This is a genomic window from Elusimicrobiaceae bacterium, assembly GCA_017528825.1.
GTDB lineage: Bacteria > Elusimicrobiota > Elusimicrobia > Elusimicrobiales > Elusimicrobiaceae > Avelusimicrobium.
The window spans coordinates 1-46,789 of the sequence record JAFXOI010000019.1 but is presented as its reverse complement, the minus strand read 5'-3'; the positions used below and the strand labels follow the sequence as shown (position 1 = coordinate 46,789).

Here is a 46,789-nt window from a genome sequence, read left to right as displayed (position 1 = left end):
GCTATTTTCTGGGGAGATTCTTGCTGCGTCCCTGTACCGGTGGCGCCGGCTCCGGCTTGCGCGCGTTGCTGCGCAGCACCCTCCGCCGCCTGCGCATAAGACGGCACTACGCTGGTGTAGATCATCAAGAAACTTAGAAAACAGGCAAGAAACTTTTGAAATAATTTGCACATAATAAATAGTCCTCTACGAGTTAAATTCAATATCTCACGCAATACTTCATACTTATAGTATAACGTTGTCCTGCAAAATATGAAAGTGAAAAAAGACCTATTTTGGTTCATTTTTTGGACCCAGATACTACCTGGGCCCTCAGGGTTATTTAAGGTCTAAAATACCCCATACTTGTAGTCTAATTCTTTTCTTGTAACTTGTAAAGAGCAATTTTTAAATTTATCTTTCGAAAAGATATAATAGTAGTATGCAGAAAGTACATTTCAAACTATCTCGCAAATGGACCATTTTTTCGGTAACGGCCAACGGCACTTTTATGTCCACTCTGTCGGCCGGCATCTTAAACATTGCCTTACCGACGATGTCTGCTGAATTTCAGGTACCGATTGATGACATACAGTTAGTAGTCAGTTTATATTTATTAGTGCTAACCAGTTTACTACCCGTGTTTGGAAAATTGTCCGATATGTATAGCCGCAAGTGGATGTATTTGGGCGGATTTTTGGTATTTGGAATTGGGGCGCTATTTGGCGCATTGGCTAATTCTTTTGCAACCGTACTTTTTGCACGGGTCATTCAAGGAATCGGCTCCTCTGCCATGATGGCTACGGCGCAGGCTTTAATCACACAAGTATTTCACGGAAAATCCCGCGGGAAAGCATTTGGCGCGATTGGAGCGGTAGTAGCCTGTGGAGGACTGGCGGGCCCGGCCATTGGCGGTGCACTCATACAGTGGTGGGGGTGGAAGTCGCTATTTTGGTTGACAATTCCCATTTGTGCAATAGGCGTATGGCGAGGTATTTATATTATTCCGCGTTTCCGCTCCAAAAAACGAGAAAGATTAGATTGGCAGGGGGCCGCCTATTATGTAGTAACCAGCTTTACCTTTTTATATGCGATGAGTACAGCCTCGGCAGAGGGGGAAAATTTATGGACGGTTTTGGCTTGTTTTGCGGCGTCACTTGTGTTTGGGGTATTATTTTTTCGCAGAGAAAAAATTTCTACGCACCCCTTTATAGGACTTGATATTTTCAAAATTCCTGCCATTGCCTACGGATGCGCTGTTGCGGTGTTGGGGTTCACCGCTTTATTTGTTAATTCCGTATTACTGCCTTTTTATCTAACCGAAATTATGGGCATGGATCCTGTCAAAATAGGTTTGCTGATGTTACCTTTTCCCATTATGTTGGCTTTGACTTCGGCCGTGTCCGGCGCTTTATGTGCCAGGTGGCCCGCGCGGATTATTACGACGGTGGGATTTGTATTTTTGTTAATTTCTACGCTGATGTTCGCCTTTATCGGCGCTGCTCCCAGCATCTCCTATATTGTACTGGCACAACTGACTATGGGAATTGGTTCCGGCACTTTCCAAGTACCTAATAATACTGCGGTGCTCAGCGCCGCTCCTAAAGAACATTTAGGGGTAGTAGCCAGCGTAAACGCACTTTCGCGCAATGTGGGCATGATTAGCGGCACCGTATTATCCGTAGTGGTATATACGATAGTACAGCAGTATTTATCTAGGCGCGGAATGCCTTATCAACCCTCGTTTATTTATGGTTACATGGCGGCCCTACTATTTGGCGCAGTATGCTCGGTAGCGGGGGGGATATTATCGGCTAAACGGGATTAGTTAATAGTGCAGTCATTTAGTATTTTCTTAAAAATCTTCTTCAGATAACCAGCTCTGCTGCCAAGTGGGTAAATTTTGAACTGCGTTTTGTTGTAAAAGGCCATGCTTCCGCAAGGCTCTTTGCCAACTTTGTAGCGTTTGTACGTCATTATAGCCGGGGTCATTATCATCAATTTCTTCAAAATCCATCACGGTCATTTTTAAAATGCCGTCTTCGGTGCGGCGTAACCATAAATTATGCGTTAAATCGCCGTGTTTAAAACCTTGCTGGTTCATATACCGGAAAAAAGCCAGCAGTTGTTCCCACTCTACCATCATAATGGGCTGACCGCGCAAGGCCTTTTTGGCGCGTACACGCATAGCATGATTGGTAGCTACCAAACTGGGCATAAACCCTGATACATCTACCGACGAAACAATCATAGGGCCTACGCGATTGTGTGCCACGAAATCTTTATCAGCGCCCTCTTCTATCAGCAGGGGGTGTAATTTGGCAGGTAGATAACGCCAACCCGTAGATAAGATTTGCGGGTACTCTATTTCTATCAAATCAAGGGAGGGGATTTTCTGTTGAGCCAGTACCGCAAATTTTTTGGTGCGTTCCATTTCTCTTAAATCGGTTAGTTTCAAATATCCCACCTTTTGATGCTTTCGATTTTGAACTTCCCATACGACACGTTCCGTTAAATTCTCATCTGCCTGAGAAAGATAATGCGGACGGTTTTGCGGATGGTCAAAAAAGTTGCTTTTTCCCAGTAACTGATGCGCGATTAATTGCTGCTTGTAATATTGCAGTGTTTGCAAATCCGTGCCGTGTTTTGGGAGCGAACGTTTTTCAAAGTCCAAAATACTTAACTGTAATCTGCCGTCAGAAAGACGCTTAAACCAAATATTAGCTTCCAAATCCGTATGCTGAAAGCCCAAATCATTAAGTTGTCGGAATAAACTTTCTACTTGATTCCACTCCTCAAGGGAAATAGGTTGCCACACCAAAGCTTGGGCAAACGCTTCCGGATGGGCTTCCAAATCCATTAATAATTGACCGGAGGTATCTATGCTAGATAAATCCATAAATACCGGATTTTTGTGAAATTTAGACAATAGGAAGGAATTGGCCTGTTGACGTATATTACGTTGTAACCGTGGGGACAAATGCGCTATTCCTTGTGCCCTTATAGACGGATATTGCAGAGAGAGTAAATTTATAGATGTCGGATCTATCTGTTTTATTAAATCCAAAAACTGTTGTGTACGTTCTAATTCTTCACTCGGTGCATATTTGATATATCCCAGCGGACGGCCCACTAAATTATTTAATTGCCATACCGTATGTTGCTTGCCCCGTGGGGAAACCATGGGCGTAATTTGATAGGGGGTATTAAACAGCTTATAGATAGGTTTTCCAATTAATCCTTCTTTTCCAAAGGCACCACTGGCCGCTAAACCCATCACTCCAACTGCACCGGCACCAATCATAAATGCCGGAGAAGAAAACACATTTCCTATAGAAGTAGCCGCCCATGCCGGCTGCGGTAGCATACTGCCCGTTAGCACCAAAGGTGCCACCCATGAGGCCGCCTTGCGTGTAGAAGGCAACGAAATGGCTACAAGGGGGGTAACATGTTGGGAAAGTCCCACCGTAGCATTTACAGAAGTAACCGCCACAGTAGAGGCGACAACTCCTTGTACCGTCGGAGTCAGTTTATCTGGCGAAGACAATGGCATGTTATCGTAAGGAAGTAACAAGCGTGAATAATCTTTTTCACTTAAGCGGAAACCACCGCCACCGCCAATACCCAACCAGTTCCCTGCTCTAGAATCGATTCCGATTGCTTGAAGAGAAAATGGCAACAAATAGGGCAAGCTACCGCTAAATGGCAGATTAAATCCGAGTCCAGCTTTCGTGATATTTGCTGGCGTCCGCAAGCTAAGCGGAGTAGTAGTCCGTAAACCTGCCCCTACGTGTCCGAGTTCGCTTATGGGAGTAGTTGCTCTGGACAAGGAAGTTACCTCGGTCAGTCCTTTTGTGGTACGACCCATAACCAGTTCTGTACGTATGGTATTACTGGCTTTGACAAAGCTACTTAAACCAGTGCTTGGAAATGGCGTAGTATTAAGTCCAATTACCAAGGCAGTTCCAGCCACTTTACTGCGGAAAGCTTTTAAGAATTGGCCGCCTAAATCTTCTGCACCCACTCCAAACCAGTTCCATTTTTGGCCTAAATTGGTTTTAAAAACATTCCATCCAGAAGGTTTAATAATTGGCTCCGGATTAATAGGCCGATATTGCATGACGGTCTGTCCCATAGCATTGGTCACTGGTTGAGGAGCATGCGTTACTTTGACGGGCCCAGTATAGGCAGGGCCAGCCAACTTAACCTCAGGAGTTGCACTTAGCGGCACTTTAGTCGTAGCTTGAGCGGCAGCCTGTGCAGCAGCTCTCTCGGCCTGATAGGATTCAGTAGCTTGCATAATAGACTGGCTGGCCCGTGCTTTCATCTTAGAGCTCAGTTTTACAGGAAGATTCTTTACAGGGACTTTCGGCAAAATACTCTGGGTCTCTAATACCTTAGAGGCCTGGTTGATTCTATATAATCGATAGCTACTGGTTCCGGATTTCTGCAAAGTACCCAGCCGCACTACTCGACCATACATTTTGGCAAAACCGTTTGCGCCTCGAGCTGTGCCCATCCCAGCACGAGCAATTTTTAATGTTTTACTTAATTTAGCAATTCCGCTTACTCCAGAGGCAAAACCTTTTACTAGTCCAGTTCCTAGTGCTAAAACGCCTATTATCGCTAGTACAATATCTACGCCTCTGAGATTGCTTAGCACCTTCTGCCAGTGTTGATAGCTATTAATCTCTTCCTGAGAAGGAGCTCTTTGGCTAACCATACCTTTATACTTGGGACGATTTGGTACTTCGTTATACGCTTTGACCAATTCATTACGGATAATCAATCGGCTCCACGGATCTAAGTCCGATTTTCCACCAAAGTACAGTACTTTTATCAAATAGCCCGTTAAATCTAAATGATTTTTATCCAAATATTGCTTCGTGCCGGCCCATTTTGCTTTCGGATTTACCTCATACTGCCCTTTGGCATCTATCACATCATGGGCATCTCGTGTTAAGAAACTATCATCTAGTTGATAGCCGCTTGCCAGTATCCCTTCCAAAACTGCAGGGAATTTTACACTAATCCAGTCACTACTGGTGTATCCGAAATATACTAGACCATGATATCCTTCTCCTACAATTACACTTATTGCATGTTTTGCATCTTTATTCCCGGCTTTTGCTTCCAACCCTAAATAAATTCCTAAATCACTCCAAGCACTACGATATCCTTTCTCTCCTTTTTGCACTTGGTACAGACTCGCTTGCTGATTGTAGCCCAACCATTCTCCGCCTTCTTCCAATTCTCTAAACGCGCGCCCCCACTCTTCAAGTGAGAGGACTGCTAAGCTTATTTGCCAACTAGGGGGAATTTCTCGTGCTTTCTCTGTGATAAGTACCGCTAATAAATTGGCTCCACCTAATGCCACCAATCCCATTCCTGCCGCCATAATCACCGACGGAGCCATAATCCCATTATGTCCCTCTTTCAATAAGTCAAATAAAGCATCTTTATCCTCTTGTCCTTTCCCTATGATCGTTAAAGCACCCGCTGCGGAAATTGCACCATTGCATTTTCCCTGTTGTTCTTGTTCAGCACCGTGAAAACGAGTTTTAAAGTCAACCTTTTTACAATATGATTTTTCATTCGCTATTTCTTGGCGTAATACCTGAGCGCCCCATGCCCGATCGGCTTCCTTCAAGGCCCCAATGCTATGAAATAAAGGATATACTTCTTCAACTGCCGCTGTGTACTTTTGGGCATGGATACGGCTGCCTAATCCTTGAATATAGGCCTTACCCGCTTCAAAATTACTATCATCTTGCTGCTCTTTCAGTTTCTCTAATTCTTTGTCAAATTTGGCCCCTACTTTCTTGTAAGCCGCTTGCATCGCTTGCTCCCGGCTCTGTGTGCTATACCAGTTGTCCAATTCAAATTTGGCTTCCTGTATTTCTGCTTTGCCGGTTTCATACATTTCTATTAATAAATTTCGATATGCCAATTCACAGGATGCTTTGTTTTCCGCTTCTTCACAAAGATCCGCTATTGCTTCCCGTTTACGCAAACGACTATACTCCTCGTCTAAGTTTTTCAACTCTTTATCTATCTTTGCTTTTTCTTTTTCATAGCTCTCATTTAATTGCGTTATGTACGCTTCTCTAAAATAGTCATAGTTAGTCTTGTTATCATCATCTTTCGTCAACAGATCTACTACTTCATCTATTTCCCGCGATAAATCCCCAAAGTTTCTCTCCCATATTTCATATTCGAGATTTTTAACTTGTTTATAACGTTCAAATTGTGCCTGCTCCACCGCACGGCTGACCGCATCCGTAGGTAACGCTGGGATAGCACTTGCCTCAAAGGGCATACGTCGCATTGCCGCACTTTGTGCTGCTTGTGCATAAGCGGGCAGCACCATATTATGGAGCAGCAAGATACTTAGAAGTAAAGCAATGCCTTTTTTTATCATTTTTCACATCCCGTACTGTCTTTTTTTTATTATATGAAAATTCTGACGGAAAACCTAGCAGAAAAAAGGCCCAGCATCTTTACGGGTCTAAAGACCCATTATATGCCAACAAACCCGTTACCAAGTATCGGGTTTGTGTAAAGAATCGTGTTTGGGGGAAATTATCGGCTAAGAGGGATTAATTCTCAGTAATGTTTTTGTGTAGACAAAATTGAAAAAAACGGAAAGGATAGTTCCTTTCCGTTTTTTGATACATTATAAGCAATCAGCTTAATAATTTTCAGGGCGTACCATAAAGTAAGCTTGCGGGTGCGCACACACCGGGCAAATGCCGGGGGCTTCTTCGCCGATGTGAATATGTCCGCAGTTAGAGCATTCCCACATTACGATACCGGCCTTTCTAAATACTTCGTTAGTTTCGATATTTTTCAGCAATTTGCGATAGCGTTCTTCATGAGATTTTTCAATTTTACCTACCAACTCAAACAAAGCAGCAATACGAGTAAAACCTTCTTCTTTGGCAGTAGCGGCGAAACCGGCATACATATCGGTCCATTCATAATTTTCGCCCTGAGCGGCATCTAACAAGTTGGCCGCGGTAGCAGGCACTTCACCACCATGCAATTCTTTGAACCACATTTTGGCATGTTCTTTTTCATTGTTTGCGGTTTCTTCAAAAATTTTAGCGATTTGAACAAAACCTTCTTTTTTAGCCTTAGACGCATAATAGGTATATTTATTGCGCGCCTGAGATTCGCCAGCGAATGCCGTCATCAAGTTTTTTTCCGTCTTAGAACCTTTGAGTTCCATATTATCTCCTTAAACAACTGGTTTAAAAATCTTGTCTACAGTATAGCATTTGAAACCTGTCTTGTGCATTAAAAATTTTGTTATACTAGCTACATGGCACAAAATCCACATTCATCTACATGGCATACTGTAATCATAGGTGCAGGAGCTTCCGGCTTATTTTGCGCGGGATCTTTTTCGTCTCCCAAGCTAGTCATAGAACACAATCCTCGTGCCGGACGCAAATTATCCATTACCGGTGGAGGCAAATGCAATATCACCCACCGACAAATTTCTGCGCAGGATTATTACAGCAAACATAAACATTTTTGTCACCACGCATTGGCCGCTTTTCCACCCGACAAATTATTAGCACTATTACAACAGAATAACATCCCTTATATAGAAAAGGAAGACGGTCGCATTGTTACCCAGCGCGCGACAGAAGTTACAGCGTGGCTGTTACGACGAGCGAAGGCCAACCACACCTCTTTTTTGTTCAATACACAAGTGTTACAAATTCTAGCAGAACCAGAACAATTTTGTCTGCTTACCTCCAATGGAAAAATATATGCCCGACATGTAGTTTTAGCTTGTGGGGGAATGTCTTATCCTCAATTAGGAGCTACTTCGCTGGCTTGGAAAATAGCTCCGCAACTTGATTTACAAACCGTGTCACCGCGTCCGGCGCTGGTAGGTTTGCGTGCCGATACAACTTGGCGCCCTATTTTCCGTGAGCTAACGGGTAATTCTTTATCTGTCAAAATCACATTGGATAAACATATAGAACAGGGTAATCTGCTGTTTACCCATCAGGGAATTAGTGGACCGGCCGTATTGCAAACCTCTTTATATTGGGAAGAAGGGAAAAAACTCTCTATCAATTTTGTTCCTCGTATTGATGTGTGTACTTTTTTGCAAGATCATAAACAAAAGAATGTTTTATTTTCTAAATTATTGTCTCCTTACATTCCTACTAAAATTGCGGCTACTTTATTGCAAGAATTAGACCAATCTGCCTCAAACACTACCAAATCTGTCTTAATCGCGGCGGCCAAACGTCTGCAACATTTTGATTTTATACCCGCCGGCACCATGGGATATACACAAGCTGAAGTAACAGCCGGTGGAATAGAAGTCTCTCAATTTGACCCAAATACTTTGCAGTGTAAAAAGCAAAACGGTTTATTTGTAATCGGAGAGGCACTGGACGTAACGGGCAGAGTGGGGGGATACAATTTGCATTGGGCCTGGGCCAGTGCACAGGCTGTTGCAAACTCTTTCAATAATTCGTAAATTCTGCTAAGATAAGAGAATAGCTTGCTTTTTGATATAATAAACTTGAGGAAATTATATGGAATTAAAACAAGGTCCGGTATCTATATTTGGTTTAATCTTTGGAAGTTTAAAAGTCGCCAATCAAGCATTCGGTTCTGTAATACTCTTATGCTTTTTGGTCATGCTGTGTAATATATTGGCTGTAGCAGTCTCTACAGGTATTGTTTTATTAGTAGGCAAACAACACCCATTAATGATGCTGCTGCAAATCCCTTTGGGCTTATTTTCTGCTCTACTAGGAGTGGTATTTACAACGGCAATTATTCAAATCATAGCAGACAGAATTGAAGGCACCGGATTTGGCGCTATGGAGTGTTTCAAAGGAGCTTTCCTTCCTTCTGTCTACTTTATTATTAGTTCTATTCTTTTGTCTATTCCGGTGTTCTTGATTTTATTAGGAGCGGCCTTTTCCGGTTCCGCATGGGTCGTAGCATTAGTATACATCGGTCTTGGATTTGGGATGCTACCCTTTATGTTCACGCAATATGCCATTACCTTGCGCGGCGAAGGTCCGTTGTCCGGTTTGCAATATAGCTGGAGACTGGTGTCTGCTCATTATGGACGAGTTCTCTTTGTTTTATTGTCTATAGGCGTATTATGTATTTTATTGGGTTTAGTCGCCGCCTGTGCCGTAAAAGCCTTCCTGCCGCAATTACTGAGCAACCCGATGGCTTTACAATTTCAATTGATGATGTGGTTATCGACCCTTTCTCCTATTTATCTGATAGGAGCTGCTATATTAGCCGCTATGATTTACTTGTACGTTCTCATTACCTTTCAGGCAATCATGACCGGACTGTTCTTAAACTTGGAATATCTAGACAGATCCGCTATCGTTCCTTTACCGCCTTTATCGGCTGAGAAAGTACATGCTGACCCCGTAGAACCGCCGCAACCGATTCAGCCGGAAGATTTAGATATTTCAGTAACACAAGCATCCATTAATACGCAGCCGGATGATTCGACGGAACGCCATCTGCAGGAAGTATATAGTGCCACAGACCACCTACCGCAAACCTTAGATCAAGAAGAAGATCGCATGCCAACCATCCTGTTTGATGAAGATATGGCTCGTCAGCTAGCTGAAAATGAACGCAAAATGCATAATCAGCAGACACAAAATAAACAACAGCAAGAACCGGATGAGCAAAACTCTATTAAAATATCGGACAAACCCCTATGAACGAAACAGATAATGTATTAGACTTTCAAGATTTGTTGGAACGCAGTTGGCAAGAAATAATGAAGAGATTTCTTCCATTTTTCTTGTTGGCTGCTTGTGCGCCGGCAGCCAGTTGGTTCATAAAAGGGATATTGGTAGGATTTGATCCTATTCAGGCCGTTACCACTCAGCCAAATCTTTGGCAATCGTTAACGGCATCGGTGCTGAGCACTTTGCTATCTAGCTGGTTTGTAAGTGCTTTAATACTATATATCTGTAAACACACGCAAAACCTAACAGAAAGTTGGGCCTTGGCTTTATATCGTCTTCCGCGCTTAATCTTAGGATCTTTGCTTTACATGCTCGTGATAGGCGCCGGAGCGGCCGTGGCCTTCGGTATTTGCTGGCTCATTCTCTATTTACTTGCGGCCGCACCGTTAGTAGCTTGGGGATTGGTAGCAATATGGATTCTCTTTTTTATCTTACTTTTGTTAGTAACAATTATATATTGGATATTTGTTCCCTATTTATTGTTATTGACGGATTTGCCCCTTGTAACTTGTTTTTCTTCCTCGTACCAGTTAGTTAAAGGACATTTTTGGCATACGGTGGGTCTGTTATTCATATTGTTGTTGATCTCTATCATCGTTTCTATAATCACTATGTTAGCCATAGGACTGCTCGGAGCAATTAGTTGGATTTTACTACCGGTCAGTCGGTACATAGTCAGTTTCTTGGCAATCATTCCAATTGCTTTTATGACGCTGATATATCAGGTACCTTTGATTGCTTTGTATTTAGACTTATCTCCCAAATTATTTGAGCAGACAGAACAAAAGTAATCTTTTTCAAGAGAGTCTTTTTAGACTCTCTTTTTTTATAATACTTATATATGGCAGGCAATAAAATGCGCGTATTACTCAGCCGCAATCTACGCCAAGTGTGAAGGGGGCCTTGCATAGCTCGCCCAAAAATAATTAAATGAAGATATGAGAGATATTCTTACCTTTTTTGCAATGAGTAAAGCGATTTTACAGCGGCGTTATCCGATGCCGTGGAAAACGTTTTTTTTGGTATTATTTTGCATATTTTATTTCGTCAGTCCAATCGATTTACTACCGGATGTATTGCCGATTTTAGGTATTACCGATGACGTGACGTTTATATTACTCGTATTGGCGGTAATACGTCGCGATTTGGACAAATATCGTGCTACGCTAACCGCTCCCAAAGACAATGTAATAGACATCGGCGATATCAACGAGCATAAAAAATAGTTCTTTTCATACCTCCTGACGACAAATTGGTATAATAAGGAGTATGAAAAAATTACTTAAATGGGTTGGTATCTTAGCCGGTGTGGCGGCTGTATTATTGGTGGCAGCGTTTTTTACGTTAAAGGCCATCTTTCCTGAAGAAAAAATTAAGTCCATTATACAAACGTATGCACAAAACACGTTGAAACGTGAAATTACTTTTTCGGACTTATCATTTAATCTGATTGGTATTACCTTAAAAGATTTAGCTATTTCGGAAAGTACAACTTTCGAGCAAGGCACTTTCATTCGAGCAGACAATGTTGTTGTAAAGCTGAAATTAAAACCGTTGCTTAAAAAGCAAATTAACATTTCTACCGTCGGGCTCAAGGGCTTACAGATAAACTTAATAAAAGATAAAGAGGGAAAATTTAATTTTGAGGATTTAACGCAATCTTCAACGACAGAACCGCAAGAGGATACTTCTTCCGGCAGCGATTCCTCTACACAATTCTTCGATTTGTTGGCCGAACATGTGTATACCAGAAACTGTGCCGTCTTTTATAAAGACCAACAAGAGAATTTACAAGTTTCCGTCACAAATTTGAATGTAGATGTTAAAGATTTTGATTTAACATCTCCCTTTGATGCACGGTTACAATTTAATCTTGGTTATCAAGATGAGCGACAAAACATTTCGCTTCCCATTAAAAGTAATTTAACGATTAATTTAAGCAATCTAGATCTTGCGCAGGCCTACGTCACCCTACAAAATTTAGATACGAATTATCGAGAAATTACCCTCGCTTTGAAGGGAGGCGTAAAAAACTTTAATCAGCCCACTGTAAATTTACAAGGGCTAATATCCGGTGTTTCGAACACAGCCCTGGCGGAATTAGCACCGGATTTACCCCATTTCGTATTACCGAATATTTCCTTTGAGGCAGATGGCGTAGCTGATTTGGATAACTCCTTGTTTACGCTATCACAGGCTAAATTGGCGGTATCGGACTCTTCCATATTAGCCGTCGGAAAGGTCGGTTGGGGGGGAGATACTCCGTCTTACAACATCCAAAACGATATCAATTTGAATCTCACTCAGTTAGCTTCCATGACAAACTTGCTGGATGGTTTTGGCATGAAAGGAAAGATTACCGGCCAATTGACCGCCACGGATAAAAAAGACAAACAAGATGTACATGGAACTATCACGTTAGATAAAGTGGCTGTACAATATCCGCCAGTCACCGTCTCAGAAATGAGCGGAAACATTACATTAGCCTCTTTGGCAGAAATTACTTCTCCCAAAATTACCGGTAATTTGAATCAAGAACCCTTCTCTCTCTCTTTTACCTACAAAGATTTGGGAAGCGTGCTGGATATCTTGTTTCAGGCCAATTTGTCTAAACTCAAATTAGATACTTTCTCTACTTCCTCTGGTAGCGATACGGAACAAAACGTTTCGGATACTCCTGTGGAAACGGCCCCCTCTTCACAAAGTGCTACTGCAGAAACGTTGTTTAACCTAAAAGGCACGCTTACTGTCGGAGAAATTGCCGTTCCCTATTTTTCGTCAACAGGTGCGAGCTTAAATGTATCCCTAACTAAAGCCAGCGCCTCACTCAAGCAGGCAAACGGCACTATATCTTTTGATTTGCAAGAAGGAACGATCAATGACTTAATGACTTTTGTAAAGGATAACAAAATTGTCAAAATTCTGCTTTTACCGCTTACACTAGTCAAGAAAGTGACCTCTAAACTTGGTATTAATCTATTCCAGCCATCGGAGAATTCCGGCCAGATTAAATTCTCTTCCGGTTCGGGTACTTATCAGTTTAATAATGGGCTGATGAATATAGAAGAAACCCACTTTAATTCCGCTATCAGCAATATGACCGCCACCGGGAATATTAACTTCAAAACCGATGCCTTAGACATGCGTGTAAAAGCCACCGTGTTAACTTCCCAAACACCTATTGTGATTAAAATCGGCGGCACAACTAGCAATCCGTCCGGCAAATTAGACATTACAAAAACTGCCGTATCGCTGGTGGGGGGAATTGTCAACTATAAGACTCCCGGAAAAGTGGCCAGTTCCACCGTACACACCGCCAAGGATGCCGGTAAAACGGTAGTAAATACAGGGTCTCAAGCTGTATCCTCTACCGTCAATACGGCTGTTAATACTGTAAAAAATATAAGCGGTTTATTTAAGAAAGATAAGGAAAAAAATCAATAATCATTGCATAGGGTAGTAGCAATAAAAAACCTCCCGGATTAACCGGGAGGTTTTTTATTGAAGATAACAAACTTAATTTTTGTCTCCAAGTAAGATACGAGTTTTGCTCGCGTTAGTGGAATTGCAAGAAGTTTCTCCGGTAGCGCAGGCAATGGAGTGCCATCTCATATTGCTAGCTAAATTAGCGCTTTCAGGGCCGGTGCTATAAACCGCTACGTTCGGAATATTCATTTTCGCATTCATAGAAGCCACTACCGTCGACATATTGTGGCTACTATTATTGGGAAAAGCTCTTTGCAGAATGGTGTCTTTTACCCAAATCTTTACACCTTTTTCAGGAATCAAAGAAGTAGTGGTAAGAGCTATATTTTGAGCTTGTAACGATTTCGCTTTCACAGATGGAATGCTTGTTTGAAGCGCGTCTGTATTCAAATCGCTTCCTTTTAATTGGAAAGATTTCACCACAAGGTTATCCACACCATCCGCACTTGATAACACGGAAGATGGCTTGGTCAATAATAAGTCGGTAACCACAGTCGCTTTTTTGCTGGAAATGGAACCGCCACGAGCCACCGTATCGCGGCAAAAGTTCACCGAATAAATGTTAGAAGTGGCATTCGCATCCACCGCTTCTATATTCTGAAACACTCCCACCGGTTGCGAAAGTGTGGTGACAAACTTCAATCCATCCGCCTGTGCGCCTATCGCAGCCGCCAAAAAAAGCGAAACGAACAATAAATTTTTTCTCATACGTTTTCTCCTAGTTTGTAGTTTACACATACACTATATAATAAGTCTAACTTAAAAAACAAATATTTTCAAGTAGAATTTACAATTTTTCCACCTCTTTGGTCCACAACGCTGCAGACATATCCGAAGGCATGCGCCAATCTCCTCGGGGGGATAAACTCACCGATCCCACTTTGGGACCGTCTGGTAAACAAGAACGCTTAAATTGTTGCGAAAAAAAACGTTTTATAAAAACGAGCAGCCATTTCTTGATTATTGCTTTTTTATATTTTTTTCCGAAAGCATACTGGGCTAAAAAAGCTATTTTGGCCGGAGAAAATCCAAAGCGCAAAAAGTAATACAAGAAGAAATCATGCAACTCGTAAGGTCCTACTAAATCTTCTGTTTTCTGAGAAATATTCTTACCGGAAGGTGGTAACAGTTCGGGACTGACAGGGGTATCTAAAATATCCGTTAAAGTCTTTTTTAGAGAAGCGATATTCGTGCTGTCTGCACTATAATGCACCAAATATCGCACCAATGTTTTAGGAACCCCGGCATTAACTCCATACATGCTCATGTGATCCCCGTTATATGTAGCCCAACCCAAAGCCAGTTCCGATAAATCTCCTGTACCTATTACCAAGGCCTGTTGCTGGTTTGCCACATCCATTAGCACCTGCGTACGTTCGCGCGCTTGTGCGTTCTCATACGTCACATCCCGTGAAGAAAGAGGATGTTGTAAATCTTTTAGATGTTGCGTAACAGCCGCCCGAATGTTAATTTCCTTACGGGTAATTTGCAATGCTTTCATCAAAGAAATGGCGTTAGAATACGTGCGGTCCGTTGTGCCAAAACAAGGCATGGTAACCCCTATAATACCTTTGCGCGGTAGTCCCAGCTGATCAAAAGCACGTACGCTCACCAATAATGCCAACGTGCTATCCAGTCCGCCGGAAATCCCTAGTACGACCCGTTGACAATGTGTATGGCGCAAGCGTTGCATTAAACCATGCGTTTGAATTTGGATAATTTCTTCACAACGCGGAGCCAATTTTACGCCATCAGCCGGCACAAAAGGATGCTCCGCTACAGAACGTGTAAGCTGCAACTTTGTGCGCGCGGGGGCAATTGCTTGAATGATACGGAACGGGTTCGTCTTTTCTTGCGCAAAAGAAGTTCGAAAACGGCGTTCTGCCTGCAATTTTTCCACGTCCATTTCCGTAATCACTAATTGTTCACTGGGCACAAAACGAGCCGTACGCGTTAGCCATGCGCCGTTTTCCGCAATTAAACCATTTCCTGTAAAAACTAAATCCGTAGAAGACTCTCCGATTCCCGCAGAAGCATATACATATCCGCAACAACAACGAGCGGATTGTTGCAAGATTAATTGTTCCAAATAAGTATGCTTGCCGGTTAGTTCATTACTGGCTGACAAATTTAAGATAATGTTAGCTCCGGCCAATGCCGCTTTAGAAGAAGGGGGAATCGGCACCCATAAATCTTCACAAAGTTCCACTCCTAGCACAGCCGGTCCATATTGGAATAGCAAGTTGGTCCCAAAAGCAACGGTTTGACCGGCTAACTCAATTTCCGAAACTTCCGTTTCAGCACCGCTATCAAACCAGCGTTTTTCATAAAACTCCGCATAATTGGGTAAAAAACTTTTGGGAACTACCCCTAAAATCTTACCTTTCTGAAAAACAACGGCGACATTGTACAAAGCGTTCCCTATGCGCAGCGGCATTCCTACCGCCGATATTAATGGCAAATGGGAAGTTTGTTGAAGTAATTGTTGCAGAGAGTGTTCGGCTTGGTCTAAAAGCAAAGATTGATGAAACAAATCCGCACAAGTATATCCGGTAAGGCCCAATTCCGGAAATACCACCAATTCAGCTCCCTCCTTTGCTGCCCGATGCAGTAAGGATAGAGTTTGTTGTAAATTATACTGGCAATCTCCGACACGTACTTGGGGAACTGCCGCGGCTACTTTTATAAATCCTAGTTGCATACTTATATTATAACAAAACTGAAGTAGAATTCCTTCGGTACTTCTGTTAAAAGACAGGATGCAATTGCTCTTGCTGAATTACCCATTTTGTAGGGCTTGTGCCAGTTGAGCAAAAAGCGTTTTAATCTCTTTTATTTTCTGTGCCGGAAGGCGAATTCCTTTTTTGGTCCATCCTTTATAGGCGGCATCTTCTTGCCATTGGCGGAAATCAATTCCTTTGCTGCCACGAAATTCGCTGATACGCACAATCACAGATAAACCGGGACGCTTGGCAAATTTACCTATTTCTACTTCTTGGAGTTGTGCCGGATCATCCGGAAGCGCCGCCAGTAAAGGAGCTACTGCTTTGACAATATCCGGCGTTAGGGTAATTCCGGCACGGGTGGCTCCCGTATAAGCACCCTCCGTTAAATACTTACGGATAGACGCATATCGATAGCCCCGATAGGCATCGATAGAAAATTGAATTTCACTTCCCTGCTCTTGTTTAATAACCCCTATTTCCTGTAAACGCATGAAACTGCTTTCAGCCATATCTCCTCCTTTCCTTCCTAACGCTTGTATTTCAAAGGTGTCCAAATATGCTATGATAGAATAGTCTGGTTATATTGTAAGATTTGATAGCTTAAAAAGCAAGCCTTTTAGTATAATAAATTTGGGTTTATTAACAGGAGTATAAAGTATGCTCGATGCACAAACGTTAGTCGGCAAAGAAATTTCCGGCTGTGAGATTTTAGCAAAAGTAGCCGAAGGGGGAATGGGCGCCGTTTTCAAAGCTCGTCACAAAGCTCTGAACCGTATCGTCTGCGTTAAAATTTTAAGTCCCAATTTAGCCAATGATAAAAAGGCAGTCAGTTTATTTCTGACTGAGGCGCGTGCTATTGCCGAACTAGACCACCCAAACATCGTCAACGTGTACAATGTAGGAAAAGAGCAGGGCTACTATTTTATCGTGATGTCCTTTGTGGAAGGACAAACTTTGTCGGCTATGCTGAAAAAAGAACGCGTGCTCCCTATTGGCCGAATCTTAGATTTGTTTGAGGGCGTACTAAAAGGATTAGCCGTAGCTCACGAAAAAGGAATCATTCACCGTGACATTAAACCCTCCAACATTTTAATCACTCCGGAGGGAAAGCCCAAAATAGTAGATTTTGGTATCGCTAAAAAAGTCGATAAAGAAACCGGTTCTACCAAAACCACAGAACTGGCCGGTACTGCATATTTTATTGCGCCCGAACAGGCTTTAGGGAAGGAAATTGATCCACGCGCCGATTTATACTCCATCGGTGCCAGCATGTATTATGTGCTGACGGGTCATTTCCCGTATAACGGCAAAAACACGGTTGAAATTATTCAAAAACATATTAACGAACCTGTTCCTAATCCGGCTAAATTACGTCCAGAAATGCCCGGTTGGTTATCCTTGGCTATTCAAAAATTAATGAGCAAAAACCCGGATGACCGTTTCCAAACCGCGAAAGAAACCTATTTATACTTTAATAAAATGCGCGCGGAAGAGCAGTTGCGCATTAAAACCAAACAAGGCAGAGGAGCCATTGATTTAGGCATAGAAGGTCCTCTCCATATTGCAAAAGAAGAAAAATTTTCGACGGAAACTATCCGCCAAAATCGGGCACAAGACATATATCGTTCTATGTCGTCTACGCAACCGCATAAGCATACGCAACCTGAAACACAGATGCCCAATTTGAATGATTTGCCGTCAGCAACAGATGCTCCAGTTCCTTCCAAGTCCGTTTCTGCTCCAGCACCTGAGCCGGCCGATATGATCGTGCCACCGGCGGCCTTACAACAAACGCCGCAAGCTAAACAAGTGGTCCAGCATAAGACGACCCTGCCACGCACAGCATTGCAACTGGCCATTTGGTTACCCATTTTCGTGGTGTCTACCTTGTTAATCGGATATGTGTTTTTGACCTTAGGACGCATTTGCTCGGTATATACGTCTGATAATATGGGTATTATCCATAATTTATTGGCCCCCTTCTATTCCGGCCATATGGAACCCAATCAACTACTTTTCTCCGCTTTAGCGATTATCACTATTGCGTGTATCTTTGTCTTGGCCTCGTTGCGCGCCTATATGAAGAGCACACTTATTTTGCTTACGTTGGCTATCACGTGTTACTTAGCCGGTGTATTTACTCCTAATGTAGAGTTTTTCAATCTTTCTCAGCTTGGCCAATACATTTTATCACCGGAGTATTATTTCTGCTATCTGATGTTGGCTGTATCGTTGGCGATTTCGCTCTGTTGGAGAATGGATCGTTCTCCGGCACAACGATTGTTGGCGGCCTCTTTGATTATTCTTTCCGGCGTTTTAGTTTACAGAGCGACCTCTCTGACAGTATTGCCGGACTGGAGTGCCGTGCTCACAAAGATCCTATTTGCCGGTGGATTTTTATTCAGTCTTCTGGCTCTATATCACGTGGCACTAAAAGAGGAAAAAGCGGTCTTGTTACCCACTTTTTGTTTGCTGGCAGGTGTCGGCTGTTTTTGGTTATACAACGTGTCTGGCTTGGCGGGCAATCTCACTACTACCTTGAACACGTTAGTAGATACTATCCCTATGGAAAAACCGACAGAACAGCAAAAAAATGATGATTCTGACTCCGATATCATATATTTGGAAAATAAACCTATCGTGCTAAAAGCGTTTGCACAAGATAAAGCCATCAATTATATGCCGGAAGAAGAAAAACAGAAATTCTTGGTCAATGCCTTAAACACTTACGCAGCCGAGGCCATCGAACCGGAAGCCTATCCGTTCTTTGTATCTATGCTAAGTGACTATTACATGCATGGCCCATCCAATACCAAATTTGCTATATGGGATCACGCTATTAGTTATCCGGTAGATAATTTTAACCGCCATGCTCAAGAGAATAATGCTTATTATTTCCTCGTTCTGTTATTATTCTTTTCAGCCGTGTACAGTTGTGTTAGCAGCTTATTGTTCAAAGAGGATCTATGAACCAATTTGATATTGAATTCGCGGCTGTAACGGACATCGGAAAAATCCGTGAGAAGAACGAAGACAATGTCGTCATTTCTTCGGACTTGGCACTGGGCGCCGTAGCCGACGGGATGGGGGGACATAGTGCCGGAGAAATTGCCAGCAGTATTGCTGTTTCCGTGTTAGCAGAAACCATTCGCAAAATAAATACGGGTACGCTGAAAATCCCCGATACTTTCTTACCAAAATTAACATTTGTAGAACGTAAACTTTTGATGGCGGCCAATTTGGCCAATGCCGCAATTTATTCCACAGCCCAATCCTCTTCCGTCTACAAAATGATGGGTACTACGTTGACCGGGGTCGTTTTTGACCAAAATTGTGCGGTGGCAGTGCATGTAGGGGATTCCCGTATTTATTTGTGCAGAGACGGTAAAATCGTTCAAATTACTACCGACCATTCTTTGGCTATGGAACATGTACGCCGAGGGCTACTATCCAAAGAAGATGCAGACCACAGTAAAATTCAAAACGTACTCACCCGCGCCATGGGAATCAAGAAAAATGTAGAATTTGACTTGTTAAAATTCCCAGTACGCCCCGGAGACATCTTGGTCCTGTGTTCAGATGGGTTGTACAAAGGACTTACAGAACAAGCCATTGGACAAATTGTACAAAAAGGTAAAAACATGTCCATTGTCAAACTGTGCAAGCAGTTAGTCCGCCTCTCTAATGACCGTGACGGACAAGATAATATTTCCGCTGTAGTCATTAAAATACTGGCGCCCCAAAAACAAACTTTTTCCCAAAAGTTACGTAATTTCTTCTCCCGGAAAAAATAACTTTTCCGTCTAAAATAAACTGTCTAGTTGCTTTCTTTTTTAGCAAACTCAACAAACTATTGACAATTATCTTTCTTTTATGCTAAATTAGCATTAACGCAAAAAGAGTGCTAATTTATTTTTTGCGCACTATCTAATATATCTAAAAAAGGAGCGGTTATTATGAACGATGTGAAAATTAAGCCCTTGGGTGACAGACTGATTGTAAAGCCCATTGAGCGCGAAACCATGAAAGGCGGGATTATCATTCCCGACACCGCCAAAGAAAAACCGATGGAAGGGGAAGTATTAGCGGCCGGCCCGGGGAAATTGGATGATAAAGGGAACCGTGCCCCCATGGATGTCAAAGTAGGAGACAGAGTATTATACGGAAAATATTCCGGCACAGAAATCAAATTGGATGATGAAACCTATTTAATCATTCACCAAGATGAAATTTTAGGTATTTTGGGGTAAATTAAGGAGATATTAGTATGGCAAAACAAGTTATTTTTGCAGATGAAGCCCGCGCTAAAATGAAAGCGGGTATTGAAAAAGTAGCTAATGCTGTTAAGGTTACTTTAGGGCCTAAAGGACGTAGCGTAGTATTGGAAAAGAAGTTTGGATCTCCGCTCATTATTGACGACGGTGTAACAATTGCTAAAGATATTGAGTTGGAAGATAAATTTGAAAATATGGGTGCCCAGCTCATTCGCGAAGTGGCTGCCAAAACCAACGATGTAGCCGGTGATGGTACCACTACCGCTACCGTATTGGCAGATGCCTTGTTAAAAGAAGGGATCAAAAACATTACGGCCGGTGCCAACCCGACCATGGTCAAAAAAGGTATTGAAATGGCCGTCGGTGCGGTAAAAGAATCCTTGGCTAAAATGCAAAAACCGGTCAAAACCAAAGAAGAAAAAGCTCAAATTGCCACGATTTCTTCTAATGACCGCGTCATTGGTGAATTAATCGCCGAAGCCATGGAAAAAGTCGGCCACGAAGGCGTTATTACCGTTGAAGAAGGCAAAACTGCCGAAACGAAATTAGACGTAGTGGAAGGTATGCAATTTGACCGCGGATACATTTCTCCGTACTTTGTAACCGATCCGGAACGTATGGAATGTGTATTGGAAAATGCGTATATCATTATTACCGATAAGAAAATTTCTTCCATGAACGATTTGTTGCCTGTACTGGAAAAAATCGTACAAAGCGGTCGTCCGTTCTTAATCATTGCAGAAGATGTAGATGGCGAAGCATTAGCCACTTTAGTGGTCAATAAATTACGCGGTACCTTAAAAGGTTGCGCCGTAAAAGCTCCGGGTTTTGGCGATCGCCGCAAAGAAATGTTACAAGATATTGCTACTTTGACCGGCGGTGAAGTCATCAGCGAAGAACGCGGCATGAAACTCGACAAAGCTGAACTTGCCTTCTTAGGGCAAGCCGAACGCATTGTGGTAGATAAAGAAAATACCACCATCGTCAGCGGAAAAGGCAGCAAAGAAGCTATTGCCGCCCGTGCCGAACAAATCCGCAAACAAATTGAAAATTCCACCAGCGATTACGATAAAGAAAAATTGCAAGAACGCTTAGCCAAACTTTCCGGCGGTGTAGCTGTCATCAGCGTAGGGGCTGCCACCGAAACCGAAATGAAAGCCAAAAAAGCTAAAGTGGAAGACGCCAAGAACGCCACCAAAGCCGGCGTAGAAGAAGGTTTAGTGCCGGGAGGCGGTGTTGCTTTAGCCCGCAGCCAAAAGGCCTTGGACGGCTTAAAAACGGACAATGAAGATATCAAAACCGGTATCGCCATTGTACGCAAAGCCTTAACCGCTCCGCTCAAACAAATTGCGGTCAATGCCGGACTCGATGGTGCCGTAGTAGTAGATAAAGTATTATCTATGAAAGGTGCTGCGGACGGTTTTGATGCCGAAACCGGTGAGTATGGCGATTTGTTAAAAGCAGGGGTCGTAGATCCGGCCAAAGTGGTACGCACCGCTTTAGAAAATGCTTCGTCCATCGCCGCAACCGTACTTTTGACGGAAGCCTTAGTAGCAGACGCTCCGGAAAAAGAACATAATCACGCTCCTGCCGGTATGCCCGGTATGGGGGGAATGGGCGGCATGATGTAAGCCAGCCGTTATTTTGACAACAGCCAGCCTTCTCAAAAGGCTGGCTGTTTTTAAGTGGATACCCTATACACATTGTGTTAAATTACAAAGCGCGCCACAACGTTAGAGATGAGAATGTATGCAAGAGTTTTGTATAATGTGTATAGAATAGTTGGAGAGGTGTGTGAGTGGTCGAAACAGCAGGTCTCGAAAACCTGTAAGCCGCAAGGCTTCGAGGGTTCGAATCCCTCCCTCTCCGAAAATTTGAACCCCACTTTATGTGGGGTTTTTAATTTTAGGGAATTGGAAGCGGCATAAACTGCTTTATGCCGCGTAGGGATTTGAAAGCCGGAGCGATGTTTTTGTTTGAGCCGATGTAGTTAACGGCGAAAGGCAAAAACCGCGAGGCCGGACTGCAGGTATTTTCCGTCAGGAAAATAACCGGAAGGAAAATCCCTCCCTCTCCGTTGCTTGGTTTTACAAACCTTCCACTTAAAAAGCCCCCATCAGGGGGCTTTTTATGCTAATACAGGAAATAATTTCTAGCGGCCGCCACCGCCACCTCCTCCGTGGCCGCCGCCGCTACAACCGCCGCCATGGCTCCCACTATTACTACTCATAGAAGAAGAAATACTGCTAGATAAGCCTCTTGCTATAAAATGAGCCCCGCCGGCAGAAGCCGTACATCGTTCAATGGTGTCCTTGGACAAAATATGGCTAAATTGTTTCATCCATTTATTATAAAGCCCCAACGCAAAAGCGAAAGGTAAATAATCGCAAAATATTTTTTCTGCTTCCACCGGATTAGAGGCCGCTACCCGATTCACTTCCGCTATTTTCATATATTTCTTAAATCCAGAGATTGCTTCAAATAATACTTTGCCTTGCGGGGTCACATTACGAATAAGCGTGGCATATAAAGACAGACCCCACATACTAAATATGAATAATATTTGGCATATCAGTATATCCGGACCGTTTATCTGTCCGGCTCCGATCCAAAAGACACCGTAAAATGCCGTTAGAAATAAGCTTAAAAAAATCTTAGGTATCATTTTATTTATTCCTAAACTCAGAAAAATAAAAAATATAGAGAAGTGAAAATTGATAAAAATAAGTGGCGCATTTTTCCCTAAAATAAAAGGAACTGTTCCTAAAAACAAAACCAGTATACCCGCGATTAGCAAGTAACCGGCATTGCTAACAATATAGGGTTTGCATTGTTGGGAAAATAGTATCTTTATCTCTTGCGTTAATTTTCCAAAAACTTCTGTGTGCTGCTTATTTAGGGTAAAACTAGAAGAACGAGTGAAAAAACGTCTGATCATTTCATTTTCTTCTATCGGTAATTTCTCTGTCGGCATATTCTTTAGCACTAATTCATGTTGCGAAAAAAAACTTTTTGTTTTGTTCACTTCTATATGTCCCTTCATCGCTAAATCCAAGATAGCACAAGTCAACAGTTTTGCATCTACCATTCCATTTTCTAAATAATACATAAATGCGGGAGAAATACCTTCCGGCGGGGTATATTGAGTCAAAGCTAAATAAGAGGGATCTTTGCCTACTTTAGCCCACGTAATAATAAAATAAAACAGCAAAATAAAGCTCACAACTATTGAGAAAAATAGAGGACAAGAGGCTATCCCAGATAATCGTTGAGATAAAGAGGGAGGTTGTATGGCTCCTTTTTGAAATGGAATGGCAATAGTCAGTCCTTCTGTTGGACGCAAAGTCCGTGTCGTTTCATAGGTCAATGGGGCAACTTCTTGTACACTTCTTCCTTTAGCTCCCAATACTCCCGTATAAGCAGAAATCCCATTTTTATTTATTTCTACATTAGAAGGGAAAGACACGCTTACTTGCGCTTTATCTATATCAAAATTCCATCCATTTCCGGTTACATTCCAATACAGTTCATCATAATTTTTCAGAAAATTAATCGCCCCGGTATAGGCATACACAAAAGAATAAGTATGCACCCCGGTATCTATATAATTATCATCGCCGAAATTCACCCGTAAATATTTGGGTTTCTTTTCTGTAAAAAAGGGATGTTTTTTACCATCTAAAGTTAAAGAAATAGGCTCTACTTGTTCCAATAAAGAGATAGGAATATCTCGGTAAATACCACGGTTAATTTGTTGATGTCGGGCATTGAGAGTAATGTTTTCCGTTACTACAATACGCCCATTCTGTAAAACCTCAATATTCACATCAAATAAATAAATTTTTTCCGGGTCAAATTGAGGAGTATAGGAAGTTGCTATCTCCTGAGCAAAAACAGTACTTATTAGTACCATTGACAGCATTATCAAAAAGAATATTTTTTTCATCATAGAATAAGTATAACAAATTTATCCTCGCGTACGACTTGATAAATTGCTAAAATATAAAAAAGATTTCTATAGGAGTATTTTATGGCTGAATGCACACACGATTGTAAAACCTGTTCGCAAAATTGCGGGGATCGTACCGAACCGCAGAGTTTACTGGAAAAATTAAATCCGCATGCCCGCGTGCAAAAAGTAATTGCCGTTTGTAGCGGCAAGGGGGGAGTGGGCAAATCCATGGTCACTGCATTATTGGCATCGGCCGCCCAAAAGAAAGGCCTGCAAGCTGCCGTTTTAGATGCGGATATCACCGGCCCGTCAATTCCTAAAATGTTTGGTGTACACGAGCGCGCGATGGGAGACCAAAGCGGCGTTTATCCCGTACAGTCCAAAAGCGGGGTACAATTAATGTCGCTCAATTTATTGCTAGACAATGAAAACGACCCTGTCATTTGGCGCGGGCCGCTCATTACCGGCACGGTTAAACAATTTTGGACCGAAGTCATTTGGGACAATGTAGATATTTTATTTGTGGATATGCCGCCGGGTACCGGAGATGTAACGCTGACGGTTTTCCAAAGTCTGCCCATTGATGGGATTGTCTTTGTGACTTCGCCGCAGGAACTGGTAGGGATGATTGTTAAAAAAGCAGTCAAAATGGCCGAACTCATGAAATTACCGTTAACTGCCTTAGTAGAAAATATGAGCTATTTTATATGTCCCGATTGCGGCAAACAACATGAAATCTTTGGTAAAAGCCACCTGCAAGAAACGGCTGACTCTTATCATATTGCCTCGACGGCCCGATTGCCGCTCAGCCCAGACATCGCGGCTGCTGCCGACCGAGGCGGAATTGAGGGAATTAATTTACCTCAACTTAATGCCGTACTGGAAAAAATCGAACAAATAAAAAAATAGCGAATTTTTCTCTAGGTATAATGCCGCGTGAAATGCTACAATAGATAATAGGAGATTTTGGCCCAATGTCTGATTTGAATTTGTCTACGCGCGCACAAATGATCGGGGATTCCCCTACGTTAAAAATCAATGCTTTAGTGCGTGCCCTTACAAAAGCAGGTCAACCGCTTATTCATTTAGGCGGGGGAGAACCTGTTTTTCCGGCTCCGCTTTCCGCGGTGCAAGCTATTGTTAAGAAAGCCCAAACCAGACAAATTAAATATACCCCGTCATCGGGTACACCGGAACTAAAAGAGGCCGTAGCCCATTACACTCAGACCTATTACGGGCGTAAACCCTCCCCGAAAAATATCTTAATTTCCGCCGGAGCCAAACAGGCTCTGTTCAATTTTTTATTGGCCACTGTAAGCCCGGGTGACGAAGTGGTATTTCCGGCCCCCTATTGGGTCAGCTATCCGGAAATGGTCAAATTGGCCGGCGGTACACCGGTAGTCGTGCGTCCGGCACACGGATTGCAAATTACGCTTGAAGAATTACAAGCTGCCATTACGGAAAAAACCAAAGCCATTTTGCTCAATAGCCCTAACAATCCCTCCGGACTAATTTTTGATGAGAATTTCATCAAAGGGGTAGTGGAACTGGCCGAGCAAAAACATATTTTCCTGTTTATGGATGATATTTATCATCAGCTCGTTTTTGACGGTAAGAAGTGCCCTAATCCGTACGCTTTCAGTCATAACAGTCAAAACTTAGTGATTGGAAACGGCGTGTCCAAATTGTACGGCCTAACAGGGCTTCGCATCGGATGGGCCGTATGTGAAAATGAAGAATTAATCAGTGCCATGGGCCGTATGCAAGCCCAAAGCACCTCGTGCAACTGCGATTTATCTGAAACAGCCGCGGCGGCCGCCTTATTAGGGGACCAAAGTTGTATCGCAGAATTGTGCGCGTTATTAGAAAAAAATAGAAATATCTTACTGGCTGAGTTACAAAAAATTCCGCATCTAGTGCTGCATAAGCCGCAAGGTACTTTCTATTGTTTTACCGATTTTAGCCATTATAATGCCGACTCACAAGCACTGGCACAGTATTTGTTAGAACAGGCGTTAGTGGCTGTAGTGCCCGGAAAAGCCTTTGGGATGGACGGACACTTGCGCATTAGCTTTTGCGCCTCTGAGGATAGCATTGTCCGCGGAGTCCAAAGGATAGCCAAGGCGCTGAAAAATCTGTCGTGAAAGGAAGACTAAAAATTATGAATACAAAAAATGCAAAACCGGATTTTTATAAACCGGACTTTGGGCTGGAAAATTCCGGCCTTACCACCACCAAGACCGTGTATTGGAACTATTCCACTCCGGCCTTGTATGAAGAAGCAATCAAACGTAACGAAGGTAACGTCGTTTATGGCGGACCGTTCTGCGTTAGCACCGGCAAACACACTGGCCGCAGCCCCAACGACCGCTTTTTCGTTAAAACGAAAGATGTAGAAGGGAAATTGTGGTTCAGCAAAGGCAATGTCGGTATTGAAGAAAAATACTGGGATGCCATTTTTGAAAAGGCCAAAAAATATGCCGCGGACAAAGAATTATTCGTGCGCGATGCCTATGTAGGATCTAGCAAAGAATCTTGCTTAAAAGTCCGTGCCATCACCGAATGCGCCTGGACCAACTTATTTGTCAAGAATATGTTCATTGAACCGGCCAAAGAAGAATTGAAATCCTTCGTACCGGAATTTACGTTAATCTGCTTGCCGAAATTGAAAGTGGACCCGAAAACCGACGGAACCAACTCCGAAACGGTCATCGTGACCAACTTTGCCAAGAAAACCGTTTTGGTCATCGGTAGCGAATATGGCGGCGAAAATAAAAAAGCCTTATTTACTGTCATGAACTATCTCTTGCCGCAAAAAGGCATTATGACCATGCACTGCTCTGCCAACGTGGGTGATAAAGGCGACAGCGCTATTTTCTTTGGTTTGTCCGGCACGGGTAAAACCACCTTGTCTGCCGATGTATCCCGCGGACTGATTGGTGATGACGAACACGGTTGGGATGCTTCCGGTGTATTTAACTTTGAAGGCGGTTGTTATGCTAAAGTTATTCGCTTAAACCCCGAAGCCGAACCGCAAATCTATTCTACCACCCAACGCTTTGGTACCGTCTTGGAAAACGTCGTATTTGACCCGGAAACCGGCAAATTAGACTTAGATGATGATACCTTGACCGAAAATACCCGCGCTTGCTATCCGCTTAACTTTATCAGCAACTCCGTACCCACCAAACGCGCAGGCCACCCGAAAAACATCATCTTCTTGACCTGTGATGCCTTTGGTGTGATGCCGCCGATTTCTAAACTTAGCCCGGATCAAGCCTTGTATCACTTTATCAGCGGTTACACGGCCAAAGTAGCCGGCACGGAAAAAGGCGTAAAAGAACCGACCAGCACGTTCTCTACCTGCTTTGGTGCTCCGTTTATGCCCTTGCATCCGGATACGTATGCGCAACTGCTCAAAAAGAAAATTCAAGAGCATAATGTGGATTGCTGGCTCGTCAATACGGGCTGGATTGGCGGCCCTTATGGCGTCGGCAACCGCATCAGCATCAAATACACCCGCGCTTTACTCAATGCCGCGTTAGATGGCAAACTCGCTAAAGTAAACTTCACCACCGACCCGGTATTTGGTTTCCAAATCCCGACAGAATGTGAAGGCGTACCGTCTGAAATTTTGAACCCCATGAACTTGTGGAAAGACAAAGAGGCTTATATGGAAAAATATCAAGCCTTGGCCAAATCCTTCGTGGAAAACTTCAAAAAATACGAAGACGGTGTGTCTAAAGAAGTCTTGGCCGCCGCGCCGAAAGTGAAAGAATGCTGCACTTGCGGCAAATAAGTTGTTTTATCGTCTAATTGTAGGGGGAAAAATATCCCCTTACAATTAGGCCTATAATTTACTACAATAAATAAAAAGATTAAGAAACGAAAAGGAGAATTCCCTATGGCAAAAGCAAATGCAAAATTTATGGCCCCGTTAACCCCCAGCGCCGAACTGGCCGCTGTGGTGGGAGCCGCCCCTCTTCCGAGAACTGAAATCGTCAAAAAGATGTGGGACTATATTAAGAAAAACGGTTTACAAGATAAAACCAACAAACGCATGATCAACTCTGATGCCAAATTGGCCGTTATTTTTGAAGGCAAAAAACAAATCAGCATGTTTGACATGAGCAAATATATCTCTAAAAACGTCAAATAAGTTGTTTTTGAATGCAATTTAGCAAACACCCCGCCGAAAGGCGGGGTGTTTTATATTAATGTATATATTGAGAATCGCAAGCGGCACATTTGGGCGCACTACTGGGGCAATAATTTCCACAGCAACACGCCCCTAAAGAATAATCTGTATTGCATGTTCCGCTGGCATTAGCGATACAAATAGCACCTTGGTTTAATTTAAGCCCTGTACTGCATGTACCGGAGGCATTCCCTACACACATAGCGCCGGAATCAAAAGTTGACACACTAGTAGCATAGTCTCGGTATGTACAAGTTCCTTCGACATTTGCGATACATACGCTTCCATCATGAAAACCTGATCGAGAACAAGCTGTAGCTGTATTTCCTTGACAAATGCTGCCAGAATAAAATTGCGAATCTATACAGGCAGCACTTGCATTTCCCTGACAAGTACTGTTATTTTTATATTCATTCTGCATGCAAGATGCGTGGTAGTTTTCGGGCCAACAAGTTCCGTTATCAAAAATATCCATATTACAGGACCAACTGTTAGTTCCTATACATACTCCTTCTGATCCGATATCAAATTTATTATCGTATGAGGATCCATTCTTCCCTAGATAACCACATGTGTCTTCTCCAGCACTAAGTACTGGCACATCAAGTGCCGCACAACGGGATGAAGTGTCTTTATAACATTTTGACTTGCTCGTTGACCAACTACGATTTACGCTATCGCACAAAGCGTAATCTACCTCTTGATCTAACAAATATGCTGTATAACTGTCGGTAGTTGTTAACTCTTCCCCACTTAATAATTTTTCACACAATCTTTGTGCGCGTGTATTTCCATTTTCCGCTTCACAATGCAACTGCCCAGCAAATTTTGGGCTATCATCTAGATAGCTAGCTAGGCGTACACCTGAAAGTTTATTGTTTGTCACACGGATCACATTTGGATCTGACATGTTATTGGGGGTAAGGATCTCATATGAAACATCACCGTTTGTCATACTTACATCTAATTCGCTCATTTCATTGGTATACCTTCCGTTTGCCATTTTATAGGCTTCTTCGGCATTTTTAATAGCTTTTGTAGCGGGCAACAACGTGCTGAAATGACTTTTATCCACCGCCCCTTGATACATCGGAATGGCAATCGCGCTTAACACACCAATGATAAGCACTACTATTAGTAGTTCAATGAGCGTAAACGCTCGTTTATTTTTTTGCATACTCTCGTCTCCATATTATTTCTGTCTTTGGAAAAGGAACGCAAAAAAACGGCCGTTATCCTTGAGCTCATGCAGTGACCCAAAATGATAACAGCCGTGGTCTGCCGCGCCCGAAGGTGCGGCAAACACTCGGCACAAAGCACCCGGGTAATTAGTCCGTGCACTTTGTGCCTAAAACGACTGTCTTTGGACTGCATGATGCCTTGAGCAAGCTCAAAGCTTTCCGTATTCCACATACGGTTCCAAAAACAGATAAATTGTAACAAGTACTACCCATACAGTATAACAATTTTTTTGCCAAGTAAGAAAACCTATTGTCTTCTCTTTATAAAAAATTTTATACTTAAAATATGCGACTAATAGCCATTCTGATTTTAGTTCTAATCGTATTACTTGTGACCATACACACACTACTTCGTCACAAGCGTACTCAAGTGGCCTTGGAAGCAAAAAAAGCTATGTATAAAACGTTAGAAAAAAAATCTAAAAATGGCGACTTACAAAGTTTGTACCGCTTTGCTGAACTATATTACGAAGAAGACGACGAAGACTATTATCCGCTAATTTTCAAATGGGTCAGTTTACTGGCCGCCTATAGAAAAGATCCGGCCGTGTGGTTGGTACTTGGAGATATGCTATCTACCGGCTACGGTACCGAAAAAGACCTCAAGCGCGCGCTAAGCACTTACGAACAGGCATTATCTGCTGATATCCTCTCCGGAAAAAACTCGAATTTATCTCGGGAAGCTCACAATTATTTGGAAAAACAAATTATTCTATTACGCCGCAAATTAAATTCTTCTAATAATTAAATTTTCTCCTGTTTTAGTACGCCCAAAATTATTACAATACTACTAAGTTGTTTAAATCACCTGAAGGAGATGCTATGCTCAAAAAATACGCCGTTTTGTGGATGTTGTGCGCTTTGGCCGCGCCCGTGTACGCCCAAATACAGGAAATCCGTGATGTTCTTCCCAACGATAAAGTAACCTCTTTGGAATTCAACCCTTCTATGGATGTGCTGGATTCGCCCGGTTCGGTTTCTTTGTCTAAAATGACGATGAAAGGGTATTATAAATTTGCTCCGGCTATGACACTGGGTATAGAATTACCCTTAGCGCGCTTTGAATCGCCTGCTAAGAGCAAAAACGGATTGGGAGACACCACTCTCTCGCTTTCCTTTGGACGCTACAACGAGGGGGAAATTTGGTCTTTCGGTGCGGTATTAGAAACCATTTGGCCTACTGCCACCGGAAAAGAATTAGGAAGCGGTAAAGTGCAATTAAACCCATCTGTGTATGGTGTATATATGCCCACGCCCAACTGGTTCTTTGCGCTGGGATACAAACAATCTTGGTCTATCGCCGGTGACGGTGGTCGTGACAATATCAATAATGGCCGTATTCGCGGCGCGATTGTCTATTTATCCGATACCAACTGGTGGGTATTTTTGGATCCGCGCTATTATATTGACTACGATACACCGGGAGTGGCCAAATTTCAGCCGGAAGCGGAAGTGGGCACCATGATTAATCAAGGCACGGCGGTATATTTACGCGGCGGTGGGAAAATGGGGGGAAATATGCCCGGAGCCGATTGGACGATAAGCGCCGGATTTAAAGTTTTGTATTTGTAAAGAAAACTGCTACCCATCAAACGCTCCGAAAAAGATATTATTTTCGGGGCGTTTTATTTTGGAGAGAGGCAATAGACGGTTTGTACCCGCACCCCCAGCAGTGGGTGTGCTCGGGTATACAATGTAATATTTTTTCAAAAACATTGCTTTTAGACAAGATAAGGGTAGATATTTTGCAACTATTTTCAATTTTGAGTAGGCACGAACGAACGAAGTATACTGTGCGTAGCGGCGCGGTAGCGCCGAGGTATTCGAGCGAGTGAGAACAACGGCAAAATTGAAAAGAGGTAGCAAAAAAGTGCGCCCGACGGGAGTCCCCTCCGGTCGTTTTATTGACATAAAACGCCTTCGGGCCGGGCCTCGCGGTTTTTGCCTTTCTCCGCCAAGCGGCTCAAACAAAAACATCGCTCCGGCCTTCGCCTCCCGCACGCACACCCAGTAGTGGGTGTGCTCAGACGTACATACACTAATTTTTCAAAGTAAAAAGCCCTAATTCTAGGCGTTTGCGAAAGTAGCATTTTTTCAAAAAAAATTGCTTTTAGACGAGGCATGTGCGACCGAGCGTGTACTGTAACAGGCCGGCAGGCCGAGGTACCCGAGGAAGCACATAACAAAGTATAAAAGCAATTTTAGAAGAAAAAATTTGCGCCCGACGGGAGTCGAACCCATATTTCCAGCTTCGGAGGCTGACGCTCTATCCATTGAACTACGGGCGCGTTACGACGAGAAATTATATTTCTATTATACTAAACTATACAGAAACTGTCCAAAAAATGCCAGTTTCTACAAAAAATATCTCCGAATATGCTAATATGAAAATATATCTGTTAGATGATAGGAGATTTTTGCTGTACCATAAGCCATACCGGGCTTAATACAATTTGAATACTGTTTTTAGTGGTCTGTAAAGGCCGCACTTTTGCGTAAGCAAAAGAGGTTCAAAGCTAAAAACAGTCGCTTTAGATGCTAGTGAATATGGACTAATTACCCATATTTACTAGCATTCATCTCGTATTACGTGTAATACGAGTAGGCGGCTGTTTATTTGTGTGCTTTGAACCTCACAAATAGCAGTCGTCTTTTTTTATGTTAAAAATAAAATCAATCAAGGAGAAATTATGCCAAAACACACACAAGCATTTACGCTAGTAGAATTACTAGTTGTTGTACTGATTATCGGTGTTTTATCCGCCATAGCTTTGCCTATGTACCAAGGGGCGGTGGATAAGAGCCATTGGAGCACCATGTTGCCGGGAGCCAAAGCCATTAAAGATGCCGAAGAAGCCATTAAAATGAGCAATGGCGCTTATACCGATGAAATGGCGAATTTAGATGTTACCATGAATAATAGTGATTTAACCTTTGCTTTAGTAACGCCCAATAATACCGCTGACCCGAATGTCATCCGCGTGACGAATAGTAAGCTTGCCAATGTGCGTTTAGCCAGTTATTTAGACCAAAGCCCAATGTTTGCCGGACAGTTACATTGTGAGGCCAAAACAGGAGATGAACGTGCCAATAAACTCTGTGAAAAGCTACTCATGGGGCAGGATTTAACTTCTGCAGACGGCTATACGGCCTATTTACTAGACCAAGAAATTGACAAAGCCACGTGTGGTGATGCTAGTCGTGTGTGGTCTAATAAACAAACAAAATGTTATAAAACAAATGAAGAACGTTGTAAAGCTAATGGAATGGATTCTTGTACATTTAGTGGAAATGGCACTGAAGAAAATCGGTTAGTTGTTGAAGAGGGAGGAAATTGTTATGGTGGATGGACGTGTAATTATCTGCAAGTCAATGAGGGTGGAGAATGCACAGTTAGAAATTATGGAGGGAATCAATATGTAAGTGGCTGTCAGAATAGCATATTTAATTCAGGATCTAAATGTACGTCTTTAGCTACTCCAGGAGGGGATGGATGTACAGGCAAATTTTATGGAGCTACATGTGAAGGAAACGCTTCTACTTGTTCTGGAGAATTTCATGATAATTCTATTTGTATTGCAGGCGGAGCGCATGCGTGTATGGGAACTTTTGATTCTGGAAGTGTATGCAACGGTGATCATGGTTATTCTTGTCATGGCTCTACTTTTAAGGCCGGCAGTAAGTGTATAGCGAATCAATATGGGACTTGTGGACATGTTTATGGAGATGTAACCTATGACGGAGGATGTTGTGAAGGAGCCTATTGCCCATCAAACGCTCCCAAATGTTAAAAATATAGGGCTGTGCCTAGACACAGCCCTAGGTGATTTTATAAATCCCTACAACTTAAAGCCGAAATATTGTACCGCGTTGTGATAAGCGATATTTTCCACCAGCTGTCCTAACAGTTCTTCGTCGTTAGGATATTCGCCGTTTTCCACCCAGCGGCCAATTAAATCACACAGTATCCGGCGGAAATACTCATGGCGCGTATAAGAGAGAAAACTGCGCGAATCGGTCAGCATCCCGACAAAATTGCCCAAGAGCCCTAAATTAGCCAAGGAAATCATTTGGTCGGTCATACCGGTTTTATGGTCATTAAACCACCACGCAGAACCTTGTTGTATTTTGCCGATAGCTGTACTATTCTGGAAACAACCCAAAATCGTGCCAATGGCAGCATTGTCATTGGGATTTAAGCTATAAATAATCGTTTTGGGCAGTTCGTCGCTCACTTGCAGAGCATTTAGGAAATCGGCCATTTGCATAGACGGCGCATAATTGTTAATACAATCATATCCGGTATCGGGCCCTAACTGTTTATACATCAAGGAATTATTGTCGCGTTTACAACCGTAGTGAAGTTGCATGACCCAATCCCGTTTGTGATACTCTTTACCCACAAAAATCATAAAAGCGGTCTTAAAAGCCAATTCTTCTTGGCGTAACAACTTTTCACCTTTCATTCGTTTGGCAAAAATGGCTTCTATGACGTTTTCGCTCGCAGGGAAGTACATAACGTACTCCAAGGCATGATCAGACACGCAACAGCCCAGCGAAGCAAAAAAGTCCATGCGCACCTGTAAGGCTTTTTTCAAATCCGCAAAACTACGGATCGGCAATTGGGCCGCGGCCGACAATTTAGCCAAATAGTCCAAATACTCCGGTTTTTCAATATTCATGGCTTTGTCAGGACGCCACGCGGGCAAGACTTGCACGTCAAAGGTTTTATCGGCCGCTAATTTTTGATGCCATTCCAGACTATCAGCCGGGTCATCGGTGGTGCAAATCAGGCGAACATGAGATTGTTTGATTAAATTACGCACACTCATGGATTTATCTTGTAATTTCCGATTGCACAAATTCCACACTTCCTCAGCCGTTTGCGCATTCAGTACGCCATGATAACCGAAATACCGCTGCAATTCCAAATGGCTCCAATGATACAACGGATTGCCAATCGCTTTTTCCAATGTTTCGGCCCATTTTTGGAATTTTTCGCGGTCGGTAGCGTTGCCGGTAATGTATTTTTCATCTACGCCGTTAGAGCGCATTTGACGCCATTTATAATGATCTCCGCCCAGCCACACTTGCGTGATATTTTCAAATTGGCGGTCTTCGTAAATTTCTTGCGGATTAATATGGCAGTGATAATCCACAATCGGCATTTGACCGGCATGCGCGTGATATAAATTTTGCGCAGTAGGCGTAGAAAGTAAAAAATCCTTATCCATAAATGGTTTCATAATTTCTCCTTATAACAAACCGGCTATTTTAGGAATCCACAACGATAGAGCCGGAATGAATGTGACCATCAATAAAATAGCCGCCAACACCGCAAAGAACGGAATAAGCGGACGTATGATTTGTTCAATTCCTATTTTGCTTACCTTACAACCGGTAAATAGAATCGCACCGACGGGGGGAGTAATACAACCGATACACAAGTTAAAAGTCATCATAATACCGAATTGTACCGGATCCATGCCAAATTTGAGCGCAATTGGCAGGAAAATGGGAGTGAAAATCAAAATAGCCGGCGTCGGGTCCATGAAGGTACCAATCGCTAGCAGTAGCACATTCATAATCAGCAAGATACCAATCGGGCTTTCTGATAAACTCAAGAGCCCGCTAGCTAACATGTCCGGAATTTTCGTAAAAGCCAAAATCCATGACATGATAGAGGAAAGGCCGATTAAGAAAACAATAATACACGTCAGTTCCGCCGCTTCCAATAAAATACGCGGTAAATCTTTTACCGTGATTGTCTTATAAATAAACGACAATACTAACGCATAACAAACTGCAATGGCCGAGGCCTCTGTCGGTGTAAAAATACCCAGCAAAATACCGCCGATTACCACCACAATTAACAATAAGCTAGGAATTGCCTGCCAAGCTATTTTTACAAATTCTTTCATGGGCACCGGAGCGGCACCTTTATATCCGCGTTTTTTAGCCATACAGAAGGCCAAAATCATCACGCCCAGTCCCCACATAATACCGGGAATATAACCGGCTAAAAACAGCGAGGTAATGGACACGCCACCCGCTACCGTAGAATAAATAATGAGCGTATTGCTGGGGGGAATTAAAATACCCGACGGAGCAGATGCTACATTGACAGCAGCAATGTAGTCTTTATCATACCCTTCTTCTTCCGCCATGGGAGTAATAATACTGCCAATGGCCGCACAGGAAGCAGAGCCCGAACCGGAAATAGAGCCAAATAACATATTGGCTACCACATCTGTCAGCGCCAGCGCACCGGGTAAGCGGCCCACAATGGCCTTAGCTAAATTAACCAACCGCCGAGCAATTCCGCCATTATTCATAATAATTCCGGCCAGAATAAAGAAAGGAATCGCTAACAAGGTAAAAGAGTTAATTCCGGTAAAGGTCTTTTGCGCGGCCATTAAAGCGGCTTTTTCACCGGGAAGCACCACGAGCATCGCCAGTGTAGCACTACACCCTAAACTCACGCTAATAGGCACCCCTAACATTAACAGGATGAGCAAAGAAATCAACAAAATAAGTCCACAAGTCAGCGCAATACTCATTGGGCACCTCCTTGTTTGGTTTGTTTATAAAGTTTGATAAAGTCGACCATATTACACAAAGAATAAACTGCCGCTAAAATACCGCCCACCGGCAAGGCCAAATACACTACGCCCACCGGCACCGGCAAAGCCGAATCCATCTGCACCATAGCATTAAGCGCAATATAGCCGCCGCCGTAAGTTAGCACGCACAACACAAATACAAAAACAATGAGCTCCGACACAAAACCCAAGCGAATTTGATTGAGCGGGCTGCAACGATGCACTAAAATGCGCAAATTCATATGATCACGCTTACCCACTACATAGGCCGAGGCAATCATGACCAGCCACAAGAACATATATTTCGCCAATGCTTCGGTAATGGTACTGGGGGAGTTCAAAATAAAGCGGGTAATCACCTGCCACGTAACCAGTAGTGTCATAAACGCCAAAATAACACATGATAAAAAAGCAGTAATTTTATTGAGTATATTTCTAAGTGGTGTCATAATTAGTCCTGTTTTAGATTAGAAGTATTTTTGACGGCATCATAAATATTTTTTACTTTGGGATTTTGAGTTAATTCTTCATGCAATCCCTTGACCGCCTGTTGCAATTCAAAGGCATCCACATCTTCGATAATGGTCGCACCGCCCTTCTTTACTTGCTCTAAACGCTCGGCAGCATCTTGCTCCCAAAGTTCCAGTTCGTAAACGGCTGCTTGACGCACCGCTTCATGCAACGCTTGGCGATCTTCTTCCGGCAAAGCATTATACAACTTGGTATTGATTACCAAATAATCCGGTACGATTAAATGCCGAGTTAAGGAATAATACGGCGCAATTTCATAATGCTTGGTATTGGAATAAGAGGCCTCATTGTTTTCGGCTCCGTCCACCACACCCGATTGGATGGCCGTGAACACTTCGCCAAAAGACATGGGCGTTGCCGCTCCGCCCAAAGCAGACATCATTTTGGCATAGGTATCGGATTCGGCAGTACGAATTTTCATTCCTTTTAGATCTTGTAAATTACGAATCGGTTTTTTGGCGTACATATTGCGCGTACCGGCCGTAAAATAAGTCAAAATCGAGAAATTATATTGATCGGTAGATTTGAATAATTCTTCTACGACAGGAGAAGTTTCAAAAAACCGTTTTTGATGCGCCAAATCATCAAACAAAAACGGCATTTCAAAAGTCAAAAATCCCTGTTCAAAACTAGACACATTTGGATTTCCCATGACAGCCATTTCGATGATGCCATATTGCACCTGCTCCAATGTTTCACGTTGAGGACCCAGCAGTTCATTGGGGAAAACCTCAATTTTATATTTTCCGTTTGTCAGTTGAGAAAATATCTCACCCATTTTTTTAACGGCCAATGTCTGCGGATGAGTTTCATTTTGAATTGTAGCGACATTCCATACTTTTGGAATGTGAACCGTATCGGAATGACAAGCTGCCAACGACATAACTGCTAACAAAACTAAACAACCTAGGATACAGCGGTTTTTGCGTTTCATGAGAACTCCTATACTAAGATGCCCGCTTCAAACGGGTTTATAAAATTACACCATCGCGGAAGACGGAAATTTCTTTATAACCAAATTTTTCGTTATTGGTTTGAACGCGCCCCGAAGCAATATCCAGCACGTAGTGAAAAAGTGCTTCTGTAGCCTGTTCAAAGGACATCCCATCTAAAATTTGTCCGGCATTAAAATCAATCCAATGCGGTTTGCGTGTATATAAACCGGTATTGGTAGCAATTTTTATGGTCGGGACTGGAGAGCCAAAAGGATTACCGCGGCCGGTAGTAAATAAAACAATTTGTGCTCCGCTAGCCACCAAATTTGTACACGACACCTGGTCATTACCCGGCCCGATGAGCAAGTTAAGCCCGTTTTTAACGGCTTGCTCGCCATAGTTTAGCACGTCCACCACCGGAGCATGACCGCCTTTTTGCGTGCAACCCAGCGATTTTTCTTCCAAAGAAGAAATACCGCCCTTTTTATTGCCGGGGGAGGGATTTTCATAAATCGTTTGGCCGTAACGGGTAAAATAACTCTTAAAATCGTTAATCAAGTGAACGGTCTTTTCAAAAACTTCTTTGCTTACCGCCCGCTTCATCAGCAGTGTTTCCGCACCGAACATTTCCGGTACTTCCGTCAAAATAGTCGTACCGCCTAGCGAAACAAGCAAGTCATTAATGCGCCCGCACAACGGGTTAGCCGTAATGCCCGAAAACGCATCAGAACCGCCACATTTAAATCCTAATACTAATTTGCTGGCCGGAACGGGCTCACGTTTAAATGTTTGCGCATACGCGGCCAGTTCGTCTAAAATTTTCATGCCAGCTCCATATTCGTCATTGACATCTTGCGTCACTAAAAATTTAACCCGTTTTGGGTCTATATCACCTAAAACGGGTTTAAAATTATCTAAATTATTGTTTTCACAGCCCAAGCTCAACACGAGTACACCGGCGGCATTGGGGTGACGAATTAGGCCCTTCAAAATGTCTTGCGTACGGCGGTGGTCTGCGCCCAACTGGCTGCAACCCATATTGTGCGTATACGCATAAACACCGTCTACCAGACCTTTTAATTTTTCAGACGCGGCTTTAGCTAAGCGTTGCGCCGTAGTATTAACACAACCTACCGTAGGAATAATCCAAATCTCATTGCGAATGCCCACTTGTCCGTCGGTGCGCACATAACCCATAAAAGAGGCTTCTGCGTGCTTGGCGGTTTGGGCGGCCGGTTTTTCCTGCGGCTGATACGTGTAATCTAACAGCCCGTCCAAATTGGTTTTCAGATTGTGCGTGTGGATATGCTCCCCGCGCGCAATAGCCACTTTGGCGTGGCCGATCGGTTGGCCGTACTTAATGATATTCTCATTAGGCTGAAAATCTTGCAAGGCAATTTTATGCCCGAACGGAATATCATTTTTTAAGACGATATCCTGCCCACTAACCGTAACGGTTTGTCCGGCTTGCAACGGCTGCAGCGCAACCGCCACATTGTCTCTGTCCGTGATGCGAATTACGAGTTGTTCTGCCATATTATTTGACCAATTCCGCTACAACGTTTTTCATCGGTTCTTTAGCTAATACTTCTAACCAATGCGCCACGGCTTGTTCAAGCCCGGCTACTTTTGTTAAATCTTGTCCGTTCCACAATTTAGCATTGGACAGTACCGCGTGCGCCACTTGAGCGGGCGTACCGGTTTTCCATGTACTAGCAAAGAAGGCCAACACTTCCGCGTCGTCTTTGACCGGATATTTTTCACCGTTACGTACACCAAAATACGCACCGTTTTCTTCTTGTACCTGATAGAATTTAATGAAGGCCGCTAACGAGAAAGTCAACAGTTTAGGCAGCTCTCCGTTCTTCTTGACATATTCCAACAAAGACGGCAAACAACGGGCTGTAAATTTGGAGCAGGAATTGAGTGAAATATCCAACAATTTATGCTTGATATACGGGTTTGAAAAACGTTCTTCCACCGCGTGGGCAAACTGCTCCAACTCTTCCACCGGAAGCGGTAACGTGGGGATGACTTCCTTATATAATAGCGTATGCAAATACGTTTTGAACACAGGGTCATTCATAAAATCCAACACGATATTATGTCCGGCTAAATAAGCCGCCAACACCGTAGAAGTATGGCCACCGTTCAAAATACGTACTTTGCGCATTTTATAGGGCTTTACATCCTCTGTCCATAACACATGGGCTTTGGTTTTATGAATGGGTAAAATATCGGCCCATTCTTTTTTCCCTTCAATTACCCACAAGTTAAATAATTCACTCGTTACCAAAATGTCGTCTTTATATCCTAATTTTTGTTCAAATTCGGCAATTTGATCTTTGGGGTAACCCGTTACAATGCGGTCCACGAGGGTATTAGTAAAATGGTTGGCGGTTTTGACCCACTCTAAAAAGGCCGGCTCTAAATTCCATTCCTGTGCATATTTCAAAACAAACTCTTTGAGTTTATCGCCGTTAAAATCAATCAGTTCCACCGGCAAAAACAACAACCCTTTATCAGACGCTCCGTTAAAAGCTTTATAGCGTGCATATAAAAAAGCCGCCACTTTTCCGGGGAAAGAGGCGGGGGGAGTATCGGTCAATTTGACACCTTCTTTATAGGCAATGCCGGCTTCGGTGGTATTGGAAATGACTACTTTTAAATCTTCACTTTTGGCTAAATCCATTAAGGCTTGATAATCATTCACCGGATCAATACAGCGGGAAACAGAGGTCAACACACGGGTGCGTTCTTGCGCTTTTCCGTCTTCTACGCCGCGCATCACTAATGTATAAACACCGTCTTGCTTATTAATTTTTTCGCACATGGGGGGAAAACTAATCGGTTGGCACAGAACAATAGATCCTTCAAATACACCTTCTTCATTGGCTAAATCTACCATCCAATCGGCAAAAGCACGTAAGAAATTTCCTTCTCCAAATTGTAAAATTTTCTCCGGACGTTTTCCATAGACCTTTTGAATGGTTTGATTGACAGTTTGCATAAATTTTATGACTCCTTATTAGGTAAGTTAAAAATCAGCCTTCTCTACCTTTTTATCATTTTAGGCAACAAAAGGCAATGGGCTTTTGACACTTTGGACTCAAAGATTATAAAATTCAAGTAGATGTTTTTATACAGGAGAATTTATGAACCCAGTTTTAAGTGAACTATCCAAAATCGGTATCGTGCCGGTAATCGCCTTAGAAGATGCCGCCGATGCCGCCCCGCTTGCACAAGCTTTAATTGATGGCGGACTACCGTGTGCCGAAGTAACATTCCGCACCGCCGCGGCCGAAGAAGCCATTAAAATTATGTCCAAGCAGTTCCCTCAAATGTTAGTGGGAGCCGGAACCGTTTTAACCACGCAGCAAGCCGACCGCGCCGTAGCGGCCGGAGCTAAATTTATCGTCAGCCCGGGTTTCAATCCGGCCGTTGTGAAACATTGTTTGGCTAAAAACATCCCTGTCACGCCGGGTTGTGCTACACCTAGCGAAGTGGAAGGCGCTATTGAACTAGGGCTTGAAGTAGTCAAATTTTTCCCGGCTGAAGCTGCCGGCGGACTGCCGATGTTAAAAGCCATGTCTGCGCCGTACGGAAAAGTAAAATTTATGCCTACCGGCGGCATTAATGCCAAAAACTTAAATACCTATTTATCTTTTAAGAAAATTATTGCTTGCGGTGGCAGTTGGATGGTCAGCAAAGATTTACTCAAAGCCAAAAACTGGGCCGAAGTCACCCGTTTATCCAAAGAAGCGGTAGATTTGATGCTCGGTTTTGAACTACGCCATGTAGGTATCAATTGCGCCGACGAAAAAGAATCTTCCGCCGTTGCCGGTATCTTCGAAAAATTATTCGGATTTGCCAAACAGGACCGCGGTGGAGCCTACTTTGCGGCGGATTTTATTGAAGTAATGAAAAAACCGTTCTACGGTACCAAAGGCCATATCGCTATTGCCACCAACAGCGCAGAACGCGCGGCCTATCGTCTGGAAAAAGCCGGTGTAAAACTGAACTGGGACAGTGCCGGATATAATGCCGACGGCAGTTTGCGCGTAGTGTATTTACAAAATGAAGTAGCCGGTTTTGCCTTACATATTTTGCAAAAATAGGAGATTTTATGACAAAAAGAGTAATCACTTTCGGAGAAATTATGTTACGCTTGGCCCCCGAGGGCTACACCCGCTTTGTACAAGCGGAAACCTACGGTGCCACCTACGGTGGGGGGGAAGCCAATGTGGCTGTTTCCTTGGCTAATTACGGTTTAGATGCCGCATTTGTAAGCAAATTACCGGCGCACGAAATCGGCCAAGCCGGCGTCAATGCGTTGCGCCGCTACGGCGTAGATACGCGCTTTATTGCCCGTGGCGGAAACCGCGTAGGTATTTATTATTTGGAAAAAGGCGCCAGCCAACGCCCCTCTAAAGTGATTTATGACCGCGCCGGCTCCTCTATTGCCGAAGCGGAAAGCACCGATTTTAATTGGGCCGAAATTTTCAAAGGAGCCGATTGGTTCCACTTTACCGGTATCACTCCGGCCTTGGGCGACAAAATTGCCGCTATTACCTTAGAAGCGTGTAAAGCCGCCAAAAAATTGGGCCTGACCGTCAGCTGTGATTTGAACTATCGTAAAAAATTGTGGAGTAAAGAAAAAGCCGGCCAAGTCATGGCGGAAATTTGCCAATATGTGGACGTTTGTATTGCTAACGAAGAAGACGCCTCCGACGTGTTCGGCATTAAATCCTCTGGAACGGATGTAACCACCGGCCAAGTCAATCACGAGGGCTACAAAGAAGTCGCCGCTAAACTAGCTGAACGCTTTGGCTTTCAAAAAGTGGCCATTACACTACGCACCTCTTTGTCCGCTAACGACAACAAATGGGCCGCGATGCTCTACGACGGAAAAGATTATTATTTCAGCAAGAGCTACCTCATGCACATTGTGGACCGCGTGGGCGGGGGGGATTCCTTCGGTGGCGGATTGATTTATGCGTGTCTAGCCGGTATGAAACCGCAAGAAATTATTGAGTTTGCCACGGCCGCCAGCTGCCTCAAACACAGCATTGAAGGCGATTTCAACCAAGTCTCTGTCGATGAGGTATTAAAGCTTGCGCAAGGCGACGGATCCGGCCGCGTCCAACGGTAAGGTGTTTCTCTTATCACACAAAACCGCCCGCAGAAATGTGGGCGATTTTTATGCAATATAGTCACAAATTTGTTATACTGGAAATAGTAGTAGATGTATAAAATTTGAATCTGTTTTTGGAACCGTATGAAGAATACGGTGCGCTATTGGAAACCAATAGCATAACTCGACTCCAAAGACAGTCGTTTTAGGCACAACATTACCGATCTGATCCATCGGCAGTGTTGTGCCGAGTGTTTGCTATCATCTTCGGGTGATAGCAAACCACGGCTGTGGTACTTTGGGTTAGTCGAGTTAGCTCAAATACAACAGCCGTTTTTGTTGTATTTCAAAACAGATAAGGAGAAAAATATGAAATACAACAAACAGGCATTTACACTTGTCGAACTATTAGTAGTAGTGCTGATTATAGCTGTATTAAGTGCCATAGCTATCCCGATGTATCAGGGGGCTATTGATAAAAGCCGCTGGAGTACCTTACTAACTCCTGCAAAAGCGCTGCAAACAGCACAAGCGGCCGCTTATTTAGAGAATGGAAGTTATGCATATGTGGCAGATGCCTTAACAATTTCTTTACCGGGAGAAACAGACGATAATCAATTTGTTCTGCCCGACGCCGAATATAGCCTAGAAACTAAAAGTAATAATCAAAGCACTATTACCGGACAGTTAAATACGCTCCCCAATGTCAAACTATCCATGTCTTTAAAAGCCCCGAATAGTTATTTATTTTGCGAGGCAAAAACAGGCGACAGCCGCGCAGAACGCTTATGTGAAAAACTATTAATGGGCACAAAAACCGGGAGCAAAGACGGTTATACAAAGTATTTATTGGACAATGACGGCACATGTGTATGGGGCTCTACTACCGGAGAATGTTATAACACTGTAGAAGAAAAGTGTAATGCCGCCGGAGCATTAGGCGTACTGGACGGGAAATGTAGGTATAAAAATAATCGTGAAGAAAATCTGGAAGATGGAAGCGTGTGTATTGGTGATGATGACGACGGAGGATGTAACAGTTTAGATATTGACGGAGGCATCTGCGTTAGTACTTCAGGAAGAACTTGTCATAATGATACTTTTACAAATGGTAGTATCTGTGTATCTAATAAAACAGGCTCATATTCTTGGGGTGGATGTGCTTTTGCTCAATTTACAAATGGCTCTATTTGTTATGCCAATGCAGAATATTCCTGTGGAAATCATGTTCAAGATACTCAATATTGGGCTAATGAATGGGGTCATCGTTCTGTTACTACCTACGATGAAACTTCTTGTTGTTGCGGGACTTATTGTGGCAAAGCACCTTCTTGTGCCTCGCGCGGCATCACCTGTGACCCCTACTACATGGACCCAAACAATTTTAAGAATTTATAGTGAGGGGGAAAAATAAAAATTCATACCCGAAAAAATAATTTTGCACCATTTTACAAAAAATGTTATAATACTTAGGTAGTAAAAATTTGCAATCGTTTTCCGCGCCCATAGCTCAATGGATAGAGTGTCAGCCTGCGGAGCTGAAGATACAAGTTCGATTCCTGTTGGGCGCACGTCTTAGAATATACCCGTTCTCCGTCGAGAGCGGGTTTTTTCTTATACTTCCTCGTCGACACTTTTTGAGCAAAATGAGCAAAATTACGCAAATCTTGTATATTCTTAGTGGACCCTGTATGGTGTACAGTAAATGCTTGGATTTTCTCTTTTTCTCGTCGACAAAAGTGTAAATATACACGATTTTTCTGCAAACTATATCCGCACAACCCAAATTCCCGAATCTTTTTCACATACTATAATTATTAGTTCTCGTCGAAGAAGTATAAAAACTACTAAAACTTCCTCTCAAAACTATGAATATACTGGGCACAGTTTGGACACTATAACTGCGTGGTTTTTCCGGTTACAGGATACGATTTCTTGCGCTTTTATTGTGTCATGTGCGCTTTTTGGTCACAGTAGAAGTAATAAAAAACCGCCCCATCAGGAGCGGCTTGTTGGGTTAATTAGTTTAAGTTATTGGTTCTGTCGTAGCAGGAAATCATCCCATGAGGAAGGAGTCTAGTCTGCTGTATCGTTGCTAGGCAATTTAATAGGAACAATCATTCTCTCTCCTTCTTTGAAAGACCACTGTACCTGCCATGTTCTTCCATCGGTGGTATCCAATAAAATGAAATTGTACATGTTAGTGGTTGGAAATAAAACAAATCTTCCATCTTTACTATCAGATGATAATCTCTCTGTAGATAATGGCAATACCGCACGCCCATCTTTCTCCGTGCTCCAGTGAACTTGCCAAATCTGTCCTGTGCGAGTATCTAATTTTAGGAAAGTATACATGTTGTCCGTCTTATATAGATTATAATGTTTGTCATCACTGGCGGCATGTATACAAATGCTACAAACTACGAGCATGCATAAAATACAAATTAATTTTTTCATAAACTCTCCTTTCTGGTATTGTAGCACATATAGGACAACTCTACATATTTTGGACACTATAATTTAAGCAACATTATGTATCATAAGCTATACAAACGCTCGGCAGAAAAATGGCAGGAAGTAGCGATTTTGCAAAAAACGCAAAAAAGTGTATATTCTTAGTGGACCCTTTATGGTGTACAGTAAATGCTAGTTTTCTTTGTATTTCTCGTCGACAAAATCTAAATTATCCGTTCTTTTTCTGCAAACTATATCCGCACAACTTAAATTCCCAAGATTTTTTACATACTATAATTATTACTTCTCGTCGAAAAAGTATAAAAACTACTAAAAAAATTCTTGAAAACTATGAATATACTGGGCACAGTTTGGACACTATAACTGCGTGATTTTTCCAGTTACTGGTTTGCCATTTCTTGTGCTTTTATTATGCCTTGTGCGCTTTTTGGGCACAGCAAATAATCAAAATAAAGCAAATATGGACAGAGTTTAGACGCTATAATTATGAGCTAATTACGAAAATTATACTGTCCATTTTATATACTTTTTGCAGAGTACAAGTAATAAAAAAGTCCCCAGTTAGAGTCTTTCCCTTTTACCAGAGGTTATCTAATGGAAATATATCGTTAATGATGACAGTTTCCGTGATGATGGCAATGAGCGTAGTCATATTCTGCTCCACCGCAGGCATTTTCTCTTATTTACTGTCCCATTTTTTGTACCAAATCCTTGCTATGCACTGGTAAACTCGAACTAGCCAAAGTACCAAAATAATAATGGGGAGTGCTAAAACTGAGTATAAGAACTATGGTACCCTATAATGGACACGCGATGTTTTAGCGCTTGTTGTGCGTACCTTTAAAAAGCACTTTTTACAAAGTGCTTTTTCCTCTTATGTCAATCCCAAATAAATCAGCCAGAATAAAAAGAAGCGGACGCATTTGGCAGGGGCCGCTACCGACAGAAAAAGCCAAAAGTTTATTTTGCTCGCGCCCGCAATCAGCATAACAGGGTCCCCAATAATCGGCACGCCGGCCAACAAAAGCGTAATGCTTCCGTTTTTTGCAAAAAGATTCTGCGCTTTTTGCAGGTATTCTTTTTTAACGGGAAACCAGGTTTTGTTTTCCAGGCGGTCCAAATACTGCCCCAGCACCCAGTTTATGCCCACGCCCAAGACGGTGCCCACGCATGCCGCGGCAAGCAATTTCCATGCGGCGTATCGGCCTGTGACCATGAGCGCAAACATTACTAAAGACGCTTGCGCCGGTACCAACGTGGCGGATAAAACGGACAACCCCCCTAAAAAAAGCAAAATGTGTAATTCTTGCAACATAGTAACCCCCGTTTATAAGTTATGGCGGATTTTACTTTTAGGCAAGGGCGGCGTTGCAGAGCAGGACGGTCTGACCGCAGACGGTAAATGGGTATTCCTCGTCCGGCTCCGACGCGGCAAACTGGACAAACTTCTCGTTCATCAGATAGTCAAGGGAAACTTGCCGTTCCCATTGCCGTT

Annotated in this window: 35 protein-coding genes and 3 tRNA genes; 22 read left to right on the top strand and 16 right to left on the bottom strand. The window is 42.9% G+C overall.

Annotated features, from left to right (window positions below; translation table 11 throughout):
- The first annotated feature begins 421 nt into the window (after positions 1-421).
- Positions 422-1,807 (top strand): MFS transporter, encoded by a 1,386-nt coding sequence (locus IKN49_04290; protein ID MBR3632259.1) that lies wholly within the window; start codon positions 422-424, stop codon positions 1,805-1,807.
- A 27-nt stretch (positions 1,808-1,834) separates the two neighbouring features.
- Here IKN49_04290 and IKN49_04285 read toward each other — a convergent pair whose 3' ends face one another.
- Both IKN49_04285 and IKN49_04280 read right to left on the bottom strand, forming a co-directional pair.
- Positions 1,835-6,400, bottom strand: coding sequence for a hypothetical protein (locus IKN49_04285; protein MBR3632258.1), 4,566 nt, complete (start codon positions 6,398-6,400; stop codon positions 1,835-1,837).
- A gap of 270 nt (positions 6,401-6,670) precedes the next feature.
- Positions 6,671-7,210, bottom strand: coding sequence for a rubrerythrin family protein (locus tag IKN49_04280; protein MBR3632257.1), 540 nt, complete (start codon positions 7,208-7,210; stop codon positions 6,671-6,673).
- Positions 7,211-7,303: 93 nt separating this feature from the next.
- Here IKN49_04280 and IKN49_04275 point away from each other — a divergent pair, with 93 nt between their 5' ends.
- The 5 genes from IKN49_04275 to IKN49_04255 all read left to right on the top strand — a co-directional run bounded on the left by IKN49_04275 (position 7,304) and on the right by IKN49_04255 (position 13,184).
- Positions 7,304-8,485 (top strand): aminoacetone oxidase family FAD-binding enzyme, encoded by a 1,182-nt coding sequence (locus IKN49_04275; GenBank protein MBR3632256.1) that lies wholly within the window; start codon positions 7,304-7,306, stop codon positions 8,483-8,485.
- 58 nt (positions 8,486-8,543) lie between these two features.
- The gene (locus IKN49_04270; GenBank protein ID MBR3632255.1) at positions 8,544-9,710 is read left to right on the top strand and encodes a hypothetical protein; all 1,167 of its coding nucleotides are present in this window, start codon (positions 8,544-8,546) and stop codon (positions 9,708-9,710) included.
- Entirely contained in the window at positions 9,707-10,531 is an 825-nt protein-coding gene (locus IKN49_04265) for a hypothetical protein (protein MBR3632254.1), read from the top strand. The genes IKN49_04270 and IKN49_04265 overlap by 4 nt, the downstream gene beginning before the upstream one ends.
- Positions 10,532-10,705: 174 nt before the next feature.
- Positions 10,706-10,966, top strand: a complete 261-nt coding sequence (locus tag IKN49_04260; GenBank protein ID MBR3632253.1) for a DUF1232 domain-containing protein — start codon at positions 10,706-10,708, stop codon at positions 10,964-10,966.
- A 43-nt stretch (positions 10,967-11,009) separates the two neighbouring features.
- Positions 11,010-13,184: an AsmA family protein gene (locus tag IKN49_04255; GenBank protein ID MBR3632252.1), complete on the top strand. Its 2,175-nt coding sequence runs from the start codon at positions 11,010-11,012 to the stop codon at positions 13,182-13,184.
- A 72-nt stretch (positions 13,185-13,256) separates the two neighbouring features.
- Here the strand turns inward: IKN49_04255 and IKN49_04250 are convergent, their stop codons facing one another.
- The 3 genes from IKN49_04250 to IKN49_04240 form a co-directional block, all read right to left on the bottom strand.
- Positions 13,257-13,934 carry a hypothetical protein gene (locus tag IKN49_04250; GenBank protein MBR3632251.1) on the bottom strand — a complete coding sequence of 226 codons (678 nt, stop codon included), beginning with the start codon at positions 13,932-13,934 and terminating at the stop codon, positions 13,257-13,259.
- 79 nt (positions 13,935-14,013) lie between these two features.
- Positions 14,014-15,927, bottom strand: coding sequence for an NAD(+) synthase (locus IKN49_04245; GenBank protein ID MBR3632250.1), 1,914 nt, complete (start codon positions 15,925-15,927; stop codon positions 14,014-14,016).
- 78 nt (positions 15,928-16,005) lie between these two features.
- Positions 16,006-16,461, bottom strand: a complete 456-nt coding sequence (locus IKN49_04240) for a transcriptional coactivator p15/PC4 family protein (GenBank protein ID MBR3632249.1) — start codon at positions 16,459-16,461, stop codon at positions 16,006-16,008.
- A gap of 148 nt (positions 16,462-16,609) precedes the next feature.
- On the opposite strand from IKN49_04240, the gene IKN49_04235 reads away from it, so the two are divergent.
- From IKN49_04235 to IKN49_04215, 5 genes are all read left to right on the top strand, one after another.
- Positions 16,610-18,922 (top strand): protein kinase, encoded by a 2,313-nt coding sequence (locus IKN49_04235; protein MBR3632248.1) that lies wholly within the window; start codon positions 16,610-16,612, stop codon positions 18,920-18,922.
- Positions 18,919-19,746, top strand: coding sequence for a Stp1/IreP family PP2C-type Ser/Thr phosphatase (locus IKN49_04230; protein MBR3632247.1), 828 nt, complete (start codon positions 18,919-18,921; stop codon positions 19,744-19,746). Before IKN49_04235 ends, IKN49_04230 begins: the two co-directional genes overlap by 4 nt.
- A gap of 162 nt (positions 19,747-19,908) precedes the next feature.
- Positions 19,909-20,202, top strand: coding sequence for a co-chaperone GroES (locus IKN49_04225; protein ID MBR3632246.1), 294 nt, complete (start codon positions 19,909-19,911; stop codon positions 20,200-20,202).
- Positions 20,203-20,219: 17 nt separating this feature from the next.
- Positions 20,220-21,857, top strand: coding sequence for a chaperonin GroEL (gene groL / locus IKN49_04220; GenBank protein MBR3632245.1), 1,638 nt, complete (start codon positions 20,220-20,222; stop codon positions 21,855-21,857).
- A gap of 153 nt (positions 21,858-22,010) precedes the next feature.
- A tRNA-Ser gene (locus IKN49_04215) sits at positions 22,011-22,095 on the top strand.
- 283 nt (positions 22,096-22,378) lie between these two features.
- Here the strand turns inward: IKN49_04215 and IKN49_04210 are convergent.
- A complete protein-coding gene (locus IKN49_04210) occupies positions 22,379-24,139 on the bottom strand; it encodes a DUF2207 domain-containing protein (protein MBR3632244.1) in 1,761 nt (586 codons plus the stop codon).
- A gap of 117 nt (positions 24,140-24,256) precedes the next feature.
- Between IKN49_04210 and IKN49_04205 the strand changes: the two genes are divergently transcribed.
- The 4 genes from IKN49_04205 (at position 24,257) to IKN49_04190 (ending at position 28,337) form a co-directional block, all read left to right on the top strand.
- On the top strand, positions 24,257-25,087 hold the full coding sequence (locus IKN49_04205) for an Mrp/NBP35 family ATP-binding protein (protein MBR3632243.1): 831 nt from the start codon (positions 24,257-24,259) through the stop codon (positions 25,085-25,087).
- A gap of 65 nt (positions 25,088-25,152) precedes the next feature.
- Positions 25,153-26,322, top strand: a complete 1,170-nt coding sequence (locus IKN49_04200; protein ID MBR3632242.1) for a pyridoxal phosphate-dependent aminotransferase — start codon at positions 25,153-25,155, stop codon at positions 26,320-26,322.
- Positions 26,323-26,339: 17 nt separating this feature from the next.
- Positions 26,340-27,977 (top strand): phosphoenolpyruvate carboxykinase, encoded by a 1,638-nt coding sequence (locus IKN49_04195; protein ID MBR3632241.1) that lies wholly within the window; start codon positions 26,340-26,342, stop codon positions 27,975-27,977.
- Positions 27,978-28,082: 105 nt separating this feature from the next.
- A complete protein-coding gene (locus tag IKN49_04190) occupies positions 28,083-28,337 on the top strand; it encodes a hypothetical protein (protein MBR3632240.1) in 255 nt (84 codons plus the stop codon).
- Between the two features lie 55 nt (positions 28,338-28,392).
- On the opposite strand, the gene IKN49_04185 is transcribed toward IKN49_04190, so the two are convergent.
- The gene (locus tag IKN49_04185) at positions 28,393-29,553 is read right to left on the bottom strand and encodes a pilin (protein MBR3632239.1); all 1,161 of its coding nucleotides are present in this window, start codon (positions 29,551-29,553) and stop codon (positions 28,393-28,395) included.
- A 350-nt stretch (positions 29,554-29,903) separates the two neighbouring features.
- Between IKN49_04185 and IKN49_04180 the strand changes: the two genes are divergently transcribed.
- Positions 29,904-30,365 carry a hypothetical protein gene (locus IKN49_04180; GenBank protein MBR3632238.1) on the top strand — a complete coding sequence of 154 codons (462 nt, stop codon included), beginning with the start codon at positions 29,904-29,906 and terminating at the stop codon, positions 30,363-30,365.
- A 74-nt stretch (positions 30,366-30,439) separates the two neighbouring features.
- The gene (locus IKN49_04175) at positions 30,440-31,189 is read left to right on the top strand and encodes a hypothetical protein (GenBank protein MBR3632237.1); all 750 of its coding nucleotides are present in this window, start codon (positions 30,440-30,442) and stop codon (positions 31,187-31,189) included.
- Positions 31,190-31,833: 644 nt separating this feature from the next.
- Here the strand turns inward: IKN49_04175 and IKN49_04170 are convergent.
- A tRNA-Arg gene (locus tag IKN49_04170) sits at positions 31,834-31,905 on the bottom strand.
- A 402-nt stretch (positions 31,906-32,307) separates the two neighbouring features.
- On the opposite strand from IKN49_04170, the gene IKN49_04165 reads away from it, so the two are divergent.
- On the top strand, positions 32,308-33,408 hold the full coding sequence (locus IKN49_04165; GenBank protein ID MBR3632236.1) for a prepilin-type N-terminal cleavage/methylation domain-containing protein: 1,101 nt from the start codon (positions 32,308-32,310) through the stop codon (positions 33,406-33,408).
- 48 nt (positions 33,409-33,456) lie between these two features.
- On the opposite strand, the gene uxaC is transcribed toward IKN49_04165, so the two are convergent.
- The 6 genes from uxaC to IKN49_04135 are packed head-to-tail and all read right to left on the bottom strand — an operon-like array spanning position 33,457 to position 40,695.
- Complete coding sequence (uxaC, locus tag IKN49_04160; protein MBR3632235.1) at positions 33,457-34,863, bottom strand: glucuronate isomerase; 1,407 nt, start codon at positions 34,861-34,863, stop codon at positions 33,457-33,459.
- 9 nt (positions 34,864-34,872) lie between these two features.
- Positions 34,873-36,177, bottom strand: a complete 1,305-nt coding sequence (locus IKN49_04155; GenBank protein ID MBR3632234.1) for a TRAP transporter large permease — start codon at positions 36,175-36,177, stop codon at positions 34,873-34,875.
- Complete coding sequence (locus IKN49_04150; GenBank protein ID MBR3632233.1) at positions 36,174-36,668, bottom strand: TRAP transporter small permease; 495 nt, start codon at positions 36,666-36,668, stop codon at positions 36,174-36,176. The genes IKN49_04155 and IKN49_04150 overlap by 4 nt, the downstream gene beginning before the upstream one ends.
- 2 nt (positions 36,669-36,670) lie before the next feature.
- A complete protein-coding gene (locus IKN49_04145) occupies positions 36,671-37,684 on the bottom strand; it encodes a TRAP transporter substrate-binding protein (protein ID MBR3632232.1) in 1,014 nt (337 codons plus the stop codon).
- A 37-nt stretch (positions 37,685-37,721) separates the two neighbouring features.
- Positions 37,722-39,221: an altronate dehydratase gene (locus IKN49_04140; GenBank protein MBR3632231.1), complete on the bottom strand. Its 1,500-nt coding sequence runs from the start codon at positions 39,219-39,221 to the stop codon at positions 37,722-37,724.
- 1 nt (position 39,222) lies between these two features.
- The gene (locus IKN49_04135) at positions 39,223-40,695 is read right to left on the bottom strand and encodes a tagaturonate reductase (protein ID MBR3632230.1); all 1,473 of its coding nucleotides are present in this window, start codon (positions 40,693-40,695) and stop codon (positions 39,223-39,225) included.
- A 145-nt stretch (positions 40,696-40,840) separates the two neighbouring features.
- Between IKN49_04135 and eda the strand changes: the two genes are divergently transcribed.
- From eda to IKN49_04115, 4 genes are all read left to right on the top strand, one after another.
- Positions 40,841-41,803 (top strand): bifunctional 4-hydroxy-2-oxoglutarate aldolase/2-dehydro-3-deoxy-phosphogluconate aldolase, encoded by a 963-nt coding sequence (eda, locus tag IKN49_04130; protein ID MBR3632229.1) that lies wholly within the window; start codon positions 40,841-40,843, stop codon positions 41,801-41,803.
- A gap of 8 nt (positions 41,804-41,811) precedes the next feature.
- Positions 41,812-42,837: a sugar kinase gene (locus tag IKN49_04125; GenBank protein ID MBR3632228.1), complete on the top strand. Its 1,026-nt coding sequence runs from the start codon at positions 41,812-41,814 to the stop codon at positions 42,835-42,837.
- A 351-nt stretch (positions 42,838-43,188) separates the two neighbouring features.
- Entirely contained in the window at positions 43,189-44,217 is a 1,029-nt protein-coding gene (locus tag IKN49_04120) for a prepilin-type N-terminal cleavage/methylation domain-containing protein (protein ID MBR3632227.1), read from the top strand.
- A gap of 101 nt (positions 44,218-44,318) precedes the next feature.
- Positions 44,319-44,390, top strand: a tRNA-Arg gene (locus IKN49_04115).
- Positions 44,391-44,895: 505 nt separating this feature from the next.
- Here IKN49_04115 and IKN49_04110 read toward each other — a convergent pair.
- Together IKN49_04110 and IKN49_04105 are read right to left on the bottom strand one after the other, a co-directional pair.
- On the bottom strand, positions 44,896-45,276 hold the full coding sequence (locus tag IKN49_04110; protein MBR3632226.1) for a hypothetical protein: 381 nt from the start codon (positions 45,274-45,276) through the stop codon (positions 44,896-44,898).
- An 892-nt stretch (positions 45,277-46,168) separates the two neighbouring features.
- On the bottom strand, positions 46,169-46,609 hold the full coding sequence (locus tag IKN49_04105; GenBank protein MBR3632225.1) for a DedA family protein: 441 nt from the start codon (positions 46,607-46,609) through the stop codon (positions 46,169-46,171).
- Between the last annotated feature and the right edge of the window lie 180 nt (positions 46,610-46,789).

What these genes read in the sequence shown, in the direction of transcription:
- IKN49_04180 (MBR3632238.1), top strand. Translation starts at nt 29,904, where the DNA reads ATGCGACTAATAGCCATTCTGATTTTAGTTCTAATCGTATTACTTGTG.
- IKN49_04285 (MBR3632258.1), bottom strand. Translation starts at nt 6,400, where the DNA reads ATGATAAAAAAAGGCATTGCTTTACTTCTAAGTATCTTGCTGCTCCAT.
- IKN49_04195 (MBR3632241.1), top strand. Translation starts at nt 26,340, where the DNA reads ATGAATACAAAAAATGCAAAACCGGATTTTTATAAACCGGACTTTGGG.
- uxaC (MBR3632235.1), bottom strand. Translation starts at nt 34,863, where the DNA reads ATGAAACCATTTATGGATAAGGATTTTTTACTTTCTACGCCTACTGCG.
- IKN49_04125 (MBR3632228.1), top strand. Translation starts at nt 41,812, where the DNA reads ATGACAAAAAGAGTAATCACTTTCGGAGAAATTATGTTACGCTTGGCC.
- IKN49_04145 (MBR3632232.1), bottom strand. Translation starts at nt 37,684, where the DNA reads ATGAAACGCAAAAACCGCTGTATCCTAGGTTGTTTAGTTTTGTTAGCA.
- IKN49_04150 (MBR3632233.1), bottom strand. Translation starts at nt 36,668, where the DNA reads ATGACACCACTTAGAAATATACTCAATAAAATTACTGCTTTTTTATCA.
- IKN49_04210 (MBR3632244.1), bottom strand. Translation starts at nt 24,139, where the DNA reads ATGGTACTAATAAGTACTGTTTTTGCTCAGGAGATAGCAACTTCCTAT.
- IKN49_04185 (MBR3632239.1), bottom strand. Translation starts at nt 29,553, where the DNA reads ATGCAAAAAAATAAACGAGCGTTTACGCTCATTGAACTACTAATAGTA.
- IKN49_04230 (MBR3632247.1), top strand. Translation starts at nt 18,919, where the DNA reads ATGAACCAATTTGATATTGAATTCGCGGCTGTAACGGACATCGGAAAA.
- IKN49_04240 (MBR3632249.1), bottom strand. Translation starts at nt 16,461, where the DNA reads ATGGCTGAAAGCAGTTTCATGCGTTTACAGGAAATAGGGGTTATTAAA.
- IKN49_04255 (MBR3632252.1), top strand. Translation starts at nt 11,010, where the DNA reads ATGAAAAAATTACTTAAATGGGTTGGTATCTTAGCCGGTGTGGCGGCT.
- IKN49_04265 (MBR3632254.1), top strand. Translation starts at nt 9,707, where the DNA reads ATGAACGAAACAGATAATGTATTAGACTTTCAAGATTTGTTGGAACGC.
- IKN49_04280 (MBR3632257.1), bottom strand. Translation starts at nt 7,210, where the DNA reads ATGGAACTCAAAGGTTCTAAGACGGAAAAAAACTTGATGACGGCATTC.
- IKN49_04120 (MBR3632227.1), top strand. Translation starts at nt 43,189, where the DNA reads ATGAAATACAACAAACAGGCATTTACACTTGTCGAACTATTAGTAGTA.
- IKN49_04140 (MBR3632231.1), bottom strand. Translation starts at nt 39,221, where the DNA reads ATGGCAGAACAACTCGTAATTCGCATCACGGACAGAGACAATGTGGCG.
- IKN49_04290 (MBR3632259.1), top strand. Translation starts at nt 422, where the DNA reads ATGCAGAAAGTACATTTCAAACTATCTCGCAAATGGACCATTTTTTCG.
- eda (MBR3632229.1), top strand. Translation starts at nt 40,841, where the DNA reads ATGAACCCAGTTTTAAGTGAACTATCCAAAATCGGTATCGTGCCGGTA.
- IKN49_04235 (MBR3632248.1), top strand. Translation starts at nt 16,610, where the DNA reads ATGCTCGATGCACAAACGTTAGTCGGCAAAGAAATTTCCGGCTGTGAG.
- IKN49_04225 (MBR3632246.1), top strand. Translation starts at nt 19,909, where the DNA reads ATGAACGATGTGAAAATTAAGCCCTTGGGTGACAGACTGATTGTAAAG.
- IKN49_04165 (MBR3632236.1), top strand. Translation starts at nt 32,308, where the DNA reads ATGCCAAAACACACACAAGCATTTACGCTAGTAGAATTACTAGTTGTT.
- IKN49_04135 (MBR3632230.1), bottom strand. Translation starts at nt 40,695, where the DNA reads ATGCAAACTGTCAATCAAACCATTCAAAAGGTCTATGGAAAACGTCCG.
- IKN49_04175 (MBR3632237.1), top strand. Translation starts at nt 30,440, where the DNA reads ATGCTCAAAAAATACGCCGTTTTGTGGATGTTGTGCGCTTTGGCCGCG.
- IKN49_04245 (MBR3632250.1), bottom strand. Translation starts at nt 15,927, where the DNA reads ATGCAACTAGGATTTATAAAAGTAGCCGCGGCAGTTCCCCAAGTACGT.
- IKN49_04200 (MBR3632242.1), top strand. Translation starts at nt 25,153, where the DNA reads ATGTCTGATTTGAATTTGTCTACGCGCGCACAAATGATCGGGGATTCC.
- IKN49_04270 (MBR3632255.1), top strand. Translation starts at nt 8,544, where the DNA reads ATGGAATTAAAACAAGGTCCGGTATCTATATTTGGTTTAATCTTTGGA.
- IKN49_04275 (MBR3632256.1), top strand. Translation starts at nt 7,304, where the DNA reads ATGGCACAAAATCCACATTCATCTACATGGCATACTGTAATCATAGGT.
- IKN49_04260 (MBR3632253.1), top strand. Translation starts at nt 10,706, where the DNA reads ATGAGTAAAGCGATTTTACAGCGGCGTTATCCGATGCCGTGGAAAACG.
- groL (MBR3632245.1), top strand. Translation starts at nt 20,220, where the DNA reads ATGGCAAAACAAGTTATTTTTGCAGATGAAGCCCGCGCTAAAATGAAA.
- IKN49_04110 (MBR3632226.1), bottom strand. Translation starts at nt 45,276, where the DNA reads ATGAAAAAATTAATTTGTATTTTATGCATGCTCGTAGTTTGTAGCATT.
- IKN49_04190 (MBR3632240.1), top strand. Translation starts at nt 28,083, where the DNA reads ATGGCAAAAGCAAATGCAAAATTTATGGCCCCGTTAACCCCCAGCGCC.
- IKN49_04250 (MBR3632251.1), bottom strand. Translation starts at nt 13,934, where the DNA reads ATGAGAAAAAATTTATTGTTCGTTTCGCTTTTTTTGGCGGCTGCGATA.
- IKN49_04105 (MBR3632225.1), bottom strand. Translation starts at nt 46,609, where the DNA reads ATGTTGCAAGAATTACACATTTTGCTTTTTTTAGGGGGGTTGTCCGTT.
- IKN49_04155 (MBR3632234.1), bottom strand. Translation starts at nt 36,177, where the DNA reads ATGAGTATTGCGCTGACTTGTGGACTTATTTTGTTGATTTCTTTGCTC.
- IKN49_04205 (MBR3632243.1), top strand. Translation starts at nt 24,257, where the DNA reads ATGGCTGAATGCACACACGATTGTAAAACCTGTTCGCAAAATTGCGGG.